Annotated in this window: 48 protein-coding genes and 1 pseudogene (2 of these 49 running past the window's edge); 11 read left to right on the top strand and 38 right to left on the bottom strand. The window is 35.3% G+C overall.

The genetic code is table 11. The annotated features are described in order from the left end of the window. The 15 genes and pseudogenes from AC6CHR_RS13215 to AC6CHR_RS13145 form a co-directional block, all read right to left on the bottom strand. A protein-coding gene (locus AC6CHR_RS13215) for an ABC transporter substrate-binding protein (protein ID WP_498249365.1) crosses the window boundary here: on the bottom strand, positions 1-528 show its beginning. Its footprint begins 732 nt before the window's first position; the window shows 528 of its 1260 coding nt (coding positions 1-528); it begins with the start codon at positions 526-528; its stop codon lies beyond the left edge, outside the window. 28 nt (positions 529-556) lie between these two features. Beyond that, the gene (locus AC6CHR_RS13210) at positions 557-1549 is read right to left on the bottom strand and encodes a Gfo/Idh/MocA family protein (RefSeq protein WP_498249363.1); all 993 of its coding nucleotides are present in this window, start codon (positions 1547-1549) and stop codon (positions 557-559) included. Then, entirely contained in the window at positions 1550-2557 is a 1008-nt protein-coding gene (locus tag AC6CHR_RS13205) for a Gfo/Idh/MocA family protein (RefSeq protein WP_498249361.1), read from the bottom strand. 40 nt (positions 2558-2597) lie between these two features. Beyond that, entirely contained in the window at positions 2598-3584 is a 987-nt protein-coding gene (locus tag AC6CHR_RS13200) for a Gfo/Idh/MocA family protein (protein ID WP_498249359.1), read from the bottom strand. 13 nt (positions 3585-3597) lie between these two features. Further along, complete coding sequence (locus AC6CHR_RS13195; protein ID WP_498249357.1) at positions 3598-4434, bottom strand: sugar phosphate isomerase/epimerase family protein; 837 nt, start codon at positions 4432-4434, stop codon at positions 3598-3600. Positions 4435-4485: 51 nt separating this feature from the next. Next, positions 4486-5697: an ROK family transcriptional regulator gene (locus AC6CHR_RS13190; protein ID WP_498249355.1), complete on the bottom strand. Its 1212-nt coding sequence runs from the start codon at positions 5695-5697 to the stop codon at positions 4486-4488. A 726-nt stretch (positions 5698-6423) separates the two neighbouring features. Beyond that, positions 6424-7152 carry a rhamnogalacturonan acetylesterase gene (locus tag AC6CHR_RS13185; protein ID WP_498249439.1) on the bottom strand — a complete coding sequence of 243 codons (729 nt, stop codon included), beginning with the start codon at positions 7150-7152 and terminating at the stop codon, positions 6424-6426. 3 nt (positions 7153-7155) lie between these two features. After that, positions 7156-8082 (bottom strand): annotated as a pseudogene (locus AC6CHR_RS13180) (pectinesterase family protein); the annotation flags it as partial. Positions 8083-8091: 9 nt separating this feature from the next. Then, positions 8092-9000, bottom strand: a complete 909-nt coding sequence (locus tag AC6CHR_RS13175; protein WP_498249353.1) for a dienelactone hydrolase family protein — start codon at positions 8998-9000, stop codon at positions 8092-8094. 30 nt (positions 9001-9030) lie between these two features. After that, positions 9031-10392: a glycoside hydrolase family 28 protein gene (locus AC6CHR_RS13170; protein ID WP_498249351.1), complete on the bottom strand. Its 1362-nt coding sequence runs from the start codon at positions 10390-10392 to the stop codon at positions 9031-9033. Between the two features lie 25 nt (positions 10393-10417). After that, positions 10418-11530, bottom strand: coding sequence for a glycoside hydrolase family 88/105 protein (locus AC6CHR_RS13165; RefSeq protein ID WP_498249349.1), 1113 nt, complete (start codon positions 11528-11530; stop codon positions 10418-10420). A gap of 22 nt (positions 11531-11552) precedes the next feature. After that, complete coding sequence (locus tag AC6CHR_RS13160) at positions 11553-13118, bottom strand: glycoside hydrolase family 43 protein (RefSeq protein ID WP_498249347.1); 1566 nt, start codon at positions 13116-13118, stop codon at positions 11553-11555. 142 nt (positions 13119-13260) lie between these two features. Further along, on the bottom strand, positions 13261-14772 hold the full coding sequence (locus AC6CHR_RS13155; RefSeq protein WP_498249346.1) for an extracellular solute-binding protein: 1512 nt from the start codon (positions 14770-14772) through the stop codon (positions 13261-13263). Positions 14773-15064: 292 nt separating this feature from the next. Continuing rightward, positions 15065-15673, bottom strand: coding sequence for a YesL family protein (locus AC6CHR_RS13150; protein ID WP_498249438.1), 609 nt, complete (start codon positions 15671-15673; stop codon positions 15065-15067). A 57-nt stretch (positions 15674-15730) separates the two neighbouring features. After that, positions 15731-16591, bottom strand: coding sequence for an ABC transporter permease (locus tag AC6CHR_RS13145; RefSeq protein WP_498249437.1), 861 nt, complete (start codon positions 16589-16591; stop codon positions 15731-15733). 460 nt (positions 16592-17051) lie between these two features. On the opposite strand from AC6CHR_RS13145, the gene AC6CHR_RS13140 reads away from it, so the two are divergent. After that, a complete protein-coding gene (locus AC6CHR_RS13140; RefSeq protein WP_498249344.1) occupies positions 17052-17921 on the top strand; it encodes a carbohydrate ABC transporter permease in 870 nt (289 codons plus the stop codon). Between the two features lie 171 nt (positions 17922-18092). Here AC6CHR_RS13140 and AC6CHR_RS13135 read toward each other — a convergent pair whose 3' ends face one another. Continuing rightward, complete coding sequence (locus AC6CHR_RS13135; protein WP_498249342.1) at positions 18093-20366, bottom strand: helix-turn-helix domain-containing protein; 2274 nt, start codon at positions 20364-20366, stop codon at positions 18093-18095. Positions 20367-20674: 308 nt separating this feature from the next. Continuing rightward, positions 20675-22969 (bottom strand): Ig-like domain-containing protein, encoded by a 2295-nt coding sequence (locus AC6CHR_RS13130; protein WP_498249340.1) that lies wholly within the window; start codon positions 22967-22969, stop codon positions 20675-20677. A gap of 870 nt (positions 22970-23839) precedes the next feature. Between AC6CHR_RS13130 and AC6CHR_RS13125 the strand changes: the two genes are divergently transcribed. Beyond that, positions 23840-23998 carry a hypothetical protein gene (locus tag AC6CHR_RS13125; RefSeq protein ID WP_498249339.1) on the top strand — a complete coding sequence of 53 codons (159 nt, stop codon included), beginning with the start codon at positions 23840-23842 and terminating at the stop codon, positions 23996-23998. Positions 23999-24019: 21 nt separating this feature from the next. Here the strand turns inward: AC6CHR_RS13125 and trhO are convergent, their stop codons facing one another. The 3 genes from trhO to AC6CHR_RS13110 all read right to left on the bottom strand — a co-directional run bounded on the left by trhO (position 24020) and on the right by AC6CHR_RS13110 (position 27051). Beyond that, positions 24020-24967 (bottom strand): oxygen-dependent tRNA uridine(34) hydroxylase TrhO, encoded by a 948-nt coding sequence (gene trhO, locus AC6CHR_RS13120; protein ID WP_498249338.1) that lies wholly within the window; start codon positions 24965-24967, stop codon positions 24020-24022. Positions 24968-25200: 233 nt separating this feature from the next. Continuing rightward, positions 25201-25788, bottom strand: a complete 588-nt coding sequence (locus AC6CHR_RS13115; RefSeq protein WP_498249337.1) for a nitroreductase family protein — start codon at positions 25786-25788, stop codon at positions 25201-25203. 75 nt (positions 25789-25863) lie between these two features. Then, positions 25864-27051: an aminotransferase-like domain-containing protein gene (locus AC6CHR_RS13110; protein ID WP_498249336.1), complete on the bottom strand. Its 1188-nt coding sequence runs from the start codon at positions 27049-27051 to the stop codon at positions 25864-25866. Between the two features lie 469 nt (positions 27052-27520). Here AC6CHR_RS13110 and AC6CHR_RS13105 point away from each other — a divergent pair, with 469 nt between their 5' ends. After that, a complete protein-coding gene (locus AC6CHR_RS13105) occupies positions 27521-27910 on the top strand; it encodes a hypothetical protein (protein WP_498249335.1) in 390 nt (129 codons plus the stop codon). A gap of 267 nt (positions 27911-28177) precedes the next feature. On the opposite strand, the gene AC6CHR_RS13100 is transcribed toward AC6CHR_RS13105, so the two are convergent. Beyond that, positions 28178-29095 (bottom strand): TetR/AcrR family transcriptional regulator, encoded by a 918-nt coding sequence (locus AC6CHR_RS13100; protein WP_498249333.1) that lies wholly within the window; start codon positions 29093-29095, stop codon positions 28178-28180. Between the two features lie 242 nt (positions 29096-29337). On the opposite strand from AC6CHR_RS13100, the gene AC6CHR_RS13095 reads away from it, so the two are divergent. After that, positions 29338-30849: a DHA2 family efflux MFS transporter permease subunit gene (locus AC6CHR_RS13095; RefSeq protein WP_498249332.1), complete on the top strand. Its 1512-nt coding sequence runs from the start codon at positions 29338-29340 to the stop codon at positions 30847-30849. A 259-nt stretch (positions 30850-31108) separates the two neighbouring features. Here AC6CHR_RS13095 and AC6CHR_RS13090 read toward each other — a convergent pair whose 3' ends face one another. After that, positions 31109-31939 (bottom strand): glycerophosphodiester phosphodiesterase, encoded by an 831-nt coding sequence (locus AC6CHR_RS13090; RefSeq protein WP_498249330.1) that lies wholly within the window; start codon positions 31937-31939, stop codon positions 31109-31111. Between the two features lie 396 nt (positions 31940-32335). On the opposite strand from AC6CHR_RS13090, the gene AC6CHR_RS13085 reads away from it, so the two are divergent. Then, positions 32336-33061: a LysM peptidoglycan-binding domain-containing protein gene (locus AC6CHR_RS13085; RefSeq protein ID WP_498249329.1), complete on the top strand. Its 726-nt coding sequence runs from the start codon at positions 32336-32338 to the stop codon at positions 33059-33061. A gap of 121 nt (positions 33062-33182) precedes the next feature. On the opposite strand, the gene AC6CHR_RS13080 is transcribed toward AC6CHR_RS13085, so the two are convergent. Next, positions 33183-33857, bottom strand: coding sequence for a metal-dependent hydrolase (locus tag AC6CHR_RS13080; protein ID WP_498249328.1), 675 nt, complete (start codon positions 33855-33857; stop codon positions 33183-33185). Positions 33858-34101: 244 nt separating this feature from the next. Here AC6CHR_RS13080 and AC6CHR_RS13075 point away from each other — a divergent pair, with 244 nt between their 5' ends. Next, positions 34102-34428, top strand: a complete 327-nt coding sequence (locus tag AC6CHR_RS13075; protein ID WP_498249436.1) for an MGMT family protein — start codon at positions 34102-34104, stop codon at positions 34426-34428. 131 nt (positions 34429-34559) lie between these two features. Here AC6CHR_RS13075 and AC6CHR_RS13070 read toward each other — a convergent pair whose 3' ends face one another. The 5 genes from AC6CHR_RS13070 to AC6CHR_RS13050 all read right to left on the bottom strand — a co-directional run bounded on the left by AC6CHR_RS13070 (position 34560) and on the right by AC6CHR_RS13050 (position 36788). Continuing rightward, on the bottom strand, positions 34560-34835 hold the full coding sequence (locus AC6CHR_RS13070; RefSeq protein WP_498249327.1) for a hypothetical protein: 276 nt from the start codon (positions 34833-34835) through the stop codon (positions 34560-34562). A gap of 153 nt (positions 34836-34988) precedes the next feature. Then, entirely contained in the window at positions 34989-35192 is a 204-nt protein-coding gene (locus AC6CHR_RS13065) for a methionine aminopeptidase (protein WP_498249326.1), read from the bottom strand. Between the two features lie 300 nt (positions 35193-35492). After that, entirely contained in the window at positions 35493-35834 is a 342-nt protein-coding gene (locus AC6CHR_RS13060) for a hypothetical protein (protein WP_498249325.1), read from the bottom strand. Positions 35835-35895: 61 nt separating this feature from the next. Next, the gene (locus tag AC6CHR_RS13055; protein ID WP_498249324.1) at positions 35896-36165 is read right to left on the bottom strand and encodes a hypothetical protein; all 270 of its coding nucleotides are present in this window, start codon (positions 36163-36165) and stop codon (positions 35896-35898) included. 332 nt (positions 36166-36497) lie between these two features. After that, positions 36498-36788, bottom strand: a complete 291-nt coding sequence (locus AC6CHR_RS13050) for a hypothetical protein (protein ID WP_498249323.1) — start codon at positions 36786-36788, stop codon at positions 36498-36500. 433 nt (positions 36789-37221) lie between these two features. Here AC6CHR_RS13050 and AC6CHR_RS13045 point away from each other — a divergent pair, with 433 nt between their 5' ends. From AC6CHR_RS13045 to AC6CHR_RS13035, 3 genes are all read left to right on the top strand, one after another. Further along, on the top strand, positions 37222-38733 hold the full coding sequence (locus AC6CHR_RS13045) for a methyl-accepting chemotaxis protein (RefSeq protein WP_498249322.1): 1512 nt from the start codon (positions 37222-37224) through the stop codon (positions 38731-38733). Positions 38734-38913: 180 nt separating this feature from the next. After that, entirely contained in the window at positions 38914-39099 is a 186-nt protein-coding gene (locus AC6CHR_RS13040; RefSeq protein ID WP_498249320.1) for a hypothetical protein, read from the top strand. A 303-nt stretch (positions 39100-39402) separates the two neighbouring features. Further along, complete coding sequence (locus AC6CHR_RS13035; protein WP_498249319.1) at positions 39403-39498, top strand: YjcZ family sporulation protein; 96 nt, start codon at positions 39403-39405, stop codon at positions 39496-39498. Between the two features lie 174 nt (positions 39499-39672). Here the strand turns inward: AC6CHR_RS13035 and AC6CHR_RS13030 are convergent, their stop codons facing one another. From AC6CHR_RS13030 to AC6CHR_RS13000, 7 genes are all read right to left on the bottom strand, one after another. After that, on the bottom strand, positions 39673-40374 hold the full coding sequence (locus tag AC6CHR_RS13030) for a TerC family protein (protein WP_498249318.1): 702 nt from the start codon (positions 40372-40374) through the stop codon (positions 39673-39675). A 546-nt stretch (positions 40375-40920) separates the two neighbouring features. After that, on the bottom strand, positions 40921-42411 hold the full coding sequence (locus AC6CHR_RS13025) for a sensor histidine kinase (protein WP_498249317.1): 1491 nt from the start codon (positions 42409-42411) through the stop codon (positions 40921-40923). After that, the gene (locus AC6CHR_RS13020; protein ID WP_498249316.1) at positions 42359-43039 is read right to left on the bottom strand and encodes a response regulator transcription factor; all 681 of its coding nucleotides are present in this window, start codon (positions 43037-43039) and stop codon (positions 42359-42361) included. The genes AC6CHR_RS13025 and AC6CHR_RS13020 overlap by 53 nt, the downstream gene beginning before the upstream one ends. A 351-nt stretch (positions 43040-43390) precedes the next feature. Beyond that, positions 43391-44566 (bottom strand): ABC transporter permease, encoded by a 1176-nt coding sequence (locus AC6CHR_RS13015; protein WP_498249315.1) that lies wholly within the window; start codon positions 44564-44566, stop codon positions 43391-43393. Then, a complete protein-coding gene (locus tag AC6CHR_RS13010) occupies positions 44563-45264 on the bottom strand; it encodes an ABC transporter ATP-binding protein (protein WP_498249314.1) in 702 nt (233 codons plus the stop codon). Before AC6CHR_RS13010 ends, AC6CHR_RS13015 begins: the two co-directional genes overlap by 4 nt. After that, positions 45261-46277 (bottom strand): beta-barrel domain-containing protein, encoded by a 1017-nt coding sequence (locus AC6CHR_RS13005; protein WP_498249312.1) that lies wholly within the window; start codon positions 46275-46277, stop codon positions 45261-45263. Before AC6CHR_RS13005 ends, AC6CHR_RS13010 begins: the two co-directional genes overlap by 4 nt. 406 nt (positions 46278-46683) lie before the next feature. Continuing rightward, a complete protein-coding gene (locus tag AC6CHR_RS13000; protein ID WP_498249311.1) occupies positions 46684-47790 on the bottom strand; it encodes a glycoside hydrolase family 88/105 protein in 1107 nt (368 codons plus the stop codon). Between the two features lie 429 nt (positions 47791-48219). Here AC6CHR_RS13000 and AC6CHR_RS12995 point away from each other — a divergent pair, with 429 nt between their 5' ends. Continuing rightward, a complete protein-coding gene (locus tag AC6CHR_RS12995) occupies positions 48220-49008 on the top strand; it encodes an alpha/beta hydrolase (protein WP_498249310.1) in 789 nt (262 codons plus the stop codon). Positions 49009-49168: 160 nt separating this feature from the next. Here the strand turns inward: AC6CHR_RS12995 and pelA are convergent, their stop codons facing one another. Then, the gene (pelA, locus tag AC6CHR_RS12990) at positions 49169-52516 is read right to left on the bottom strand and encodes a pectate lyase (protein ID WP_498249309.1); all 3348 of its coding nucleotides are present in this window, start codon (positions 52514-52516) and stop codon (positions 49169-49171) included. Between the two features lie 363 nt (positions 52517-52879). Between pelA and AC6CHR_RS12985 the strand changes: the two genes are divergently transcribed. Then, entirely contained in the window at positions 52880-53725 is an 846-nt protein-coding gene (locus AC6CHR_RS12985; RefSeq protein ID WP_498249308.1) for an AraC family transcriptional regulator, read from the top strand. Positions 53726-53893: 168 nt separating this feature from the next. On the opposite strand, the gene AC6CHR_RS12980 is transcribed toward AC6CHR_RS12985, so the two are convergent. Both AC6CHR_RS12980 and AC6CHR_RS12975 read right to left on the bottom strand, forming a co-directional pair. Further along, positions 53894-55993 (bottom strand): ABC transporter ATP-binding protein, encoded by a 2100-nt coding sequence (locus tag AC6CHR_RS12980; RefSeq protein WP_498249307.1) that lies wholly within the window; start codon positions 55991-55993, stop codon positions 53894-53896. A 28-nt stretch (positions 55994-56021) separates the two neighbouring features. After that, on the bottom strand, positions 56022-57671 hold the 3' portion of the coding sequence (locus AC6CHR_RS12975; RefSeq protein WP_498249306.1) for an ABC transporter ATP-binding protein. The gene runs 150 nt beyond the window's last position; the window shows 1650 of its 1800 coding nt (coding positions 151-1800); its start codon lies beyond the right edge, outside the window; it ends in the stop codon at positions 56022-56024.

Below are 57671 nucleotides of genomic sequence, written 5' to 3'. Positions count from 1 at the left end.
TTTTGCCCAATCCCATGTTTCATCTGGATAAGGAATGCCTGCTTCATCAAACATTTTCTTATTATAGAAAAGACCGATGGAATCTAAAAAATATGGTAATCCCCATACCTTGTCATCATATGTGTATAGATCAATTAAGGCTGGTGTATATACACTAGTGTCTAAACCATCACCATCAATTAATGGCTGGATATCTTTGATAAGTCCTGAAGATGCATACTGATAAAAATTAGGACCATTCATCCAGAAAATATCAGGTCCACTCCCCCCGGCCAAGCTTGTTTTTAATTTCGTCCAATAGTCAGCAAAAGGTGTATATGTCACCTTCACTTCAACACCAGGATTCTCATCTTTAAATTGTGCGATTGATTTATCAACTACATCACTTACATTTTCATCCCATAATGCTACATTTAATGTGACCTTATCTGAAGAATTTCCTGAAGCTCCTTCTTTATTACTACAACCTGCTAAAATAATACTTCCAATAAACACAGTTATGAATAGTAATAGACTACCTCTTTTCAATTCCTCATCCCCTTGAAAGATAAAATAGTCAACCTAGTAACGTTTTATTTATGGTAACAACCTTTTTTAATTTAGTAGATTCATAAGCCGCCTTAACAACCTCTAATGTTCGTAATCCATCTTCACCAGTAATGGATGGGCGCTCCTTCTGCTTTATAGATAAAAGGAAATCTTCTATTAATCCTTTATCCATATCATCAGCCCATGATAAGTTCTGTATTTTGCCTTCGGTATCGTTGAAAAAATGTAAATGTTGTTTAAAAACATCAACTGATAAAGTCCCTTCTGTTCCAACAAACTCCATTAGCACATCACCCCAAGTAGGAAATGTGGATGGTCGGGACCAACTTGGATCAATTGTTACAATTACACCTGATTCGAGTTCTAAGGTTACAATTCCACAGTCCTCCACCTCAATTGAATAAAATCTTGTATCAAGTTCTGCGTAAACACTTTTCACCTCGGAATTTACTATCCAACGAATGAGATCCATCACATGTACAATATGATCAGTAGCTGCTCCTCCACCTGACTGTTCCTTTTCGATAAACCATCCTCCTGGCATTTGTCCATGATTAGTCCCGTTAATAGCTATTATTTCACCAATAGCACCTGAATAAATTAATTCTCTAACCCTCTGAATTGCTGGTGCAAACCTTACTGGAAAAGCAACCTGTAATATAACACCAGCTTGTTCACATTCATCAATCATTTCCTTTGCATCTCCTACTTCCGTTGCAAATGGTTTTTCACATAAAATATGCTTTCCTGCACGTGCAGCAGCAATTACATGTTCCTTGTGTTTTGCATTTTCAGAACACACAACAACAGCCTGAATATCTAATTCTAATAATAATTCTAAATCTGAAAAATATTGACAATCAAATGTTTTTGCCATCTTTGTCCCTCTATCGTGTTCTTCATCCCATATTGCTATTATCTCAACTTCAGGATCATTAAGTAGATGTTTTGCGTAGCTAAAAGCATGCATATGCGCAAAACTAATCATACCAATCTTCATTTAAAACACCTCCTTCTTTTCTAACAACGAAATAGGTTGACCAATCTCTGCTGATTCATTAGCTGCTAAGGCAATTTCGATTGCCTTTTTCGCATCCTCAGCTGAAACTATTGGTTCCTCACTCGTTGCCAAACAAATCATAAAATGTTCAAGTTGTTGTTGCAGAGGTGTTTTAGTTAAAATTGTATCTGGTAAAGCTACTCGATTACTCATTTTACAATCGTTAGTAACTTGAAGTTTAATAGGATAACTTTCTTGATCATTATGGCTAATCATTCCTTTATTTCCAGCTATCTCAAAAGCTGACTCAAAATCACTTTTAGCCCAAGACAATTCGATATGAACAATTGTTCCACTTTCCATCCTCAATGTTATTAATGCATATTCAATTGGACTACCATCCCCGCGCTTCCTTGTTATCTTCTTAGCCATAACCCTTTCTACCTCACCACATGTCCACCTTACCCAATCAAAATCATGAATACCAAGATCTAATATAATTCCACCGCTTTTCGCTTGATCGTTGTACCAATCATTTCTACCTTGTGGATATGGACCACCTCTTGATAATCTAATTACACCTGGTTTTCCGACCGCTCCACGTATAACATGATCTCGGGCCAATCTATATTCCGGAGAAAACCGAAGAGTATGCCCAACAAATAATTGAACTTGATACTTTTTACAAGTTTCAATCAACTCATTACATTCAGCTACGTCTAATGCCAAAGGCTTCTCGCAAATGACATGCTTACCACTTTGAGCCGCTTTTGATATATAAGCTTGATGCAAATAGGTAGGTAGGCAGATGTCAATAAGGTCCACATCTGTAAGAAGTAATTGTTGGTAATCAATAAAAGGATGACTATTATACTTTTCCGATAAATCATTGACACCTTTTTTATCTCTCCCAACAATACCAACAATCTGTGCTCCTGATATTTTTGCCCATGACTCAAGATGAGCTCTACCCATCGTTCCGGTACCAACAACACCAATTCTTAGCAATTTAATCACCTCTCATAAGCTTGATAGATTCTTTTATGAATTAAATCGTATTGGTCAATAAGGAAGAAAGATTGATTGGTAGCCCTAATTCATGTGACTTGTTTGACGCCAAAGTGGCTGCGAGGGTCTTTACTGCATCATCGTAATTTGATAATAGAATCGTTTTATCCCCTTTTATAATCGCTTCAATAAATTGATTATCCTGTTCTTGATAAAAGTCTACTGCTGACTTATAGGTAATCGTCGTTCCCTTTTCAACAATTGATAAATCAACCCCATCAATCAGAATGCGAAAATCCTTTCCTAAGATCTCAACACCAGTACGATGATCTTCCTGAGTAAATGAAGAAGCTAGATGACCTACTGCACCTGAACTGAATGTAACGTTTACTGATGTTACATCAGGAATATCTATATTGGGAATGTCTGATAAAACTTGCAAGCTCATATTTGCATAGACATTTTCTATATCTCCTGCTAGATACCGCATTAAATCTAAGGTATGGGTTGACTGTTCAACTAGTTGACCTCCCGACTTTTCCATCTCTCGATACCAAGGAGTGGGAACAAAAGATGTTATATAATGTCCTCTTACCATTGCAATTGTTTTATCTTTTAAATACTCTTTCGCCTTTGCTACTGTATCTAAATAACGTAAACAATAACCTACAGCGCAAATAACGCTTGAATCCTTTATCACCTTCGCTTTCCTTTGGACGTTTTCTAGATCAAGCCCTAATGGTTTTTCAACAAGGAGGTGTATACCACGTTCGACAATCTTTTCTTCTATCTCACCATGTGCAAAAGGGGGTACACACACAAAGATTGCATCTAGGGATTCATTTTCCAACATCGCATCAAGATCTGTATAAAATGAAGCATTGTATTTCATTCCTTTTTTCTTTGCGCTTTCTTCTGCTATGTCACACACTGCAATAATTTCTGCATGATTATTTTTTGAAATATTCTCTAAATGAACACCAGCTATTCCACCTACACCAACAAATCCAACTCTTACCTTATTCATTTCTTCATCTCCTTTATCTTTTTATTTTTGATTTAGTTAAAATAACCTCCATATGACGTGCTGTATCTATAGGCAACTGTTCAGCGCCTATTGAATATGGACTAAGCTCCGCTGTGATTATATCGTTATAATCAATCTCCTCAAGTGCATCTACGACTCCGGTCCAATTTACATCTCCTGCTAACAAAGGTACAAATCCTGTAATATTTCCTACATTTGTACAAAAATCCTTTACATGAATTTTACTTATTCTTTTTCCTAGAATCCTAATCCATTGTTCCGGGTATCCGAACTGCAGCACATTTCCAACATCAAAATAAGCACTCGCATAGTTTGAATCAAGCTCATCAATATATCTTGCCATTTCTAATGGTGATAATAGGAATTTATTCCAAACATTTTCTATACCAATCATAACTTGTTGTTTTTCCGCTTTATTCAAGACCTTTTTTAGTTCTTCTTGACTTCTCCTATAACAGACATCGTAAGATACATCTTCAGTAACCGAACCAGGGACAACTAATACTGTATCCATTCCCATTACACTTGCTAAGTCAATTTGCTTTTGAATCACTTTTCTCCCTTGTTCTCTTACAGATTCATTTGTAGAAGATAAGGGTGATTTCCATAATAAACCAGTAGATAGACTTCTAAGCTGTAATCCGTATGAAGCAGCTAGATTTGCCATTGCTTCTGCCTCACCTATCGTTGTATCCATGGTTAATCCAATTCCATCTGAATCATAGAGATTCAATTCTACTGCATCAAATCCAGCTTCCTTACTGTAGCTAAACACATCCTCTAAAGATGTTCCTTCAGGATAACACCATTGATTTATTCCCTTTAGCAAGTTCAATCATCTCCCTCTATTCTCTTAACTAAAATACTTTTCCACTCCCCCTTAAGCTAGATTAAGAGAGAAGTGAAATTTATCCTGCAATAATACTGCAGCAGCCCCTATCATTTCTAATTCATCTCCTAATGAAGGGGATTGAATCTCTAAGTCTTCTGACAATACTTCCATAACATTATCTAAAACGGATGACCTTATTTTAGACAAATATACTTGGTTATTTACTACCAACTCACCTCCTATAATGATTACTTCAGGATTAAATAAATGAATCAAATTCACAATACTTGTCGATAGATATGAGACTGTCTCATCCGCTATTTTTAATGCTAACTCATCTGCTTCTTGAAGGGCGGCACTAAATACTGCAGGTGTAATATCTTTTATTTCCCCATTTACTTTATCCATAATTTTTGTTGGTTTACCGCTTGTAATCGAAGAAAAGATTCTAGAGTAGATAGCTGGCCAACTTACATATGTTTCTAGACAACCAATATTCCCACATTCACAACGAAAACCAGCACGGTCAATACTTGTATGTCCAAACTCCCCTGCACCACCGTTATGCCCCCTATAAATAGAGCCATTCATTAAGATACCTGCTCCTACTCCATCCCCTTGAATGATGTATATCATGTTTTGATTGTGATTATATTGACCAAAGTTTTTTTCAGCTAATATATAAGCGTTTGTGTCATTTTCGATCCATGCTTTTTTAGTGAATTTTTGTTCTAGTAATTGTTTTAGCGGTATATTTTTAAGCTTTAGTTCCGAATTATAGCGAATAATCCCCCTTGTAGAATCGACAATTCCTTGCGTAATGACAGATATTCCTATACAAAGATTACTATTATTTACTTTTTCTAAAAATCCATCAACCAAATCTAGTAAATAACAAATGACCTCTTCCCCCGTATATGGCTTTGTGGTAAATGTTTCCTTCCTTTTAACTTTCGCTTCTAAATTCATCTCAGCAATTGTAATAAATGAACTACGAATGGATATCGCAATTAAAAATTTAGAATCAGGTGAGAATCTTACTAAAATTGGTTTTCTCCCTCCACTCGAATTTCCTATTCCATCCTCATAAACCAGCCCCTCCTGAATTAAATCCGAGACTGCAGATGTTACAGTTGTTGGACTCAATTTATTTTTTTTTGCAATATCTGTTCTTGAAATTGGTCCTTGAAGCCTTATGGTATCTAGTATGATTGAGCGATTTAATTCTTGAATTAATTTTAAATCCCCTGTTCTTTTCATAGATTAATTGACACCTCTTAAAGTGATTTTTTAGTTTTTCCATTGCCTTTAATAAGTGTTTATATTTTTGTATTTATTGGGATTTTTTCTTAGTACTAACTACAACATAGAAAGGAAATTTTATTCATTTTATTATGTTTGTATAAAAATTGGTAAGTTATTGCTAGTTTAATAGCAAATTATTGTGGGTTCTAGATGAGTTAAATTATTCACTGAAGATGTAGGAGTTTTACTATTACTTAAAATATGACTTATCAATCATTAGAAATGTACAATTTTGTTAGAATTTCTTACGTGTCATTTCTTGAAAACGGTTACAATTTGTATTAAAAAAATATCTTCGCCCATGATCTTCCGAAATATGTTTATGATTTAAGGCATGTAGAACGTAGGCCTTTATGAACTCTGAACGTTTTAGACTTATGCAGAAAGAATACTAATATAAGAAGTGATAAAACTTACTTTTTCCAATGACTTTATTAAGTAATTATACTTTTATATTAACAGATACTTAAATTTATTAACAAGGATTTTCCTTCGTGAAATACCGACAACATTCAACTAAATATCTAATTAAGATACGTTAATGACACCGTTTATTTTTACACGATCTATGTTTATTGGAAGGTGTTATTGAGCTTTTATTTCAGTAGAAACTTTTGAGTACTATTGAAAAAAAACCTTACCTACAAAGTAAGCCAGATGACAATACTTTGTAGGTATGAGTTATAATTTCACCTTAGAATTGCTCACAAATTCCAACCTTAATTCTTCTATCCCTTCAGCCACCAATTCAGCTATTTTCATTGCTCCATAGCTACTAAAATGGGTATCATCCGGAGGTGTATTAGGGTCTTCTAGTTCATACCAGAAAAATAGTTTCTTTGTTTCCTTTTCCCCTAATTCTTCATATAACCTCCGAGACTTTTCCCAGAGATCAATAAGTGGGACATTCAATTTGGCAGCTATGTTTCTAATTGCCTCTGGGTAGTCACCTAAAGTATCAAGTAATTTCCCGTGTTCATCAAACTTTCTACGATTTACAGATGTTAGTAGAATGGGTATCGCCTTTTTATGACGTGCCCCATTTATATAATGAGTTATGTTTTCTTGAAAGGTAGTAAAGGGGTCTGTTCCCCTTGTTTCATCCTCTATTTTTTGATCATTATGACCAAACTGGATGAAGAGATAGTCATTTGGATTGATCCTTTCTAAGATACTCTTTAATCTCCCTTCATTAATAAAGCTCTTAGAACTACGTCCACCTTTTGCTTCGTTTAATATTCGGACCTCATTACTAACGTAATCAGATAGATGTTGACCCCACCCTTGTTTCCTTGCTTGTTCAGGTGAAACATTCTCAACTGTTGAATCTCCAGCTAGATAAATGTTAATGTATTTCTCCTTATCTACGCTTTTCGATAATTCTGGCCAGTCTTTATCAACATCTAAAATAGTCTTTATTGTATATTCTTTGACTTCTTCCTTGTTAAGGATTTTTGCCCATTGCACTCGGTTCATCATATTTCCACCAGGACCATAGCTATTATATTCAACATAGCTAGTTGTTTTTTCTGCATCTAGTTTATCCCAGTTGTCCCAGCCCTCTACTTTTATATGCTCATCCATCCAACAATTAATAAAAGCTGTCTTTGCATAATCTCGCCATGGCCTTCCCAAGTAAACAGAATTTGCTTTTGCATGACTAGTTAGCCTTGAATTGATAAAGACATAGCCATATTTTTCATTGATTGGGGTTGATGCTGCGGTAATATAGCCATTGATATCGCTTTGGCGATCCAAGCTATATATCTCACAATTTTCAAATACCGATGTAGCAGAACCAAAAATAAAATCAACGTCACCTTCAAGAAAACAATTCCTAAAATAACTTCTACCCGCTTTTCTTTTTAGCCCATCTCTAGGCCCACCAAAGCTGTTTCCTTCTATTGGCTTTGGTGGCAAGGGTCCTGTAAATAATGTATCTTGACTACCAAGAAACGCGCAATTGTCAAACAAAAGCTTATCAGCATCAACATAGACTGCTACCGCTTGACCAACAACAGTGCCACAACCAGCATTATTTTCAAAGGTTATATTTTTTGCAATAAAATGGTCTCCTATTATAAGCGTACTATACGAGGAGAATGTCCCCATAGTTTCACCATTTTTTAAAGGCTTTTTTGCAAAGTCTGAAAATGTAACTTTCACTTTTTCTTTTGCAGTTCCTTGTAGAGATACAAAAGGTTTATTGATAATCAGCTTTTCTTTGTATACTCCATCAGTTATCGTTATCGTTATTCGTTTAGAATTAGTTTCCGGGATACTATTAACAGCATCCTGTATTGTCTTAAAATCACCACTGCCATCTTTCGCTACAATCATCGCTTTCACCTACAATTTTTTTTGAAGAAACGTGCAGATTTCTTCACGCATCCCCGCTGTTTCGATATGTCCACAAAGGTATTGAATCATTTTCCAATTATCTTGGTATTCTTCTTGTCTATATTTTTCCTTCAATGCTTCATCAATAATCGTTAAACCAGCAAAGGGAGTAAGTCGGTCCTCTGTCCCTACTGCACTTAGATGGGGACGGGGAGCAATTAGCTCTTGAATGTCTGATGTCCGAAAATGTTTTAATAAACTCGGTACATAGGAATAGAATCCGTGATGATCTAAACCTCTATTGTTAACCAGTGTCTCAGCGTCTACCTGACCACATATATCCACACATACTTTTATTCGTTCATCAAGGGCAGACAGCCACCAAGCCATCAACCCTCCCATTGACATCCCTAATGTCGCAATTCTAGTCACATCAACATCTTCTCTTGTCTGTAAGTAATCGATCGCACGCATGTTATCAAAAATCATCATGCCCCACATGACTTGACCTTTCCACAGCATTTCTTTAAAAATTTCACTTTCAGACTTACCTCTTCGTTCACCAAATCCCCACATATCAATACACAAAACCCCATAACCTCTTGAAGTCAATTCTTCGGCATAGGAGGGGTTTTGCAGATACTCACTACTGAAAAGTAACTCGGTCTTCCCTATATGATAATTCCCACCATGAGAATGGTTAAATAACACTACCGGTAGTCTTCCGGCGTGATCTTTTGGTCGGGCAAAATAAGCTGGAACTAGGTTCATTCCATTTAGATCCAATAATAAGACTTCTAATATAAACGTACCTTTATCTATTTCTTTTACCTTTTTTACAGCTACTTCATCAGAAATTTCTGGTAAATCTCCAAGTAGTTCAAATAGTTTTTGTCTTTTTTCTTCTACTGTTCTCATTATGGCTTCACCATTTTCCTGATTTTTACTTTACTGCGTATTTGTCGTTACGTTATTTAACATAACCATAGGATCTTTCGTTCTAGGTTTTTTAGATTTACACTGAATAAATTCAATATCATGACCATTCTCAACATAAAATGCTGGCCCTTGATGATTACTTACTGTTACCCGATTAAAGCTTACTCCTGTTACATTACCGCAGTAGAAACCACGCTGTTTCATTGGCTCAAGTTCAGACATCATCGCTGGCATGCCAGGTTCTGCATCATCTGCCATTGCTACAGATACATTGTCAAAGCTAACATCTTCTACGTACATCTCAGCAAGACCGTATAAGAATCCTGCTGCTGCACTGACTTCACGAGCAGTAATATTAGAAAAGTGAATTCGTCTGAAAGATGGTGTTTCGTCTGTTACAGGGTATGGATTTTTATCCCATACATATTTTTCTTTACCACGAGGCCCACAAAAGTAGTAGAGATTGGCGATAAAAGGGCAAATCACTCCCTTCATGACGATATTACTTACGCGAATATCTTCAACAACACCACCTCGTCCACGTCGTGATTTTAGGCGGATCCCACGGTCAGTCCCTTCGAATACACAATTACTTACAGTCACATTGCGAATATCTCCACTCATTTCACTACCGATTACGACTCCACCATGACCATGAATCATCGTGCAGTTTGTAATTGTTATATTTTCACATGGGACGCGTACTGCTGTATCCTTTGTTCCTGCTTTAATGGCGATACAATCATCACCGACATCAATATGGCAATCAGAGATACGGACATTTCGACAAGATTCAGGATCAATGCCGTCTGTATTTGGAGAGTGACTTGGATTTATTATCGTAATATTATGGATTGTTATGTCTTCGCAGCAAATTGGATTAACTGTCCAGCTTGGTGAATCAATCATTTTCACTCCGGATAATAATACATGTTTACATGTATCAAAGCTTACTAGTTTTGGTCGTGGATATTTGTGTTCATTCTTTCGGAAAAGATCCCACCAAAATTGTCCATTTCCATTTAGAGTCCCAAACCCTGTTACTGAAATATTTTCACCATTTTCTGCATAAATACAGGATGCATAAACGTCACTCTTAACACCTTCCCAGCGAGAGTGAACAACTGGGTATTCGTTAATATCTTGACTAAATAGTAGCGTAGAGCCTGCTTCTAAGTATAAATTCACATTGCTATTTAACCGTATCGAGCCAGTTAGGTAGCAACCTGCTGGGACATAAACTGTGCCTCCTCCAGCTTCAATACATGCCTCTATTGCTCGTGCAATTGCTTTTGTATTGATTGTTTTTCCGTCACTAACCGCTCCAAATTGTTTTATATCATATATACTAGATGTGATTGTTAAGTCCATATTGTCCCTACCCTCTCTGTTACGTTTAGTTATTTTCTATTTCTGCAGTCGCTAATATAAAAGCACCAATTCCTTTTAAATCATTGGTTATAATTGGTTCACTAATATAATATTCAAACGTGCCATCGCGCTTGTCTCCTCCACCTAATCCGGCTACTTGGCAGGTTTTATTTAAGTTTACTAACTCATCTTCTGTTACTGTGATGAATTCATTTATAATCGATTTATAGACACGATCTGCAACTTGTTGCCATTCATTGTCAAGGTATTCTAGCCTCACACCTTTGGCAATCGCATACAAAATCATGCAGGATGAAGAAGCTTCTAAGTAATTTCCTTTTCTATCACCTTTGTCTAGTACTTGAAACCAAACACCTGTTTCTTCATCTTGAACATTTCTTAACGCAAGTAGGATTTCGTTTAGTATGGTAATTAATTGATCACGATCTTGATGTGTTTCTGGTAGAAAGGAAAGAGTATCGACAAGCCCCATTACATACCACCCCATCGACCTTCCCCAGAAATTTTTTGATTGACCTGTTTCTGGGTTGCACCATGGTTGTATCTTCTTCTCATCATAGGCATGGTAGAGAAGACCTGTCTCATCATCTTGTGTATGTTTTACAGATAATAAATATTGTCTTGTAATATCAGCAAATTCCTCTTCCACCCCAAATTCCTTCACATACTCCGCATAAAAAGGAGCACCCATAAATAATCCATCAAGCCAAATTTGCGAAGGGTAAACTTTTTTATGCCAGAATACACCATCTGTCGTTCGTGGATGGGATTGCAATTGCTTCCTTAAGAGATCTACTGCTTTTTTATATTTCAACTCACCAGTTTCTTTATATAAAGTGAGTAGTACTTTCCCGTTATTGATATGGTCTATGTTAAAGAGGTTGATATCATACTCACGAATATTTCCATCATCATCAACAAAAGCATCCATGTTTTCTTTTATATAATCAAAATACCTCATATCACCTGTTTTCCTCCACACAAGCTCGGTACCTTTTAAGACAACACCATAATCATATGACCATTTATCATTTTGTACTCCAGCAGACAATAGTGGCTTTCGAATCATAACTGAATCAATCATTCTTTGTGACCAGTTAAGTGTTTTTGTCTCCATTTTTTCACAACCCCTCACATTTTTATTTAGCTGTATAGTTAAAATAGTCAAAGTCAGCGTGCTTCCTCGTACCTTGCATATCTTGAACACAAATGCCAACAAAATTCCCTGTGAATCCATTCCCTTCATCAGAGAGATGGGCAATACTGATCGAATCATTTATCTCTCTCCACTCATTTCGATCACAAGCGAAAGAAAACTGGGCATGATCATCTTTAATCGTCGCTTTTAATTTACAAACCTTTGAATCTATTATTGAGATCCGCATATCCAAATGTTCAAATTCACCCCATACACATCTCATCATATTGAGACACTTCCCCATATCTTCATCATGAGAAAGATAGAAATAGACATAGTTATCGGTATTGTAATAAAGGACTAGACCAGCCATTTGCAAAAAGGTTTCTGGTTCAAATTCGAGTGCTGTCTCTACTTCACAATTAAAATGCTGCTGTCTTCTAGCTAGTAGATGTTGTTCATGTAGGGAATGAATTGATTCCCCACCTTTGATTCGCAGATGTCCCTTCCGTTCAGATAATGAACACCAGGATTCATCTGGCGCGATTCGTAGGGTATTCCAGGTCTTATGTAATGTTTCACTTGTAAAATCATCGTGTTCATTTTCATCTGCTGGGAAGGGATGTGGAGGCAGTTTCGGTGCCTTCACTTCTACTTGTGCTTCATTACCACCGCATTCGAGTCTTAACCATCCATCCTCTGTCCATTCAACTCTTTGTAGTGCTGTTTCCCGACCAAGTATTGAGTACTTCCCATTAACAGGACGACTACATAAATGTGCCATAAACCATTCATTTGTTTGTGTACAAACAAGACTACCATGACCAGCTTTTTGTAAAGGCAATCCTTCGTCGTGTGCAGACGTTAACATCGGATTCTGTGGATCTACTTCGTAAGGCCCTGTTATTTCCTTTGATCTTGCTATAGTGACGGCATGACTTTTTCCTGTTCCTCCTTCTGCTGTAATCAAATAATAATAGCCATTTTGTTTATAGATATGAGGGGCTTCCGTTTTCCTTAATTCGGTGCCATCAAAGACTTTATGAATTTGACCAACTAGCTTATTCTCTTCTGGAGAGAACTCCTGCATGACAATTCCAGCAGATTTATTTCTCCCTTCAATCCGATAATCCCAATGAATATTTAAGAACCATTTCCTACCGTCTTCATCATGAAATAAGGATGGATCAAAATTCCCGCTATTCATGAATATTGGTTCTGACCAAGGTCCCTTGATATCTGTTGCTGTAACAAGATAGTTATGGGCATCTTTGAATGGATACTTGCTCCTTTTCATATCTGTGTAGACTAAATAAAAAACACCATCATGATAGCTTAAAGCTGGTGCCCAAACACTACATGAATCTGGATTCCCTCTAAAGTTAATATGATCAGTTAAACAATTCGTTAAGTATTCCCAGTTTTGCAAATCCTTAGAATGATAGACTGGAACACCTGGGTACCATTCAAATGTAGACGTCACGATATAGTAATCTTCCCCAGCACGTACGATACAAGGATCTGGATTAAATCCAGGTAGAATTGGGTTTTTTATCACATTTTCCATTGATTTCTCTCCTTTAAGATCATGTTTTATAACAGCATTATGTAAAGAAAAGCCCTTTCTTCGTCATTCTTTTTGACAAGAAGAATAAGGAAAGGACTTTCTATTAATCACTTAATTAGATTGGCTTACACTTTAACGATTACTATTTAGTAGCTTTGTACGCTTCTTCGTATTCCTTTGCCATATCATCTCCGCCAGATGCTTTCCATTTTTCTACTTCAGAATCGAAACCAGCTTCATCCATTTCACCCATAATATATTTAAACGTAGCATCAATAATGATTTTTTCTAGCTCCGTTCCTCGCTCATTAGCAGTTGCCGAATCAAGTGGTACAGTCGGGTCTAGGACGGCGAATTCTGCATTTTCTTCGATTAATTCATTTGATAATTGTTTCTTAGGATCTGCATCAACTAGATTATGTGTGATTTCACTAGGTCTTGAGCTTGAGAATGGTTGAGTGTCCTTTTGCCATAAAGCATTATCAAGTATCAAAAATGATCCATTTTCATCTATTTCATAATGTGTTCCTTCAATTCCACCTGTCATCAGCATAAATACTTCTTCGTCAATTAAGTCATTTATAAATTGTAAGACCCTCTTTAATTCTGCTTCATTTTTCACTTCTGATTTAGGGAATGCTAGAAGGCCACCAACTCCACTATTTTCAGACCAAATATGATGCTCACCGTCTGGACCTGCAATTTTATTGACCGGAATTAACTCCATCTCATCCTGAATTCCTTCAGCCATGGTTCTTAAGTTCTTAATATCCACCATGCCTGTATAAATTCCTGTTTTACCTTGTGCGAATTTTTGTTGTTGATCAGTCTTAGCTGTAACAGCAAAATCTTTTGCCATGTAACCATTGTCATATAACTTTTTCGAAAAATTCATCGTATCTTTATAAGCTTGGGTTTCAAATTCAGGAGTGAACTTCCCATCTTCATCAACGGCCCACCCATTTGGTGTTCCAAAGTAAGAGCTTAATGTTTTGAAGCTACCATATCGTAATTCGCTTCTATCACCAAAACCAGTTGTATCATCCTTGCCATTTCCATCAGGATCGTCTTCTGTAAATGCTCTTGCCACTTCATATAATTCATCTAATGTTGTTGGAGCTTTAAGTCCCACATTATCAAGCCAATCTTGACGAAGGATTAAACCTGATCGAGCTAAATTCTTTTGGAAAGGAACGCCATATAACTTCCCATCGATTGATGCAGCTGTCCGAGTCGCTTCAGAGATTAGCTTTAAATTTTCGTAATCATCTAAATACTCTCCTACATCCCAGAACATTCCTGATTTTAAGGATTGTCTGACAGAGGAATTAGTTAGCATGGTCAATGAAACGATATCTGTTAATTCCCCTGAAGCAAGCGCTGCAGTAATACGTTCATCCTTTGACGCATCTGGAACCCAATTGAATTTAATCGTTGCATTGGTAGCTTCTTCAATTTTTGTATGAACAACTTCTGTAGGTGGTGAAGCCGTATGTAAGATCGCTGTCCAATTAACATCCAAATGAGATTCTGGATCATATTTTTCAGACGTACCACTCGCTTGCTCTTTATCATTCGAACATGCTGCTAGTAAAAGCTGTGAGGCAACAAGCACATTAACCGCTACTATTTTAGCAAATCTTGATTTCTTCATAATCCCATCCCCTTTGATAGTTTAAGTTTATATTTTACTAGACTACTGATTTTCAGAAAAAATCTTACTACTTTTTCACCTCCTTTAATAATGGCTATTTTCGCAAAGATTGTTGTTTTTCTTAATAAAAACTTCTTTTTTGTATTTTGTCTTCGGGCTCTTGTTTTTAAATGATTCAGCCATTTTCTTTTAAATTAGCTTCCTAGTTATACGAAAAAAATCCAATGAACGATTTTTTAGGTTTAGTACTAACAAACTTTTTAAAAAAGAGCCTTAATTAATGATAATCATGTTAGCTAGTCGTTTCTTTAAATCCTGCCTGTGTCTCTATCTTTGTGAACACTTGATGTGTTGACCACATGATTATATAGCTCCCAATACTGACTCCAAAGAATGTCAATACCCCTGGGTACATGAACAGAATAAAATAGACAATAGCTAAAACAATTAATAAAAACAACGTATATTGTAAGTAAGAAATTCCAAATAGCACAGAGCATTTTAGTTTAAGGAAAACACTTTTCCATTCATAATGGGCAATAATCGGAAATATATAGCATATAGAAACCAAGTAGAAAAAGCTTGCCACAAATAGTAATGCCCTTAACATAAATGACTGAACATAAAGTAAGTCAACGTATAGAATCCAACCGACTACTAGATATAAAATACCGATCAACATCGTTTCTTTGAAAGAGGAGCGATACACATTCCAAAATGTTGGAAAAATCGGTATATCTGTATTCCCCCTAACCCACTGCCTTAGAATAGAAAACATCGCCGTTGTTGCAGGACCAATTCCAAACACAACCAACCCTAATAAGGTAAATAAGCACCATAAGATGTTGACATAGACTAGTTGTAATATCCGTATACACATTTCATTTAATCGTTCAGCCATCTTCCCCACATATACTTCCTCCTTTCAATTTTATTGGCATCGCTATCATTTTAACGTTTAATATAATCCATCTTCGCCAAACTTCTTCGCTAATTTATTGGCACCGATTACTAGTACCAATCCAACAAGACCTTTGAACAAACCAACAGCAGTACTGTAACTCAATTGACCATTTTTCAGACCTGCTGTGTAAACATAGGTATCAAAAATTTCTACAGCTTCACGGTTTAATGAATTTAATAATAGATACACATGCTCAAATCCTAAATCTAATGTTTGACCAATTTTTAAGATAAGCAAAATAATAATAACTGGACGTATTGCCGGTAGGGTGACATGCCAAATTTGGCGAATTCGATTTGCTCCATCAATTTTTGCTGCTTCATATAATTGTGGGTCTACAGCAGTGACGGCTGCTAAATAGATAATCGTTGACCAACCCATTTCCTTCCAGATGATTTGAATAATATAAATAGCTCTAGTCCAGGCACCATCAGTTAAGAAATCTAGTTTCTCTCCACCTGCCTTGGCAATCAGTTCATTAATTACTCCACCATCTACTGTTAAAAAGACGTAAGAAATCGATACAATGATTACCCAAGACATAAAATGTGGAATATAGATGACTGTTTGCACAGCATTTTTAAACATCTTCATCCTTACTTCATTTAACATCAATGCTAGGATAATCGGTATTGGAAAAAAGATAAAAAGGTTTAATGCAAATAAGAAGAGAGTGTTTGATAATAACATTAAAAACGTAGGCTCTGTAAATAGACGGATAAAATGTTTTAGGCCGACCCAAGGGCTACCAGATATTCCTAAGAAAGGTTGATAATCCTGAAAGGCAATAATCAGTCCACCCATTGGAAAGTACTTGAAAATAATAAAATATAAGAGACCTGGTAGGATCATCATATATAGATATTTATTTCTGGCAATACTGGCGATATTCTTTCTTCTCGTTTCGAGCTTTAATGTTTTCTTGTCTAAAATAGATGATGATCCCTGCTGATTTTTAATTTGAATGGTTTGTTTCACGACTGAATACCTCCTTCAATTTTCCTGGCCCGCTTTTTTGTTCTTTCTAAATGTAAAGGAATAACCAGCATAACGTCTACAATCATTCTGTAAGAAAAGGCATATAACACCACCAGGAAAGCGCTTACTACACCTCAACTGATTGAATGATTACGTTTTCACGTTAATGATTATTGCATATTCACCTTGATTTATTTTTTGATTGACCATAAATACTCACCCTCATTTATCGAACGCAAACACATGTAGAAATGATTATAGACGTACCATCTTACCGATTGATATATTGAAATTATAAGGAAAGAGCACTACATTACATTTATATGGAGGGGTAAACATGCAAGACAAATCAATAGGTAATCGTATTTTTAATTTTGTTAACTACTCGATTTTGCTAGTCATCTCTTTAGCTTGCTTAATACCATTTATAAACGTTATTTCTAGTTCCTTTGCAACTACTCAAGAAGTCGTAGAAAAAACATTTATTCTATTCCCATCAACATTTACCTTAGAAGCCTATAAATATATTTTTTCTACACCAACGATCTTTAAGAGCTTTCTTGTTTCAATCGGGGTAACTGGGGTAGGAACATTAGTAAGTATGGTTTTAACCGCCTTCATGGCCTATTCATTATCGCGAAGGTATCTATATGGAAGAAAGGCGCTAAACTTTACCGTGGTCTTTACAATGCTATTTAGTGGTGGAATGATCCCTACATATTTAGTCGTTAGAAATATGGGCTTGATCGACACATACTGGGCTTTGATTCTACCGATTGCAATAAATGCATTTAACTTAATTATTATGAAAAACTTCTTTCAAGCAATTCCTGATAGTTTAGAAGAATCAGCAAAAGTAGATGGATATAATGATATTATGATTTTCTTTAAAATTATCCTGCCATTATCACTCCCATCTATAGCAACAATCTCACTATTCTACGCTGTTGCTTACTGGAATGAGTATATGAATGCAATTCTATACTTAAATGATTCTAATAAGTGGCCAATACAAGTGTTATTACGTCAGATCGTTATCGTTTCAAGTGGTATGCAGGCGGATGCTACATCTGTTGATGTTGTCCCACCTTCCCAAACAATTAAAATGGCTGTTATCACTGTGGCAACAGTTCCAATGCTTATCGTATATCCATTCCTCCAAAAGTACTTTGTAAAAGGAGCTTTTGTCGGATCTGTTAAAGCATAAGTAAAGTGGTTATATCAATAGAGCAGGCCAATGTGTCTTTAGAGGTTATCTTTTACCTTCATACATATTGGCTTTTTTTACTGTTTACAATACTCATACAAGAATCAATTAGAACGCCAAAAAAGATTGAGCAGGTAAACAGCCTCCTGTTTTACCTGCTCAATCTTTTCTTTAAAACGATATGGAATTATCATCACGATGACTATCCCGATATCTCCCTGGTGTCGTCCCTTCAATTTTTCGGAAGGATCGAATAAAATTTTGAGAGTTTTTATACTGGAGCTTTTCTGATATTTCTCTTACGGACATATTTGTTTCTTTTAACCATTTCTTTGCCATATCATATCGATAAAGTGCTAAATATTCACTAAATGAGTGATTAAATTCCTTCTTGAATATACTGCTTAAGTAATTTTTATTATAATGCAGTCGTGATGCAATGATTTCTAGGGAAATCTCTGTATCAAATTCATTTTGAATAATATGAGTGATTTTATCTGATATCGATTTGTTTTGTGAAGTTGTTCGTTCAGCAATCTTATCAATCATTGGATAAACAATTTTACCTTTTAAAAACATCTCAATTTCCTCTGACGTTTTCATCTCCGAAATTGCATTGTATAAGGTCCGATTATCTTCAATTATTAATGTATTCATACCCATTTCTTGCATTAAACCCATTAAATCGTTTAAAAAACGCATAATGTTCACTTCAAGTTCATGAGGATTCTGATTGTTTTTAAATAGTTCTGCCAGCAATTGATGCAATGATACTCTAGCCTTTTTACTCTCCCCAAGTTTAATTGCATCAAACAATTGATTTTCTAATATTTTAGGAAAATATGTTTTGATTTGATTGTTAGTAAAAAGAGCCGCTACAGTTTCATAAAAGATAATTGATTCCTTTCCGACCTTTAAACGGTATTTTAGCGAATCAACCCCTTCAGAAAGAGCTTGTTTACTTTCTGTTAGATTTTTAAAAGGACTACTAATTCCAATACTTATGGAGAGGTTAAAAATCTCTTTCACTGTTCTTTGAATCTCTTCTGAATACTGGTTAATCTTGAATATTTGCTGATCGATATCTTCTTCCTGGGTAATAAATATCGTTGCTTGTGTTTTAGAATCAATGACTGTGGGAGTAAGTTGTTCATTTTCACCAATAATCCCAGACACAATTTTATTTATTGAAAATAATAATACATCTTTATCCATTCTTGTGTACTTGCTATTTTCTAAACTATCAAATTGAATAGCCAACACATATAAGTAATTCCACTCTTCCTGATAATTAAAATCCCGTAGCTGTTCGGTTATTTCTTGTTCATTCATACGTCCCCGGAAAAGATTAAGCATAAATAGTGTTTTTAATTGTTCGTGCTGACTCGTCACAATATGTTCGAGTGACTGATTTTTATCAAGTACATCCCGAATAGAACTTCCAATCATCTCAAATTCATCCTTATAGACTTGTTTTTGACTTTTTGGAATAAATTTTTGTAATTCCCGTATTGGCTTTGAAAAGTAATCAGAACTTAAATAGGCAATAATAAACGTAACAATTAACATAAATAAACTCATTAATATCGTACCAGTAATGGTTGGTTTCATCGCTTGAGCGAATTCGGAATCCTCAATTTTAGATAGATAAATCCATCCATTATAACCTGATTTAGAATAAGCTACCTTATACTTATCTTCTCCTTTATCATTGACCTGTACGACCCCAGTTTGTTCTACATTACCTGAGATTAGATTGGATATTGTTTTATCACTCATCGCACTATCTTTAGAAGAATTGCTTTGATAGACCAATGAACCATCTTGATTATAAATATATATCGGACTCGATTCAGCTTGTTTATAAATTAGATTTGATAAGGACTTCAATGGAATATGAATAATGAGAATGCCATTTTTATTAGTCTGATAAAAAGGTGTTTGCTTAATTAGTTTAATTTCATTTTCAATTTCGTCTTCCTTAAACCAAGTAGATGAGTGAGGTAATGATAAGTATTTAGAGGTGATCTCTTTCTCTTCAGCATCTGTAAGTTGCTTCAATCCATACTCATTTATGATCCAATTTCCTTGCAAACTAACTAAATCTACAGTTGTTTGGTTTGGTCCAAAAGACGAAATATAGTTTATTTGCTTATCTATCGAATTATAAATATCAAAATTTGCTGCTGTGAGAGATTGATTAATATAGTCTTTAAAAGGTGAATCGTGAATATAGGAGTTAAAGGTATAATCTAACGCCTGGAGCTTTTGTTCTAGAGTATTCATCGTTTGAACAACATTTTCTTGTTTCTCTAATGTAATCTTTTCTTCAAATGAATCCTTAGCAAAAAAATAAGCAAAACCATTAAACAGGATCATTGCCAACGTTCCAACTAAAACAAATGGTAGAAAGATACGATAAAAGTATTTTGGTTTATGTTTCATTGTTTAGCAACACTTCCTGTCTTTATTAAAACGCTTACATTATTACTTATTATAAAGCTCTTCTAAATTTAATGTCAATAAACATATTTCCCTTAATTTACTAGACACTTTTCTATTCATTTGCTGCATATTGTTAACCCCAGTATACTTACTCTTATTATTCCTTGGTAAAGGACAAACTGGTGAGCGATTATACATACCTGCTTTTAGCTCAACTATAAAACACCGGCAAAAAAAAGAAGCACTTCGTATTGCGAAATACTCCTCATACTGTTAATTTGTTGTTCTTTTTTTTATATCTAATTTTCTTAGTGACTTAGTTCTCCATTTAGCGAAATATTAGAAAAACTTGCTGTATTATAATTAACCGTTTGACTAGAATTTTTAGCAGCATCTACTGCAAATCCTACATACACTCTGTCTTGCATTTGTATATATTGTCTCCCAACTTCTATCCATTCTTCACCATCTTTTGAGGCATATCCAGTTATCGTATTATCAACTCTTGCTATTTTAAGCCAGTAAGGCAATGTTGTCCCATTTAAAGATGGCACTCCAATTTCCTCTGGACGATCATAACTACCTGGTGCTAGCATCTGCATTCCTTTTTCCTGTCTTGTTGAAAAATGAACTGAATATGGTGTTGCTTGTTTATCTGCTTTTACTATAGATGAACTTATGATCGCCGTGGCTGCATCCTTTGCCAAACTTTCTCGGATCATTAAACCTGAGAGAGCATTATTGTCTACTCTAGTTAACGAATCAATTCTTGCTATTAGCTCTGCATCTCCTTTTATCTCCCGGTAAGCGAACTGGAAAGCATCGGCTTTCTGATCAATTCGACCTGCCCCTTTAACTGTAAGTCCTTTAGTCGTCTGAGTTGTATTTCCTTTTATCATTACGTTCCCAATATCTTTTGAGGTCCAATCTCCAGTTTGTTTCATCTTATTAACATGAACTTGCATCGAGGTAGTCTGGGTTGTATTCCCCTTTTTATCTATTGCTTTTGCTGAAATATACCAAGTCCCATCTGGTGCATTTTTCCACTCAAAGTCGAATTGACCATTAGCTACTTCTCCTATTTTTTGATCATTGCTATAATACTCTACTTTTGATATATCACGTTTATCTTTTAATTTCACTTTCATTTTTACAGTTGATCCCTCTTTATGGATACTGTTCAATTTAGGCGATACAAGCTCAATATTTGGGTTTAATGCTTCACTATCCATACTGACAAGAGAATTTATATATTGTTCTAAATTGGTATAGCCTGATGCGGTCATTTCCTTACCATCCATTGGATCTCTTGAATTTAGTCCATTTGCTTCTTCCCACTTATCAGCTATTCCGTCATGATCATTATCAGTTGGTGCTGTCCCAGACTTCATTTCCGGGTATCCGCCAACTTCCCATTCATTATTTATTAATCGACCAGTACCATTCTTGACATCGTTAACAATTCTCGCATCAACCGCATCTCTTCGTGGATAAATTGCTCCTGCCCTTTTCAACACTGCATCGTACGCCTCTTGTGCTGTTTTAATCGTTAATTGATCATGTCCAAAGACATCGTAAGGCTTATCAGAAAAAACAGTTCCACTTTTGATTTCCTCTATCCCTAAAGTATTATCTTTAGAAATGGATTTATTTCCATACATGTAGTTTCCATCGATATAGAACCAGCTTGGCTTACCATCTTGACCTGGGCTAATCACTCGCTTTTTTAACTCCTCAAAAGTTGATGGTCCTGGTTTATAGTAATTATTTATGATATTATTCTCCTGATTATTGCCTCCATAAGTTGAATTAAACCCCCAGTTGTATATAACATTATTCACCATATCTGTACTGGATACTGGATTTAGTTTATTCCCTGTATTTCCAAGTGCGGGCATACGACTAGCATGACTTGCGATTAAGTTATTAGAAAATGTAGCATTCTCTCCACCCCAAATTCCTCCATAACCATGTCTTCCTTTCGCATGTCCAGAAATGTATAAACTCTCACTGATCATACTCCATTGCAAAGTAGTATTTTCATTTCTATAAAAAGATAAGGTTTCATCTACAGACCAACTTGTAGAGATATGATCAATAATCGCATCTTTTACATCTCTTCCACCAAATGCATCTGGCTCTGTCTCAATATTATCGCTACCTGGTCTAAATCTTAAATAGCGAATAATGATATTTTCAGATCCAGATATATCTGTTCCAAATCCTGCAATAGTAATTCCATCCCCTGGGGCAGTTTGACCAGCAATAGTCATGTTTTTTTGTTTGATTTTTAATGGCTGTTTTAAGTGAATTGTCCCTGAAACACGAAAGACAATCGTTCGATTCCCTTTACTTACCGCATCTCTAAGAGAACCTTTAATTGGTACCTCTCCATTTCCAAAATCTTCGATCGATGTCACTTCATAAACATCGTAACCACGTCCACCACTTGTGTACTTCCCTCCCCCTTCAGCACCAGGAAAAGCTAATACTTGATTCTCTGTGCCCGCTGCTAGCCCTTCATTTTTGAACAAAGAGTAGTCTAATATTCCAATCATTAACATTACTGTTGTTAACACACAAAATAGTTTTTTACCTTTCATACCTTAACCTCCTACTTTCATTTTGGTTTCACTAGTTTTTTTTCTACTAATTGTTGTTTTAAGTTATAAATAGCCCTGTCCTTTTTGCGTTCTAGAAGAAATGAAAAGAACATGATGTCGATAATCCTTACCAATAGTAAATAAAGATACAAGCATAAACGAAAAACAATGAATAGCGAGAAAATGGTTCTAATTTATAAAACGCTTACATTTTTAAGTAAGAATCATTAAGTTTCGGGCTCTGAATGAAGTCTATTACTTACACAAAAAATTCGGCGGAATTTTCCTTACAAAATAGACTATTTCCACATGCTATTTAAGATAAAAAAACGAAGGGGTATTTTTTATGAAGGGATTACAAATCAAGATTATTTTCATAAAGAAAACGATTAATTCAGGTCTGAAAGCATACTTTTGGAAAAGTATTTTAATCAAAGGTGTTTTCGCAAAAATTGTTATTTTTCGTAACAAGTACTTCTTTACGTATTTATGTTTGCCTTCGAGCTCTTTTCGAGCCATTTCTTTTAAACTAGCTTCAAATTATACAAAAAAATCTAGTAACCAATTTTTTGACTTACTATCAACAAACTTATAGAGAAGATCCTTAATCAAAGAGGGTGGTAAGATAATTTAAAGTTCATAAACATCATAGCTTACTATTGATCAAAACGAATACAATCATATGATTAGATTAACTAATAACCAATTCAAACAAACAGATAAATGAAGTAATGAGTATGATTGATAGCAAATGATTATCCTTTTCAAACCTCCTCTTTTCTTCTAAATAAAAAATGAGCCCTTAAGGACTCATTTTTTGTATATTTTTAACAATGATAGTGAAAATTACTTTAAGAAAGGGTGATCTAAATGTTTCAATCTATATTAACTAATTTTATTGCTTCTAGCATTGTTATGAGACATAACTTAAATTGGCATCGTCGACTTCTTTATCTAGCTACCCCATTATTTATCGTGTTTATGATGCTTCAAACGGAATATATCATCTATCGAATAAATAGAAAGTAGTTAGATATTCCACATGTATTGTTATACTAATGCTCCCAATTTTTCCGCTACTTGCTTATCAGTTAATTCATGTTCAACTATATATCTATTTCTTGGGTTTACTCTACATTCATCACTGCAAGAACGTAAATACTTATGTTCATTTTCCTCAGAACATAGTATTTGTTTATTGCAATCAGGATTCGCACAATTCACATAGCGCTCACACGGTTCACCTGTAAAGTGATCTCTACCTACTATGACAGGATCTACTTGATTTACTGGTACGCTTATTCTTTCATCAAATACGTAGCATTGGCCATCCCATAGTTCACCTTGTACTTCTGGATCTTTACCATATGTTACAATTCCACCGTGTAGTTGTGCAACATCTTCAAATCCTTCTTTACGTAACCAACCAGAGAATTTTTCACAACGAACTCCACCAGTACAGTACGTTAAGATTTTTTTACCTTCAAATTGTTCACGATTTTCACGAATCCATTCAGGTAATTCCTTAAACGTATTAATATCTGGCATGATCGCATTACGAAAATGACCTAATGTATATTCATAATCATTTCTAGCATCAATGACAACCGTATCTTCTTGCTGCATCGCTTCATAGAACTCTTTTGGACTATAATATTTACCAGTTAACTCTAGTGGATTTATATCTTCTTCTAGACGTAAGGTAACTAGTTCTGGTCTATAACGAACATGCATCTTTTTGAATGCATGTTCATTTTCTTCATCTATTTTGAACGCCATATCTTTAAAGCGAGGATCGTTGTTCATATCTGTTATATATTGATCCGTTTGCTCTATAGTTCCTGATACAGTGCCATTAATTCCTTCATGGGCAATTAGAATTCTACCTTTTAATCCAAGACTTTTACAGTATTCTAAATGTTGCTGCGTGTATTCTTCGGGATTTTCAATTGTTACGTAATGGTAATATAGCAAAACCCGATATTGTTTATTTTCCATTATCATTCACCTTCTATATTTATATTTGCAAGATATACTTACAGAGATGTTTACTTGCGTCTATTACTTCTATGTCATTTATGATAAAAAGTAACAATTAATTAAACCAAATATTAAAGAAAAATGCAACCCATATTCAACTGGTTTTTCTGTTAGGACGTTAAAAAACACGGTAAGCATTCCTCACCGTGTTTCACTCCATATCTCATAACGACCTTTATAGAACCTCATTATTATGAAAAGTCTGATTCAAGATCAAGCCACTTTGTTACCTCTGAAACAGGTTTTCTTTTCCCTATAAGTTCCTTCATATTAGGATAGCCGATATAAAGAAAGCCTAGCATTTCCGATTGATCCCCAAGATCAAATAGTTGTTTTACTTCAGATGAATAACAAACGTTTCCAGTTCGCCATACAGCACCTAAACCGAGTGCATGAGTGGCAAGTAACATATTTTGAATTGCTGCATTTACTGCAGCGTATTCTTCTTTTACTATTACCTTTGAGTTAATGGTCGGTTCAACAGCAACAGCAATAATGACTGGTGCTCTTAATGGTTTTAGTTCTTCCTTTTCTAATTTCACTTTACTTTCTTCACTGTTTGGATCTTCAAGCGACTTTTCAGCTATCGAAGAAAGTGTTTTCCCTAGTTTCTTTCTCGCATCTCCTGTTAACACATAAAAACGCCATGGTTCTGTTCGATGGTGAGCTGGGGCCCATGTTCCAGATTCGAGTATTCTATTTATCAACTCCACTGGAACAGGATCTGGTTTTACAACACCAATACTTCTTCTCTTCGTTATCGCTTCAAAAACATCCATCCTAATACACACTCCTAAAGTATAAATAACGGGATGTTTCCCGCTAATCACATTATTCTACGAACATAGTCATTTTTAAACTGTTACTGGACTTAATAATACCTCTACAAGACGATCCATTCCTAGCTTTATTTTATCAGGTGTAGAATGGCTAAAGTTTAGTCGGAATGTATGATATGCTGGCTGTTCAACGTAAAATGGCGCTCCAGGTACAAAGGCAACACCTCTTTCTACTGCTTTATTGAGTAATTTTGCCGTGTTTAAGTCCTTTGTTCCTTCCACCCATAAAAACATACCACCTTTAGGCTCTTTCCATGTAAATAATCCGGGTTCAACCTTATTCAAATAATCTTTCATGATCGTCATTCGATGGTAATATTCAATTCTTAACCGTTGAATATGTCCATCAATATTAAAATCTCGCAGCAGAAAATAAAGTGCTTGCTGGTCAATTGAACTTGAATGTAAATCAGCCATTTGTTTTGCTTGCGTCATCATTTTTATCACCTGTGATGGTCCTGTTACCCATCCTGTTCTAAGTGCAGGAACGACCGACTTTGAGAATGTACTTGTATATACGACATGACTTTGTTGCTGATCCAGTGTTGCTATTGGAGGGTATTCCTCATCATCATGAAATTGGATATCCCCATATGGATCATCCTCTAGAATAAGGATATGATATTTATGACAAAGGTTGTAAAGTTGTTGACGTCGTTCTACACTCCAAACCTTCCCATCTGGATTAGAGAATGTTGGAATAACATAAACAAACTTAGGTTGATATTTTTTAATCTTTGTTTCTAAATCATCATCCATCATTCCATGTTCATCCCCATCAACAGCCACTACCTTAGCACCAGAAGAACGAAAAACCTGTAAGGCTGATAGGTATGTTGGATCTTCAGTTAACACTACATCATCCTTGGAAAGCATAACCCTTGAAAATAAGTCAATTACCTGTTGGGAACCAGTTGTTACTAACAAATTATCTACTGAAGAAGCAATTCCTTTCGCTTCCATTTTCGTATTAATTGCTTCTCTCAGTGGAGTGTATCCTTCTGTTAACCCATATTGTAAAGAAGATTTACCCGTGGTGAAAACTTTTTCATATGCAATACGAACGTCTTCTAAAGGGAATAGATCTTCTGAAGGTAATCCTCCAGCAAAAGAAATCACATTCCCTTGTTGAATCACGGATAAAATATCCCGTACAGCTGATGATTTATAACTTTTCGTTTGTTCTGCAAATAAATAATTCATAGGAAACCCCTACCTCTTTTTTAGAAGACTATCTTCGTATAAATGTTGTTTTGCAAAGGAACTCAAATTCATTTAATGATTTACTGCCATAACCTTTAAGAAGACTATTTTCACAAAGATTGATGTTTTAAGTAAATACGATTTTAGCCGTAATCTTTTACGAAAGATATTTATTAAAGTCTTCGTTTTGACCAATACTAGATGTAAATGAGAATTACCTTTACCAACACGACATTTTTTGAAAATGACTTCATTAATAGGAAAACAATTATAAATATTCAAACTATTTCACTTATACTCCTATACATTTCTTTTAAATATAAAGATGGATACGATATGTATGGTATAATATTATTTTATCTATCATATTACACTCAATTTCAGCTTTCAAGGATTTTTAGATATTGTCAGTGAAATTTCCTTTCTCTAATGCCAGTCATGTTTCCAACCTGTTACACACTGTGTCAAAATGAAGCATGATTATCAAAATGAAAAGGCAGTAGATCCGAAACGAATAAATAAATGTTATGAAAGGGTGTTATCGATGGAACTAAACGTAGAAACGATCTATTACTTAGAAAACCCAGAGGAAGGTATCATCAAACTTGCAACAGGCTCACAACTTAAATATGGAGATGTTGTAAAAGAAGTGTTCGGTGTTGCAGATATAAATGACTTGTTAATGATGATTGAATATAACAAATCATTTCAAGATAGCCTCTGTAAGGCTCGAGGAATTAAAGAAAATGAAATCACGTTAGATATGATTTTCCGAGTTGCCTCAAATTATGACCTTACTTCTCATAAGGAGCACATTCATAACGAAGATAATGGTGACAATTCCTCAGTTGGAGAATAGTTTGCATCTTATATAAGAATGACGGGTACAAAGAGCTGACTCTAATGCGAAGTGTCTGCTCTTTTTCTATGTAAAATGGCCCGTTATTATGATACAAGTCTCATTTATTTAACAAAATATAATCTGCTTTCCAGACTCAAGGAACACAAAATCCCCTCTAAACCATTTCTATAACTTATGAACGGGCCCTAGATACCAGCAAGGGTCTTTTTTCAATTTCTAAACAACAGTCAGCACGAGTTTCATCCAATCTTCAACAATTTTCTTTTATTTATCAAACTTAGTTTGGTCGCCTAACACATGCTCGATGAGAATCTGTTCAAATCTAGCGAACTCTTCCTTTTGAAAAAGCTGTGGGCAATTTCTTAAAGATAATAGGGCCCCCTCAATTAAGAATGCACGTGGTTCCTTATTATTCATCAATTCTTCTTGTATGAATTCAAGAATTTGAATATATTTTATCCGTTCAGTTTCACTTTGAAGGTCACTTACGACAATTTTCTTCAAGGCTGTCGATGAATGATATAAATCATTTAGGTAATTATTAGATGACGACTGTGTTTCTGGTAACCATGTCTGTAATAATTCTGGGTTAAAAAGTTGCATCTGATTCTTACTGACATCATCGACGATTATCTCTAAACGGTCAACACAATATCGAATAACTTCTATTAATTGGTGATTCGGATCTTTTCTCATAGAAATATAATGAAATACATGCTGCAACATTCCATGGAAAAGAATTGTACAATCTAATAAATAAGCCCTTTTCTCTTCACCAAACAACTCTATAAAACGGGTAAACAACCAATTGATATGTTTATATTGGATTTGCTTTATAAATTGCTTAAGCTCTGGATCATCGGAAACAAACACCTCTTCAATTAGTTGGAATAATTTATTTCTTCTATTTGACTGCATGATTATTTCCAGTTGTTTTATAAAAATCTCCATATCAGCGAGATCTTCTCCAATCAACATATTATTTCGTTGATCTTCATATTTGCCTCTAATTGAATTGAATACAGATTTAAATAGTTCACTTTTAGAAGGAAAATAATTATAAAAAGTACCCTTAGATATGCCACTATGGTCCAAAATATCTTGAATAGATGTCGCCTTATATCCTTTTTCGATAAATAATTGATGAGCCTTTTCGATAACATGTTGTTTTCTCTTATTCATGATTTCATCCTTTAATATTGAACTATGATTATAAAAATTATACTAAAGGATTTCAGTAACAAATACAAACTTATACGATCAACCTATGAATTTAGCAAAAAGTTAAGAAAATATAAATTTTAATCTAATAGGAAAATTTGATTATTTCATATTGCTAAATGAAAAAGAAAGGAGTAATATATTCATTTATGGAACGTATGTATAAAAAAATATACCGATCGTTTAAATAAGGAGGAAATATAATGAATGAGTCTACTGTACCGAAACGTCCACCATACGGAATTATTGCGATTCTGTTAGCCGGGGCTTTCGTTTCTATATTAAATTCAACCTTACTAAATGTTGCATTACCATCGATGATGACAGATTTAAAAGTAGGGGCAACAACAATTCAATGGTTAGCAACAGGTTATATGCTGGTAAACGGAATTCTTATTCCAACCACTGCTTACTTAATTCAAAAATTCTCGGTTCGACATTTATTTTTAACAGCCATGCTATTATTCACAATTGGTACAATTGCTTCAAGTCTTGCAGACACTTTTACATTGTTATTAATCGGTCGAATGATTCAAGCTGCTGGATCAGCAGTTATGATGCCCTTGTTAATGAATGTATTACTCGTAAGTTTCCCTATCGAAAAACGTGGGGGAGCAATGGGGATTCTTGGATTGGTTATGATTTTTGCACCAGCTATCGGTCCAACTTTATCTGGATATATTGTTGAACATCATCACTGGAGAACTCTTTTCTATATGATTATTCCGATTGCATTGATTGTATTGATTCTAGCTTTCTTCAAGCTTAAAGATACAAAGGAAAAAATAGATATTAAAATTGATGTCATTTCGCTAATTCTATCAAGTATTGGGTTTGGCGCAATACTATACGGATTTAGTTCGGCCGGAGATAAAGGATGGGATAGTCCTATAGTATATGGAACATTAATTGTCGGTGTAGCTTCATTAATCCTATTCATCTTGCGACAATTCCAGTTAGAAAAGCCATTTTTAGATTTCCGTGTATATAAATATCCAATGTTCGCATTATCCTCTGCAATTTCAATTGTTCTAAATATGGCGATGTTCTCTGCGATGATTTTAATGCCTATTTATTTACAACAATTACGAGGAATTTCACCAATGGATTCCGGATTATTAATGTTACCTGGAGCCATTATTATGGGAATCATGTCACCAATTACAGGTAAATTATTTGATAAATACGGTGCACGTACACTTGCAGTTATTGGTTTAGTGATTACAGTTGTAACCACCTATTTCTTTAGCCAATTATCATTAACTACACCCTATTCAACTCTATTAATCATGTATTCTGTTCGAATGCTTGGAATGTCTATGGTCATGATGCCAGTAATGACAAATGGATTGAATCAACTACCTGCACATATGAATCCACACGGTACAGCGATGAACAGTACTCTTTCACAAGTATCTGGAGCAATTGGCTCTGCTCTACTTGTTACGGTCATGACGTCACGTACGAAAATGCATGCTGAAGAACTTTTTAACTCTGCAATGAAAAATGTGGCGGAACAACCAAGTGCAGAAGCATTAGCTGAAATGAAAACACAATTAGGTATGAAAGCAACAATGGAAGGAATTAACGACTCATTTTTCGTTTCTGTTCTAATTGCCGGACTTGCCTTAATCCTAGCGTTCTTCCTAAAACGTAATGCTATATCTGAAGAGAAAAAGTCAGTTGACCTCCAACTTAAGGAACAAGAAGCATAAAGAAATGGCAAAAGGGCTGTGATTTTAAATAATCACAGCCTTTTTTGTATGGATCACACTATTCGTGTTGATTATTGCATTATTGGATCAAATCGTTTGTATATTGAGCTACTTTCTCAATTTATTAAGCCCACATGCTCGGATAGAGCCACTATTTCAGTTTATTAAGCCACTTTCTATCGGAATTGAACCACTTTTCCTGTTTATTAAACCACTTTCTCAATTAATTTTGCCTACTTCTCGAATTGATCCACTTTTATTATTTTTTCTTAGGTTCTACATAATCAGGATAATCGGTAATAATAGCGTCAACACCCATATCTAAAAGAAACTCAGCTGATTCATGACTTCTAACGGTCCATGATGAAATTTTCATTCCTAGGTTGTGGACTTGATCAACTAAATCCTTTGTTACAAGACTATAGCTAGGATTAAAATAATCAGCATATGCCGAAAAATCCTGTAATGCTTGCTTGCTAGTATGTGCCTTGAAAGAGGTCAAAACACCCATAGGAACTTTAGGTAGCAGGTTATTCATTTTTTTAACAGATTCAAAATTAAATGATTGAATAATGATTTTTTCATTTTGTGGTTTATCAAGATTTCTTGTTTTTAATTCCTGGGCAATACTTTCTTCAATCCCTGGATAAAGTTCTGGTGCTTTTAATTCAATTAAAATGCCAATTTTCCCATGGTATCTATTTAATATTTCAGCAAATGTAGGGATTTTCTCTCCATGAAAGGAATCACCTTTCCAATTACCCGCGTCAAGAGCTCTTAGCTGTTGAAAGGTTAATTCACCAACTTTTCCAGTTCCATCTGTGGTTCTGTCTACTGTCGTATCGTGTATAAGGACTAATTCACCGTCCTTACTTCTTTGAACATCTATTTCAATATAATCTGCTTTCATCTCAACCGCTTTATCATATGCAGCAATTGTGTTTTCCGGTGCATACCCTGAAGCACCACGATGTGCTACATTATCAACCTTCTTAACATCTGCTTTTGTTTCCGCTGCAAATGTCTGATCCAATGGGCTAAAAAACAAAGTCATAGCTACACTTGCTCCAATAACGAGTTTTTTGTTCATTATCTCATCTCCTATCTAGAATATGAATACTACTTAATTCTAAATGATAGATATTTATTCTATATGTCGATCTATTTACATCTGCGTAATGTTTATGTGAAGGAAAATAGGATATTTACCTTATTTTCATTTACAAATTTTATTGACTTCGTTCTAGATCTAAATCAAATTCAAACCTACTAAAAAAAATTCAGGGTAAAAAACGTGGAATAAACTTGAATATTTACACTTTAAATGGAATTAAAGGATAGTTATGGAAGAGTTTGTAACACTCCTATTACACGAATGTCATAACGTTAATAAACTGTTAACTGATTGTCCTTTAACAGCATGGTTTTCATGTTAAGATAAAACACATTGATTGGCATCTAGTTAGTTAAGCAGGGAGGAAATAAAATGAAAAAGACAATTTTATCATTCATTACAGTTGCAACTCTATCTATAGGAATTTCAGCGAACGCTTCTGCTGAAGAAGTGAAAGTCCAAGATGGTGATACTCTGTGGGTTATTGCTAAACAAAAAAACGTTTCAGTAGAAGAAATTATAGAATGGAATAACTTATCCGGGGAAGCCATTAAACCAAAAGATATATTAAAACTTAAAGAAAATTATAAAGTTCTATCCGGTGACTCACTTTGGGATATCGCTCAAGATAATAATGTATCAATTAAAGAATTGAAAAAATGGAATGATATAGATAGCCACATCATTCATCCTGGAGATGAATTAGTTATTGAACAGAGTTCCAAAACAGAACTGAAATCAACAACACCTCAAAAAGAAGATCCAAAGGTTAAAGGGACATCAGTAAGTCAATCTGAAAAATCAGGAAAGAAAGCAGTAACTGTATCAGCTACTGCCTATACTGCAAACTGTGAAGGATGTTCCGGAACAACTAAAACAGGAATTGACTTAAAAGCAAACCCTGATAAAAAGGTAATTGCTGTTGATCCAACTGTTATACCCTTAGGATCTAAGGTTCACGTAGAAGGTTATGGAGAAGCCATTGCAGGAGATATCGGTGGTGGCATTAAAGGGAAAGAAATTGACATCTTTGTTCCTACCAAAAAACAAGCATTACAGTGGGGCAGACAGGAAGTTGAAGTGAAGATTTTAGAATAACTAGAAAAGCGCAAGAGCCCGTTTAGCGACGTATGAACTGGAGCACTCAGAATTTACTATTTTCCTATACTACAAGAATAGCCCTTAGTTCAGTGAACTAAGGGCTTCTTTTTACATTCAATTAAAACTCCTTTGAAGTAAATGGTAAGAAGTACTTTACACCTCGCTTATTAAAGGGAAAGATACGCATATCGGCAATCAAATGACTGGTGTAAGCTAATAAACATGTCAAAAAAGTACCATTAATATCTAGCGAACCTTCTAAATAATAAGCAATAACTCCAAAGTATCCAATTCCTAAGATGGAGTGAGTATAGCTTCGATGAGAAACAAAGGAGGCTATGATTATATATACCCCGAGCATTAATATCCATCTTTCATCTAATGCCAAACCTCCTGCAAGGACTCCTATACCAGTAATAGTAAGCATATGCCTTTGTTTAATAACGGATGCAACGACCATTATGGATATCCCAGCAAGAATCCCTAGCCATCGCTCTGTGCCTGATCCTTCAAGTACTGTGTAAAGAATCATCAATAATCCGATCACCTGAGCAATAGAACGAATAAAAGTATGTGAAATTGTTAGCTTATTGCTTAATTTCCCATCTATATCTAAATCAGGGATTAATCCTGACACTCCCCCCAATCCTACAAGTAATAACGTTGTCGTCGGATTAGCGTTAACAGACTGAGCAACGATAAACCCAGCTCCTGCTCCAATGGTTGCATGCGCTGTCCCATTCATAATTTCACCTATTTCTATCAAGTTTGCTACTAAAATAATAGTATACATGAAAAAGCGTAGAAATAAGGTACTTTTTCTAAAAGTCTCCTTGATATTTAAGACTTTGCCTCAATGAATGTTTTATTCGTACATAAAACTACTTCAATGGTTTAGCCCAACTCTTTTCGCTTATTAAGTAGTCGTTATATCCTTTTATATACAACAAACTTTTAGAAAAGAGACTTATTTAAAATTTCTATATTTCTGTAGTAGAATAAGGTATAAGTTTGTACGGAAGGAGAATAATTGTATGCTGCCTTTTACAGAACTAGTAGTCAACATAATTAAAAGCATACCAGCAGGAAAAGTAATGACTTATGGGCAAATTGCAGAATTGGCTGGAAGTCCTAGAGGTGCAAGACAGGTTGTACGAGTACTTCATTCAATGAGTTCTAAACATCGACTACCATGGCATCGAGTCATTAATGCTAAGGGGGAAATTGGTTTAAAAGATAGTGAAGCGATTTTTTCACAAAGGAAATTTCTTGAAGATGAAGGAATTATTTTTATGATAAATGGGGGTATCGATTTAGATAAATATCGATTTATTCCAAATATAGACGAGGAAAATTTAAAATAGATATTATTTTCCATTTCAACTTTCCACCTAAGTCTTTTATACTAAAAATCGAGTATAAAGTCCTTAAGATTTACACTCGATTCCTTAGGTGATTATTTATAAACCTTCTAATACTAAAGATTACTTATTGTTTAATTGTCTTTATTATTTTCATCATTAATATCATCAGCTTCTTCTATTATATCTTCTCGATCAGGAACCCCATCTTTTTCATCATCTTTGTTCATCGTATCATTTTCGTCAACACCTGGAACAGTATTATCACCGTCATTCTGATCTGTTGTGTTATTGTTATCATCTTCTATAACTTCTGGTGGAGCAGGATCTGGCTCTGTATTGTTACAGCCCGCTGTAATAACTGCTGCTACCATAATACTTGATATCATAAGTAACCATTTTTTACTCATCGTCATTCTCCTTCCTAAATTGTTAGTCACCTTTTATCATTTCCTGATAATAAGAAATTATGTAATAACACTGAAAAAACTTCTAACAGCTGTTAGAAGTTTGAATTGGATGTAACCCCGAAATTTATTATATTATCCATTTAATCTAAAGATTTATGCTTGCTTCTTTTCCCATTCAGTATACAATCCTGTTCCATTGCAAGAATGGCAATCAATAATTTCTCCTGCATAAGGATATGTTATGGCAGCAAAGCCTTTTCCATAACAAGTAGGACACTTACCATCTTGTTTCATTTTATCGATGTGTTTTTGTTTTTTTTGATGATACCATCTAGTTATACTTGTGAAAATTTTCACCTCTATCACCCTTTTTATGTTTACCTTCATTATATTCAGATGGAAGGGACGAGGTGAAAGAGATTATTTTTTTATAATTGACACCCATATTTCTGCTTGATGAGCCCAAAAGCGGGAATCTCTCGTACTTCCCAGTCTGGAGAATTATGTCTTTTGTCTTCTCTGCACTAATTCCCTCTTTAATTGTATTTTAAAGGAAACCTTAGGATATACTTTTATATTCTCACCTGTTTGTCTAATTTTGCATGGACTTACTATTTTCTGCATGTTTCAGACAGATACAGATTACTATGTCGTAAATTAATCTGCACCTCCACCATCAGAGTCAAAAGATCCACCATCATTATCTCCACCTGATCCAAATCCCCAGCCAGATCCGTCATCAGATCCTGATTTATTCTTTTTCTCAAAAGAGACCACTCTTAATGTATCATTTATAAAGTCAATTATTGCAACAGCATCTATATGAAAGAGAGAGCTTACTTCATCTGTGTTTTCATAAGGGAACTTCTGTTGAAATCTTTTAATAAATGACTTCCCAACACCTAAAATAATTGCACGCTGTGTCAATGTCATCAATCTAGCTTGATCATTTTGAAGAGAATACTCTCCGTTTTTAAGCTTTCTACGCCATCTGCGCACAGCTTCTCGTTTGATAGCTGTCTCGTTTGATAGCTGTCTCCTTTGATAAACGAACTTTTGGTTAATTGAATTTAATATAAATGATAGAAATACAATAAAAGTAGGCATTTACAACTGTTTCATTATGTATTTGAAAACCAGCGAAAAGACATGCCATTAGATAAAAAATGACTACCTTTTTCTTTTGATAATGTTTGCCTACATATATAATACTTCCATCCAATAGTACACTAACAAGAGTTATCGGAATCCATGATTTAGCATATACTATATACAAATAGATAATGAGTGTAAAATGAATGAGTAAAAGCGGTAAGATCATCCACTTCATCATTTTGTATTTTATAATTATTGTTCCTACTTGAAATTCTTTTTCGACATCTCAAGTCTTTAAAATTTGTAGTGAAACTAGTAACTTTACTTTTATGGGTGTTACTTATTTTCTTTCGCTTACGTTCTGATCTTGTAGGACCTGTAATTGACTCCAATTGGAAGAGGCGATTTCCATCAGTATTTTTCCTAAACAACCATTTCATTAAAAAATGATTAGCCCCCTCTACGTCCTTTATTTCCCCTTTGTACGTAAATAATAATGTCTCTTTGGGTACTGTTATATCAATCACGAAATCGATAACTTGTAGCTATTCTAGTCTTGTTCTCGCTCTATTTCCTTTTCAAATCCTGATAAGAAAATTCTCCTAAATCTATTTCCTCATGAGGGATATAGGCTTCAAAGAACTCTACCCCATCATGTCCTAGTAGCTCAATACTTCGTTCAGGATTAGAGAATTCCCCTTCAATGTTATAGGTAAAGACCTCTTCAATATACAAGTCACCATCCGTAAGAACTTGTGCTCGTACATCTACCTGATCTATTGTAAAGGAATTACCATTTGGACAACTAGTTAATACTATAAGGACGAATAAGAAAGCCATGTACTTGATATTCCTCATGCTTTATCTCCTAACTATATTTCTAAAAAACTCTTTGTACCCTTAGGGAGTAACTCGTTATAGACTACCGTAGTTCTAACATGTATGTCTCACTACTTAGGACCTATTACTTAATATACTACTAAAATTATCCTCATATATGAAAACTCTTTCATTAAACTATTGTAAATTCATTCTTATATCCTATAATAGAAGAAGGTCTTTTTTACCATTTTTATGTAGACTCTTTTCTAAAAGTATGTTGCTTTCACACCCGAAAAATCAGCTCTTGGATTTTCCCTATATAAATAGGACACTATTTAAACGAAAAGTGCACGATGATAAGCTTAAAACGTACAATATTCCCTTGTACGAAAACCAACAATCAGTGCAAAAACAAACATTTATTAAGAGAGTGAGAGTGAACGATTTGATAAGTAAGAAAAACAGGCTTATGCTTTTAATCACAGGTTTAGTAGTTCTATTAGCCTTTATTGTAAATATTTTAGGACGTTACTTTCATTTATTTGATCATTCCCATGGTCTTGATCATATGGTATCAGCTGTTCATATTGAGAAAAACTTTAGCTTTGCACTTAATATCCTTGTTATGTTTCCCCTTCTGTTACTAACAGGTAGTTATCTATTATATAGGTCAAATAAAAGCCATGTTTGGATACCCTATCTTTTAACATCTGCGCTTACCTTTGGTAGCATTGCAATTATATCAGGTGGTAGTGGTAGGGTAGAATTTCACTTTAGTATTTTTATGGTGGTTGCAGCACTGGGTTACTATCAAAATATTAAATTACTATCTTTAATGACATCTATATTTGCTGTGCAACATCTAATCGGATTTCTCTATTTCCCAGAAATCATCTTTGGTGTAAGTAGTTATTCGTTATTAATGTTGCTTTTACATGCTACTTTTCTTGTATTAACTTCAAGTGCAGTCAGTTGGCAAGTATATTCGAGTAAAAGAATTGAAATGGATCTACTACGAGAAAGAAATGAGCAACGAACTAAAATTATTGAGGAAATTGTAGATCGAATATCATTAACTTCCGCACAAATTGTAGATGTTTCACATTCATTATCTGAACGCTCAGAAACGACAGCAAATGCTAGTTCACATCTTGCTCGTTCAATAGCTCAGGTTGCTAGTGGCATTGAAACCCAACGAAGGACATTAGATAAAAATGTTGCGTTTATTACAGAAGTTACGTCTGGCATCCAAGGTATCAATCAAACAGCTCTAATAGCCTCCGACGAAGCTCATCAATCCGCACAGCAGGCGAATGATGGTAAGCAAATGATTGGCCATTTATTAGAACAAATAAATGATATTAATGGATTTGTTGATGATTCCTATACAAATATGGAGAGCCTTCACCACAGTACACAATCGATAGAGAATATGATTGATGTGATTTCATCTATATCTGAACAGACAAATCTATTAGCATTAAATGCATCTATTGAGGCAGCACGTGCCGGTGAGTATGGGAAGGGGTTCTCAGTTGTCGCCAACGAGGTAAGAAAATTAGCAGAGCGGTCATCAGAGTCAACCCAACTAATCGCAAAACTAATTAAGCTAAATTTGGAGAATACACGCAAATCTGTTGACTCTATCACAAAAGTAAAACAGTCAACTAAAGCTGGCTTCGACCTAATCCATAATTCTAATGCTGTATTTACACAAATCTATGACTTCTCTCAGACTGTAGCTGTTCAAATAACGGAGATATCGGCTCTTGCAGAAGAGTTAAAAGGTTCTTCAGAGCAAATAAATTCGTCCATGTTAGAAATGACTAAAGTAACTGATCAATCTGTAGAAAGTACAACACAGGTTAAACATACAACAGAAATACAACATCAATTGACAGAGGAAACCTTTAAGGTTGTTAGTGAATTAAGCAAGTTGACCTGTGAATTAGATGCTGTCATAAACAAATTAAAAGAATAGCTATAAGGCATGAATCTGTCGTTATTTGTAATCTATAGCAATATTATTACTTCTTTTGAAGGATTATGATGATAAATGCAGATAAATTTTTTTGAGGCATTAGCAGGAAAACGCCCACCTTTCCGGAAAAATAATATAGAGTCAAATCTTTAATTAAATTGATGGAAAGGGGTCGTTTACGTGAGAGAGGATATCACCCTACAACAAATCGTAGAAGGTATTCCAAAGTCGGTATTAAATGCATCCGATAAAGATTTGGAAGGCTTCCAGAAAATAATTGATGAAACGATGAAATTAAGGGAAGGACACAGGAACTTACAAAAGATGATTAAAAACTTTTCCACTTCCGGTATCCAACGTTCATAATGTAGCAGTAGAGGAGTCTTTAGGACTCTTTTTCTAGGCTCATTTCTAAAAGGTGTGACTTTTAAACACCTTTAATTAAATTCAATAGAATAAAATGTTTATATAAGTGAAAAGAACACAAAAATAGACAGTATCCTGAAAGTAATGCCATGTACAAAAATCAAAAGTCACAGTCCTTTTCTATTCATGCATTTCTCCAATTACTCCCCTAAGCCCTTTTTTGCATTCTCCATGCCTGTACCTTACACAAGCATCAGCACAGACATAAGATACAGTATCCTCATTAGTAAGGAGGTGAATTATATGGGCTATAATGGTGGAGGAAATGGCAGCAACTTCGCTTTAATTGTCGTGTTGTTTATCCTATTAATCATTGTTGGTGCATCTTTTTATAACTAATATCTTCTAGTACTCCTCTTTGTCCCCTACTGATATAAACGTAAAAACCTTAGCAATTGCTTAGTTATAGAGCAAATGCTAAGGTTTTTATTTATAATAAAGTAGTATTCAAGAAATATTGTATGTAGTACAAAAAAACGGTCAACCCTTTATGGGCTTGACCGCTTTTTTATCTTAGTTAGAACCAGTTTTTAACAACACTGCTTCTTCTTTACTATTTTCTTTAAGTTTTGCTGCTTTCTTCTTCATTGCGCTCGCAGACAGAAGAACAACTGCAACAACTACTATTTCAAAACCATATTTAATAAAGCCATTCTCGAAGAACCCTTTTAAGAACCCTTCTCCTACAATCATTTTCGATGCAGTCCATGCTAATATAGCAGCACCAATTGTTACAATAAATGGGTAACGGTCAATCCACTTAAGAATAAGTGTACTTCCCCACATAACAACTGGGACGGATATTAACAAACCAATAACAACAAGAAGCATGTTACCATGAGAGGCACCTGCAACAGCTAATACATTATCTAGCCCCATTAATGCATCAGCAATCATAACTGTACGAATTGCTGCCCAAAAATTATCCCCCGGTTTAACATCTCCGTGATCATTGTCATCAACTAGTAATTTATAAGCTATAATAACTAATAAAAGTCCACCTACTAAATGAAGCCCTGGAACATTTAATAACCAAACAACAGCTAATGTTGCTATAATTCTAATCACAATTGCACCCAAAGAACCATAAAGAATAACCTTCTTTTGTTGATGCTTCGGTAGGTTTCTAGCCGCAAGTCCGATTAGAATCGCATTGTCGCCAGCAAGAACTAAATCAATGACCACAATAGATAATAGTGATGTCAAAAAATCCATTATTTTTCCCTCCTTTGAATTACAATACTACTCTCAAACTCTATTGATCTTAAGATAGAAATGGGCACAAAAACAAAGAGACCTTTGCCATAGATAATGGCAAAGGTCTCGCTAAGCACTTGACGTGCCAACAAAGCCGATGAACTAGGTTCATGTATTGACGACTTTGTTTCAGGATTACCCTGACGCTACTCCCCTTTACGGTGGAAGTTATTATTTGTGTGCTACATCGTACATTAAGATAATATTATTATACTTTAATTTACAGGTATATGTCTATATCTTTTCTTATTTTCCACTTCGATGTGAATAAATATATGCTGATTATAAACGATATTCTTAGACTCATACTATTCAAAATGATGGTGATTATGACATAAATTCAATCCATATTCTATAAGCCAGTTAAAAAACATCCTACAAGTAAAATCCTGAATGTCACCTTACTTTTCAGGACTTATAACGTAAACGATTATTTTAATATCCTCACTTCTAAATTCAGCTTTTCACTTTCATCTAGTTATCAACATTTGGTCTCATACTACCTTATTTAGACATTGGTAATCGTAATGACATAACTGTCTGCTCACTTGAACTTTTCTTCAAAGACAAATCTCCACCTTGTGCTTTTGCTAAAAGGGAACTGAAAGGCAGCCCCAACCCTAAGCCTCTCTCAACATGCTTTTTATTTTCTCCACGATAAAACCGTTCAAACACAAGCGATTGTTCCTGTTCTGGAATACCATATCCATTATCTTTTACGTCCAGGGAGATTTGATGTCCATCTCTAAAAAGCTCTACTGTAATTTCTCCTATTTCCTTACCCTTAACGGCATGAAGACTATTATTTAATAAATTCACCAAAATCTGTTGGAGTCTTACATGGTCTGCCATGACAAAAAATTTGTCTTTATGAAGTGTTAATGTAAGATTTACATGCTGCAATTGGGTTTGATGGACGATCTCCCACTGATAGATAATTTCCTTAACGACACGGCCTATCTCCATTTTTTCAGTGTTTACATTTATAGATCCTGCGCTAAAGCTATTAAAATCCAGTAAATCTTCGACCATTTTCTGTAATTTTCTCGCCTCATTTAGTGACATCTGTAAAAATTCTTGTTTTTTATCTTCTGTTACAATATTATCCTTTACTGCTTGGATTAATGCACTAACAGATGTAATCGGTGTTTTTAGTTCATGCGTTACGCCAGCTAACAATTCTGTTCTAAGTGCCTCAAGTTGTTTTAGTCGGTTTGTCATTTCCTTAAACGAAATAACAAGTTCATGCAGTTCCTTTTCTTGTACATTCTCATTTAATTCAATCGCGTAATTACCTTTCATTAATTCTCCAGCTGCACTAGCAACCTGTTCAACCGGCTTTACTAATTTTCTTGTTAGGGAATAAATAACTAGCCAGCCTAATACAGCTAAACCAATAAGAAGTAACGCTAATAATTGATATTCTTCTGCATTTATATTTGTTATTCCAGTAATCGGTTGAATAATAATAACTGCGCCAACGATTTCCTCCTCAAAAATGATCGGGGAGCTAACTGCATATGCAATCCGAGATTGGTGTGAGTCTATTTTTTCAACAGTCAATTGAGATGGTAAATCCATCAGTTGAATTAGTTCGGTAAATTGTTCATCTTTTCTTGGGGCTGGTCCTCTTAAATCTGGTGTTAGTAATTGACCATCTTTCGTTTTTATATAGTAATTTAAAGGTTCTCGATTATTGAGGAGTTTCTCTCTATCTTCTAGGATAAATGGAAGTTGAGGACTGAACATAATCTCTCCGTTCTCATTGATTGCTCGATCTGAAAGCTCCTGTGCAAGTAACTTTGTTAATTCTAATTTGCTCTCAATTGTGTTATGTCTTATCCAAAGGATTGAAACAATTGCAATAATGATAAGTCCGATTACTAACGTTACTAAATATCGTTTCGTCCAATAATATAATAGAGGTGTTTTTGGTTTTTCCTTATTTAACATAGAATTGGTAACCCAGTCCCCTAAGTGTTTTAATTTCTCCATCTGATGTATCCCACCCACTCACTAATTTACGGATCCGTTTTATTGCGAGGTCAACAGCCCGGTCACTTCCTTCATAATCATAGCCCCACACATTCTCAATCAGCTGTTCTCTCGTAAATGTCTGATTTGGATGTTCTGCTAAAAACAAAAACAAAGCAAGATCTCTTGGAGTAAATTTTATCTCAATGCCATTCAGGAATACTTGATGAGCCAGAAAGTTAATTTTAAGCGGTCCATATAATTTCACTTTATCCGTTTTTTCTAGTTGGTGTGATCTTCTTAAGACTGCATTAACCCTTGCTAGAACCTCTTCAGCAATAAACGGCTTCGTTATATAATCATCTGCACCACCATCGAAACCCTGTATCTTTTGAAAGGTATCTGATAAAGCGGTAATCATGATAACCGGACAGGAATTTTTCTCACGGACTTTTTCTAATACCCCCCAACCATCTAACTTTGGCATCATGATATCTAATAAAATTAGTGCTGGCTTGACGGTCTCAGCCTTTTCTAAAGCCTCAAACCCATTATAAGCAAAATGTACTTCATACCCCTCTTTTTCAAGATAGGCACCCAAAACCATCGAAATTGCGATTTCATCTTCTACGACTAAAATTGATTTCATTTTATATAAAGCTCTTTTCTATAAGGTTGTTGGAATTAGACTATATATCGTTTAATATTAAGGAATTTTAAGTGAACAGATTAATTTTTAAGCAACAAGAGCACAAAGCTTGTCCATATCTGTAAAGTAATACCCTGTATTGCTCTTTTCTAAAAGATTGTAATCTAAGACTTATTTATTTCTCTTGATTATACTTAACTATACCCGAAACGACTATGACTACATACACCTAAAACCACAAGCTCCACTCTAATTAGAGTCGGAACATGTGGTTTACTTCTCGTTTACTATTTACGATTCATTTACTGACTGAACTTTTTCTTATGATTAGAAAATATTTTGAGACTGGATCTATTGTCTTAGTGCTTCTAACGGACTTAGATTTGCCGCTTTATTGGCTGGAAAAACACCAAAGGCAACTCCTATAACAATCGAGAAACTAACCGCAACCGTGACTGCCAGCCATGAAATGGAAACAGCCATGTCAAGTAGTGTCGATATCGTCTTAGCACTTCCAATACCAATTAGCACACCGAGAAGTCCACCAAGACCACTTAAGACAGTTGCTTCTATTAAAAATTGAATTAATATATCTTTCTTTTTTGCACCAATTGCTTTACGAATTCCGATTTCTCTCGTTCTTTCTGTGACAGATACTAACATAATATTCATAATACCAATTCCGCCGACAATCAGTGAGATACCAGCAATCCCTGCAAGCAAGAGGGTCATTGTATCTGTTACAGATGATAACGCATCAGAGATATCTGCTTGATTTCGTACATTATAGCTAGTTTCTTCTCCACTGAATTGATTGTATAGGAATCGTTCTATTTTAGCCATTCCAATTTCTACTGTATCTTCAGAATTCATTTTCACATCAACAGAATTAATAACAGTTTGACCTAGAAAACGCTGTGCTGTAGTAAAAGGTATTAGGGCCATATCATCGACAGAGCCTTGGAGTTCCTCGCCCTGCTCTTCGAGTACACCAACTACGTTATAGGTCGTACCATCTATTTTCACTTTATTGCCCACCGGACTAGTAAAACCAAATAACTCAGTCGCTACATTAGATCCTAATAAGACGACTTTATTACGGTTTTCTTGATCAATATTTAAAATAAATCGTCCCGAGCTTACTGTTGCCTCTTTGACATCTTCATATGATGGAGTTATACCGGTAATCGAGACACTGTCCATGCTTGTCGTACCATTATTAACTGTTCCACTACCCGACACTGTTGGCGACACAGCTTCTACCTCAGAATATTCTTCAAATCCCATGACCTCGTCAAAATCAACAACTTCATCACTAGTTGAATTCCCTTGAATAGTAACAGACACCATTGTTGTTCCTAATGATGATACATCTTCAGATACTGATTGTGATGCCCCCTGACCTAATGAAACTAGTGCAATTACAGCTGAAACTCCGATAATAATCCCTAGCATCGTTAGAAAAGCTCTCAGTTTATTCGTAACGATATTTTTCATCGCTATTTTTATTGCCTGACTTATTTTCAATGGATCAACGCCTCCTTTCTCTCCGATATTTTCCCATCCTGAATACGGATGACCCTTTTTGCTTGTTTAGCAATCTCTAAATCATGGGTTATTAAAATGATGGTATGACCTTGATTATTCAATTCTTTCATTAAACTCATCACTTCAATACCTGTTTTGCTATCTAAAGCTCCGGTTGGTTCATCTGCTAGTAAGATTGGTGGATTGCCAGCAAGAGCCCGGGCGATTGCCACACGCTGTTGCTGTCCTCCAGATAATTCAGTTGGTCGATGACCTGCACGTTCAGTTAGACCTACCTTTTCTAATGCACCCATCGCTACTTCTTTTCTACTGGTTGTATTCATTCCTCGATAAATAAGAGGAAGCTCGACATTTTCATAAGCGCTTTGTTTTGATAACAGATTAAATGATTGAAAGATAAAACCAATTTTCTGATTCCTCACATCTGCAAGTTGTTTTTGTTTAAGTGTTAAAACGTTTTTTCCATCTAATAAATATTCACCTGAGTCTGGAACATCTAAGCAGCCAATCATGTTCATTAGCGTTGATTTACCCGAGCCTGACGGACCAATAATTGCAATAAAATCTCCTTTATTGACTGTAAAACTCACATCATCTAACGCTTTAACGATTTCACCACCAAGGGTATAAACTTTACTAACATTTCGAATTTCAACTATTCGTTGTTCTTCAATCATTGACCCATTCCCCCTCTGTTTCCTCCTTGTCCCATGACACCTCCAGGCCTTTCTCCACCTGAGAATCCTTTCATCATATTTTCCATTCCACTTTCCGTATCATCGCTTGATTGGAGTGTAGGTAAAACAACTTCTTCCCCTTCACTTAAGCCACTGATAATTTCTGCTACTTCTTCATTTTGCAGACCAACTTCTACTGTTTTTTGTGTGCCTTGTGTTACTGAATTCGCTTCCCTATCTGTACCCTTTTTTTCTTGTTCGTCAGATGTGTTCGTTACTTCTGTCGTTTGAATACGAACATAATTTTGATCATTTTGTTTTTGAACAGCTTCAATTGGGACAGTCACGACATTTTCTTTGCTTTCTGTTGTTACCACTGCCTCAGCTGTCATCCCTACTTTAATGCCTGTTGGTTCATTTATCTTTACATTTACAGCATATTGAGCAACACTACTCCCCTCTGATTCGTTTGCTTCTTTTGATACACTAGTAACCGTCCCAGTGAAATCCGCATCGGGTAAAGCATTTACTTCAACATCTGCTACTTGTCCTACTTTAACTTTAGAAATATCAAGTTCATCAACATTTACTACCATTTGTAGATTACCGTAATCCGTTATTTCTATCATTTCTGTTTCCATTGATATCGTTTCTTCTGCTTCAACATTTAAGGTTGTGATTTCTCCTGAAAAGGGCGCTTCAATTGGTTCATGATCATCATCTTCAAATGTAATTAAATCATCACCTTCTTCTACTATATCTCCAACTTCTACTAATACCTCTTCAATAACGGCATTGTTTTCTTCGGTTGTTAACATTTCTTTATTTATTGTCGAAATGCTTCCAGTCCCACTGATTTTCACTTCAACATTCCCTACTTCAGCTACAGCAGTTTGTGTTTCCATAGGTTGTACAGTTGCTTCTTCCTTTTTACTTGTATATATTCCGTATGCTGTTGCTCCTCCACCAATTATGATGATAATCACGACGATACTTATAATCCACTTTTTCATTGTATTCTCCCTTTCCTATTTAAAATAGTAGTAAAATCTATTGATACAAGCTCTTAAAGACGCTCCTCCTTTCTTTCATTTTCGATTTATAATCTTATTTGGCTTTATATACGATTGCTGTTTACATTTCATAGATTAACCTTCGAATGTGTCAGGTAAATGTCAGGAATACTATTTTTTATATTTTTATAACATTAGTACTTTGTATGGAAAACAACAATCTTTCCGAAAACAGCCTATCATAATGAAAAAGACCCCCAAATGCTCGGAGTCTTGAATAGAATACTATTTTCCCGCCTATTATATGTGGAAGTTCGTTCTTGTTAATAACAATTTCAAAATATAGAAATACTAGTTTCGTGTTCTTAAAAATGTAAAAGATGATCCACTTTGATTTTGAAATGAATTAACCAGTAGGATTTTGTAACTTTTCCATCTCCATACATGCTAATATAAATGCACCTGCACCATGTAAATCGTTTTCGCTTCGTTCTCGACCCACATAATAATCATATACACCTATAGATGTTCCAATACAAATATCTTTGATAATAACTGAGTTAGGTCCTTCCTCTAGCTTATGTTTTACTAAACCTTGAAAGCCCTGTATCGCCACTTCAGCGAATTCAGTACCTACATAGTTTTTCCTAACAGCTTTAGCAATCGTATAAATAAATAAGCTTGATGCCGAGGACTCTAACCAGTTATCCTTTCGATCACCTTTATCAACTACTTGATACCATAGGCCAGTATATTCATCTTGGTATTTTGCTATAGCTACGACGATATCTTGAATAACACCTATCCACTCTATTCGTTTCGGATGATCCTCAGGTAATAATTCAATCATGTCGATGACCGCCAATCCATACCAACCCATAGCTCTGCCCCATATTTCAGGTGCTGTGTTTGTTGCCTTATTTACCCAAGGCATTTCACCCAATTCATCCCAACCATGAAAATAAAGTCCTGACTTTTCATCCTTTGTATGTTTTCTCATTAAAGCTTCCTGATGAATCACCATGTCAATTAATTCAGGCTCATTAAATTCTTTTGCATATTGGAGCGCGAATGGTCCACCCATATATAACCCATCTAACCACATTTGATAGGGATATTTATCTTTATGCCAAAAGCCACCTTCACTCGTTTTATTTAATGTCGTATACAAGCACCTTAGTTTGTTTGCAGCCTTTTTATACTTTTCATTCTCTTTATCTTTGATTAACGGAAAGAGCAATAAACCTGCTTGAATTGAATCTAGTTCATCTCTACTAAAATATAAATTACCATTTTCATCAATTAAATGATCTACATACTGTTTAGTGTATCGGAAATAGTCCTCATACTTTGTCATTTCATATACACTCATCATTCCACTTAGGAAAACCCCTTGATGATAATGCCATCTACTTGCTGGAGGTAGTTGGGCTGGAGTGAAATTCTCCATTATTGTTTTACATACTTTTTCAGCCCAATAAAGTGGTGTTTTCACTTTAATGTTTTCATTCATATAAGTTCCCCTCTCAAATTTAATATAGTCAATTAATCAGCGGATTGTAAGCGTAAACAATTAATCATTAGAGAGTTTCTCTCAACAATGTCTCCTACGTTTAAGATAACTGATTATGGATATAACATCTATAATCACCAAGTGAGTTTAGCTATCGTCCTATCCTTCATGGTGATTTCTGGCCAAATAGTGATCTAATGAATGCGATATAAGGAAATGATTATCCTTTTTCGGTTTAAAACGGACAAAGTTTGTTGGTGTTCATTACATGAGAATGCTATTCCTGTACGTTTCTATTCTGAAAAGTCAGTTAATATGATATGCTAGAAGAGAATTTCATGGAAGCAGCTAGTAGCAATATTTAAAGATTTATTTAGTAGTAGTTGGCTTCTACCTTTTTACCACCATATAGTTAATAGGGGGATTATAATGGATCATTTACTTTGGAAAGGTGAAGTACCATTTTCAAAACTGGAGGGAAATGATTTTTCTCCTTCCATTACTCCTTATCCAGCTGATCGACAAGATCAACATGGGGCAGTTATTATTTGTCCTGGTGGTGGTTATCAGCACCGTGCTAATCATGAGGGAGAACCTATAGCGAGGTGGCTCAATTCTCTCGGTATTTCTGCTTATGTATTAAACTACCGAGTTGCCCCCTTTAAGCATCCAGCTCCATTAGTCGATGTTCAACGAGCTATAAGATATGTACGATCTAATGCAGAAGACTGGAATCTTGATAAACATAAAATAGGCTTATTAGGTTTTTCAGCAGGTGGCCATCTTGCGTCTACCGCAGCAACTTATCATGATATGGGCGATTTAGATTCAAATGATAAAATAGAATGCGAATGTAGTAGACCTGACTTTTCTATCCTTTGTTATCCAGTTATATCGTTTGTTCGACATTATCATGAAGGATCGATCCTAAACTTACTTGGTGAAAATTCATCTGAGCAATTACGAGTCTCATTGTCTAGTGAACATCATGTATCTACGACTACACCCGCTACCTTTTTATGGCATACAGCTGATGATGCGTCTGTTCCTGTTGAAAATAGTCTTTTATATGCTCAAGCTTTAAGCAAACATGATGTACCTTACGAAATGCATATCTTTCCAAAAGGACGACATGGATTAGGTCTAGCTGAGGATGATCCATTCGTATCACAATGGACTATTCTTTGTGAGAACTGGCTTAGGAACCAAGGATTTTAGTTTTCTAAAAACATCTTAGTCCACATGCTTAGCGGATTCGAATATAGAGTAACAAATTAGAACCGAACCCGTTAAGCATAGATGACAGAGGTTATTTTTCTTTGCCATTTTTTCTTCATTAAAATGGCGAACCATCAGTATCGACAGTTCGCCCCTCCTATTATAGTTTCGGATTCCAACCTTTTAACACATTTTCAATCGTAAACAGATTTGCTTCTTCATCTGTTAACTGAGGTCTAGAAAGATTAACCCCTGGACCCTTATTTTGATACTCAAAAAATCTAGCATCTTTTGCACTGAAGCCTGACATATCAGTCCAACCTTCTTTATGAATATGGGCTCCTACCTCACTATTTTTAAAGACAACACTTGCAATTGCGTTTGGATCACCACCAGGATGCCACGGTCTACCCAAGTACACTGTTCCATCTGCAGCATCACTTTTTAAGCGACTATTGATAAAGAGAAAGCCATATGGATCGCTAATATTTGTACTAGCTGCTGTAATGTATCCATTATTTGAAGACGAACCTCTGTCAAGTGAGACGATATCACTATCATCAAATACAGCTCTTGCTCCCCCAAAGATAAAGTCTACATCACCTTCGATATAACATTGATAGAAGTATTGTGTTCCTGAATGAGCTAAAAGGGTATCCTGATTGCCGATGAAACGAACTTGATGAAACTCCATTCTTTCTCCACGTGTATAAGCGGCAACTGCTTGTGATCCACCTTCCACTTGGCTTTCATCAAAGGAATTCTCAATCGTCATATTCTCCACTTTCATATCATTGGCATAAAGGTAGACACTTGCACTTCCGCTTGTTCCATAAGTTCCACCTTCTGGCTTTTCCTTTTTTGCATAGTTATCATACGTCAGGATCGTTTTTTCAGTACTTTCCCCGCTTAATGTGATGAATGGTTTATTAGCAGGTACTTTTACTACTTCTTTATACACACCATTCTTTATATGAATTTCAACAGGGTCGGTGTTATTAGCCGGAATTGCATCAATCGCTGCTTGGACTGTTTGATAATCTCCTGTCCCATCTTGCTTAACAACTAGCTTAGTTTGAATGGCACTTAGTTCCTCAGTCGCGTCTTCCACTTGTACTACTTCTCCTTCAACTAGTTTTTTTCCATACTTGTCCACTACGTCATTAGCCAAGACTTTTACATAGACGTGATCTTCAAAATAGCCGGTTATTTTCGCTATCTCTAATAATTGTTTTGCGTAGCTACCTCCCCAAGAATACCCATCTCTACGTTCCTGCTCAATTTCTTGAATGGTTCGTTTTATGACCCCATCTCTACCAGAGAAAATTGGTTCATTTGTCTTCAAATCATAAAATCTGTACCAAGTAACGGCATCTTTATCCTCGACAAAGTACACGCCATTAGGGTCTCCACTTACATAACGGATCCCTTCTAATTTCACCTCATCAAACCAACTTAAAGCACCTTGTATTGCTACTTTTATCGCTTGAGTTTGATTTGTACGTGACATGAGGAATTTTACAATTCCAACAGATTCACTTCCTGAGATTGAAGGATGTTCGTAAGAACGAGCATGTTGTGCTTCATAAGTAACAGGATCATGTTGTGCACACCAGGCTGCAAGCTTACCATCGACCTTTATTTGAGATTTTAAGATATAGTCAATTCCTTTATCCATTGCCGCTTCTAACTTCTGTTTTTCCTCATCCTTTATCAAACTATTTTCAAAAGGGTATGCTTCATTCAGCAAGTCATCAAAAAGCTCTAACACATTGATCATTGCGTTATCATTAAAGGTTACATAGTTTGAATAATACACAGAGTCTTCTGGAGAATCCCCTCGCTGTGGATAGACCTGTGGCCATCCCCCTGTGTCATACTGCATGGTTAATAGAAACTCGATTCCTTTTAACACACTTTGTTTTAACTTTTCATCCTTTGTCTCACGATATACTTGAGTAATAAAACGGATTTGATTTATTGTTGCATTATTATCAATTGTCCCTAATTCTTCTCCATTAGGTCCAAATTGTTTGGAGCGTTTTTCTTGCCCATCCCATGGACGTTTATACTCCTCTTCCATACTCTTTGTCCAACCGCCATGGTCCATTTGCCAAGAAATGAGGTAGTCTGCTTGTTTTTTCATTTCATCAAGGTTGCCAGAGAACTCCGTTTCTATTTTCTCATTAAGTTTTCCATTTTGTAATTGATCCTGAAGTTCATATATGACGACAGTATCACCAAATTTATTTTCCCCAACTGCTGCTCGTGTTGGATACATATTTTTAAATGATGGATTTAATCCTTTAAAGCTACCAGTAGCAGCGTCTATTGCTAAAGCCTTTACATCAAATTCCTCAAAGTCTCCGTTTAGCATGACCGCCACTAAATTTGAAGAAATAGCTTGGGCACTTACCACATGGACTTGCTTTGATTGATGATCAACTTTAGTTGCTATTTTTTCTAAGATTGCGTCTGCTTCCTTATCTGCCAGTTGTTGATTCTTGTCAAAACCAGGTTTTCCTGTCATGTAACCATTTGAAACAACTGCTCCAACTGCATTTTCATTATTTGATTTTCCCTTGCCGTTACCAGGACGTAAATCTAAAACTTTAACGACTATTTCTGCGGCCTCTTTACGAGTAATGATTTCATTTGGATGAATATTTCCATCTTTATCTGGAGTAACATATCCCGCTTCCTTAGCCGTTTCTAAAACATAACTCCACCATTTGTCTTTCTGTACTTCCCATACGTTCGAATCAAGGTCAATCTGTTTATATATTTCTTCTTTATGATAACCCATTACTCTATTTATCTTTGCGAAAAACGCTACTTTTGTCATTTGTTCTTCTCCACTCGTTTGATTGGTCGACAAGATACCTTCCGTGTTTAACTTTTGCAAGGTAACACCATTAACCAATTCTTCCACTTTAACCTCTTTTAGCTCTACAGGTTTGGGACCGTCAGTATCTGAATCTTTCTTATTATGGATACGTAAATGGTCAATATTTGCCCCTCCGCTAGCACCTTTACCTGTTGCAACGATTACATTTTCACCAGCTTGAAGGGTAGCTTTCGTTGATGTTGTTTTCCATGATGTCCAATCCCCAGTACCGTTAAATTCTAGTTCTTCTTCAGCCACGATATCGTTCACTTTTATTTCGGATGGTCTATTTTCTGCCGCGCCATTTGCAAAACGAAATTCTACCGTATACTCCCCCGCTTCCGGTACATCGACAACTGCCCATGTAATCGTTCCTCCTGGAGCATTAGGTTTGTAATCGACGAACCCAGTTCCCGTGTAACCGGGGTGTTGAGTATCAATGATTGCGTCTGTAATGACAGCATCTTCTGCTTCATAGATGCTGTCAAATTCTTGTGTTGGCGCTTCCTTGCTCTCGTTGTAAGCCTTTACATTTTGAAGACCACTAAAACCAGACAGCACTAGCATAAACATAACCGTTATCACGAAACATCTTTGAAAATTACTCCATCCTTTTTTCAAATGCACTCGTCCCCTCAGTTGATTTTTCTTACAACTTTGATTATAAATAAAAGAACTCATATATAGATATAATCAGTTTTTGTTAGATAAGTATAAAGACTTAGGAAATAGTAAGAAAGGAGTGAAGTGAGTATGAAAAGGGCTAATGATTATTACTTTTATACTAGGTAAATCAATTCAATTTGATCGATAGTCATATATCCAATCGTTCTATATCAGTTTAGCGGTACTTGTAAAACCGTCGAACGCTGGGAAGCAGTTATATTTTTTACTTTTAAACGTATGATTACTTTTAATAGCTAATTTTAATTTATTTGCATGTTTAGTCTACCAGTAAAGGGTGATGTCCAATTGTGTAATAGCTTGAGAAATTTAACCTCCAATCTAAATAATTTAACTTATTCCCTTTTGCTGTCTGGTTATAAAACAATCCCTCCTAATTGGTCTAGAAAAGGTAGCAAGCCTAAATATCACTCACTATGGTTTATTACAAAAGGGTCTGGAGAAGTGACCTTAAACGACAAGAAGCATAAAATATCACCAGGGAAATTGATCGTATATACTCCAGATATGATTTGTGATAAAAAAGCAGGTCGAACAACATCTCTTGAATTTTATTTTGTACGCTTCTCATACGCATTAGCATTTGAAGAAAAAGAAAAGTGGCATTTCAAACAATCAGATGAAATAGCATTTCCACTACGTGGAGTCTATACAATAAATAATAACTCTGCAGTTGTTTCTATTTTAGAGGAATTAAATGCGCTATCAAAAAGAAGAGGAGTCACTGTGTCCTTCCAACAAAAATTGCTATTTCAAGAACTTCTTCTAACTTTTATAGAAGACTTTCACTCACAATCCATTTCTGGTGATAGCAAAACAGCGATTGAAGGGACAATCGACTATATGATCAATCACTACAAAAATTCAATTACATTGTCTGATTTAGCGAGTATAGCTGGATTGAGCACGAGTCACTATTCGAGATTATTCAAAAAATCAATTGGCCTTAGTCCAATTGATTACTTAACCCATTTACGGATTGATCGTGCAAAAGAACTGCTGGTTCTTTCCGATTTTCGAATTAAAGAAGTTAGCCAACATGTCGGGTATGTGGATGAATTGTATTTTAGTAGGATATTTAAACGGATTGTTGGAGTGTCCCCTTCCCAATTTTGTGATGATCAGAAATTAATTATGCGGCGATGATCGTAGGCTTAACAACCGTTTCACCAATGCCGACATTAAATTACAGCTTTGTACTTGTAACATCTGAAGAATACATATCCTAAATCGCATACGTAATAACCCCCTATTAATCAACATACCATAGGGGGTTATTGCTTTAACAGCTAGTTCCTTCATTATTTTATAAACCTAGACATTAAGTTTTGAACGTTGTGATTTACTCTGACTTCTACATAATTGATAATACGTATCTTTCCTCGTTAATAACTCTTGATGGTTACCCATTTCTACTATTCTACCTTTATTTAAGACTATGATTTTGTCAGCATGCTGGATTGTCGATAAACGGTGAGCAATAATAATCGTCGTTCGATTGTTCGAGATTTCCTTCAATGTTTTCTGGACTACCATCTCTGTTTCTGTATCTATGCTTGCCGTTGCTTCATCTAAAATTAATACATCTGGATCTGCTATAATTGCTCTTAAAAAGGAAAGAAGCTGATTCTGACCAGCTGATAATACTGTTCCTTGTTCACCAAGCATGGTCTGATATTGTTTTGGCAACGATCTAAAAAAGCAATCAATTCCAACTGACCTTGCCACATTAATGATCTCTTGATTACTAATCTCTAGGTTGTTTAGACGAATGTTATCAAAAACAGTTCCTGAGAACACATAACTGTCTTGTTGAATGATTCCGATGTGCTTTCTTAGGTTCGGCAAGTAAATATCTTTGATATCAACGCCATCAAGTGTGATCCTTCCCTTTTGAATATCATAAAATCTGTTTATTAATTGGATAATCGAGCTTTTCCCTGCACCTGTCTCTCCTACAATGCCTATCGTCTCTCCTGGTTTAATTGATAGGTTGATATTGTTAAGAACCCATTCTTCCTTTTTATAAGCAAATGATACATGATCAAAGACAATTTCACCACGAATTTCCTCGTTAAGTTTTTTCGGATGTTTCGGATTTAAAATCATTGGTTTTGTATCCAATGTTTCAAAGATTCTTTCAGCGGAAGCTAAGGCAGCTTGAATTTGATTAAATTGATCTGCCAGTCCGCGTAAAGGTTCAAAGAATTGCCTTACGTAATGAGTAAATGCATAGACAACACCAAAGGTAATTGCCCCATCCAGAACACTTCTTCCACCGTACCAAACGAGCAGTGCAAGTGATAGATTTCCGAATAAACCAATAGATGGATTGAATATTGAATTGAGTATCGTTTGACGCATTCCAGCATGGTAATGCTCTCCATTGAGTTCCTTGAACCGTTCTAATTGTTTTTCCTCCCGGGCAAATAATTGAATCATTGTCATACCTGAAAGATTTTCCGCCAGAAATGAGTTAAGTCTAGAAAGAATTAGCCTGATCTTCCTTTGTGCCCTTCTCATCACAGTTTTAAAGTAAAACGTAGTGAGGGTTACAAAAGGAATCATCAATAAACTGATCAATGTTAACTCTAGGCTCATACTCAGCATGATCATTATAATCCCTATGAGGATAAGGACATCTTTTACTAAATTAACAATAACTTGAGAGTATAATTGATTAAGTGCCTCGACATCATGGGTTATTCTCGTTACTAACCTACCGATCGGATGCTTTCCATAAAACGATATCGACATTTTGGAAAGGTGGTTAAATATCGTTTGCCTTATATCAAAGATAATCGATTGACCTGTAAATTGAAGCGTATTATTTTGAAAGTAAAGGAGTAAAGATGAACCAATAATTAATGAGAAATATAATACCCCTAACAGAATAAGGCCTTGATAATCCTGACTACGAAACAATTCAACTTCACTGGAACTTAATTGAGTGACAGGATAGATCTGATCATCTATTGTTATCTCATTTATCTCTTTTTCTAGCTGGTAGTGCTCAGCGGCAGAGAGACCTGCATTCCAGCCATGTACTAGATAATGGGCGTCCTCTATAGGGACTATCGCAGCTTTCTCTATATTTATAGGCAAGCCACTAGTCGATTTAGGGTCTTCTATTCGAAAATATTCTTTCACCTGAAAGGAAGCTGTTTCTTTGTAACTTATCTCTTGTTGATTCATCTCCGCTTCCCATTCTTTAACACTTGATTCTTCAACTGAAATCATTGGTGAATAAATTCCGTTTATATAAGAATCTATGGCAACTTTTATAATATACGGTTGTGCTAGGCTTGCAATAACAATAAGTCCCGTTAACAAGATTGAAATAAGGATGTTCTTCCAATAGGGTTTGGCGAAAGCAAGCATCTTACTTAGCAACTGTCCATCACTTAGATTCACACTTTTTTTATTTATCTTGTTAGCTATTTTAGCTCCTCCTCTTTTTGATTCGAATCGTCCTCTCACTATAAGATGGGAGATTAGTGTTCTCTAAATCAATTTGATTTGACTGCTGCACGAACATTGTTTTATAGAGACCATTTTTTTTAAGTAAAGATTGATGTGTACCTTGTTCAGCCATCTTTCCCTCATCCAATACGATAATCTGATCTGCCATTTTAATAGTAGAAATGCGATGACTTATGATAATTGTCGTTCTACCTCTCATTTCTGTTTGTAGTGTGGTTAGGATTTCCTGTTCTGTTTTTGCATCGACAGCACTTAAACTATCGTCAAAAATCATAATTGGTGATTCTTTAATCATGGCACGAGCAATACTGACTCGTTGCCGTTGTCCTCCTGATAAAGACAGGCCCCGCTCCCCTAGAGTTGTTTTGAAGCTTTCTGGGAAATCGATGATATCATTGTAAACATGTGCTTGCTTCGAAGCTTTATAAATTTGGTTGTCCTCGTATTCGACTGGATCAAAGGCTATATTCTCTTTAATTGTTGTTGAAAATAAAAAGTTATTTTGTGGTACATACCCTATTGAGGTTCGCAGCTTTTTTAGTGGAAGGTTAAGAATATCAATATTATCAATGAATACAGTGTTTCTAGGCGGATTATATAGACGTAAAAGGAGATTGACAAAAGTAGATTTCCCACTTCCGATCTTTCCAACAATACCTAAGCTTTTTCCTTTGGGTATCGTTAAACTAATATGTTGTAATGCATGACGCTCACTACTATTATAGTGAAAGGACAAGTTCTCAATTCTTATCGTCCCTTCAATACCTTGAACCGGGATAACGTCTTTTTCATCCTTTATATCTGGTACTGTTGAAAGCACTTGACTTAGCCTTACATCAGCTGCAGCACCTTGTTGAAAAAGGTTAATCACTTTTCCTAAATTTTCAATTGGCGCCACTAAAAACGAAAGATATGTATTAAAAGCAACAAACTCACCAAGAGTGATCGTTCCTTTCATGACTAAAATCGAGCCAAACAGAATGGAAAGTAAATAACTGAGGCCAATAATACCTTGACTAAGTGAGGTGAATAAGGAATTGGAGCGGATTAGTTGCTTATTTGCTTGAACGTTATCATTATTTTCTTTTGTAAACTTCTTCATTTCTTCATTTTCTTGAACATATGTCTTAATAACTCTTATCCCTGTACAGAATTCTTGGACTCTACTTGTCAATGTACCAATTGCTTCTTGTACTTTACTAGAATGCATTCGTATATTTGAGCGGAATCGGTACGCTAAATACGTTAACCCAGGTAAAGGTATTAATACCAATAAGGTTAGTTGTAAGTTAATTGTACCCCCCATCATTACAATCGTAAGCGATAATAAAACGACTGCCTCAATTGTTTGAAAGACACCTTGCATACCTATTTGCCGAAGTATATTTACATCATTTACAGCGTGTGCCATTAAATTGCCAATCCGTTGTTGTTGATAATACTCAGCGGGCAACGTCTCCCAATGGGCAAACAACTTTGTTCGCAAATCCCTCTCTAGCATTCTAGATAAGCGAAAAATATAGATTCGACCTGATGAGCGAAAAACAAAAATACCCACACCTAAACCGATACACCAAGCTGCTAAACTCCAGAGGTCTTCAGGCCGAAT

It is taken from the genome of Metabacillus sp. GQ13, from assembly GCF_059758525.1.
The sequence above is the reverse complement of the archived record's forward strand: the minus strand, read 5'-3'. Positions and strand labels throughout refer to the sequence as shown.

What these genes read in the sequence shown, in the direction of transcription:
- AC6CHR_RS13160 (WP_498249347.1), bottom strand. Translation starts at nt 13,118, where the DNA reads ATGGAAAATGTGATAAAAAACCCAATTCTACCTGGATTTAATCCAGAT.
- AC6CHR_RS13035 (WP_498249319.1), top strand. Translation starts at nt 39,403, where the DNA reads ATGGGCTATAATGGTGGAGGAAATGGCAGCAACTTCGCTTTAATTGTC.
- AC6CHR_RS13190 (WP_498249355.1), bottom strand. Translation starts at nt 5,697, where the DNA reads ATGAAAAGAACAGGGGATTTAAAATTAATTCAAGAATTAAATCGCTCA.
- AC6CHR_RS13125 (WP_498249339.1), top strand. Translation starts at nt 23,840, where the DNA reads ATGTTTCAATCTATATTAACTAATTTTATTGCTTCTAGCATTGTTATG.
- AC6CHR_RS13000 (WP_498249311.1), bottom strand. Translation starts at nt 47,790, where the DNA reads ATGAATGAAAACATTAAAGTGAAAACACCACTTTATTGGGCTGAAAAA.
- AC6CHR_RS13140 (WP_498249344.1), top strand. Translation starts at nt 17,052, where the DNA reads ATGCAAGACAAATCAATAGGTAATCGTATTTTTAATTTTGTTAACTAC.
- AC6CHR_RS13210 (WP_498249363.1), bottom strand. Translation starts at nt 1,549, where the DNA reads ATGAAGATTGGTATGATTAGTTTTGCGCATATGCATGCTTTTAGCTAC.
- AC6CHR_RS13130 (WP_498249340.1), bottom strand. Translation starts at nt 22,969, where the DNA reads ATGAAAGGTAAAAAACTATTTTGTGTGTTAACAACAGTAATGTTAATG.
- AC6CHR_RS13110 (WP_498249336.1), bottom strand. Translation starts at nt 27,051, where the DNA reads ATGAATTATTTATTTGCAGAACAAACGAAAAGTTATAAATCATCAGCT.
- AC6CHR_RS13045 (WP_498249322.1), top strand. Translation starts at nt 37,222, where the DNA reads ATGCTTTTAATCACAGGTTTAGTAGTTCTATTAGCCTTTATTGTAAAT.
- AC6CHR_RS13050 (WP_498249323.1), bottom strand. Translation starts at nt 36,788, where the DNA reads ATGAGGAATATCAAGTACATGGCTTTCTTATTCGTCCTTATAGTATTA.
- AC6CHR_RS13150 (WP_498249438.1), bottom strand. Translation starts at nt 15,673, where the DNA reads ATGGCTGAACGATTAAATGAAATGTGTATACGGATATTACAACTAGTC.
- AC6CHR_RS13145 (WP_498249437.1), bottom strand. Translation starts at nt 16,591, where the DNA reads ATGATGATCCTACCAGGTCTCTTATATTTTATTATTTTCAAGTACTTT.
- AC6CHR_RS13070 (WP_498249327.1), bottom strand. Translation starts at nt 34,835, where the DNA reads ATGAGTAAAAAATGGTTACTTATGATATCAAGTATTATGGTAGCAGCA.
- AC6CHR_RS13105 (WP_498249335.1), top strand. Translation starts at nt 27,521, where the DNA reads ATGAAGCATGATTATCAAAATGAAAAGGCAGTAGATCCGAAACGAATA.
- AC6CHR_RS13100 (WP_498249333.1), bottom strand. Translation starts at nt 29,095, where the DNA reads ATGAATAAGAGAAAACAACATGTTATCGAAAAGGCTCATCAATTATTT.
- AC6CHR_RS13165 (WP_498249349.1), bottom strand. Translation starts at nt 11,530, where the DNA reads ATGGAGACAAAAACACTTAACTGGTCACAAAGAATGATTGATTCAGTT.
- AC6CHR_RS13030 (WP_498249318.1), bottom strand. Translation starts at nt 40,374, where the DNA reads ATGGATTTTTTGACATCACTATTATCTATTGTGGTCATTGATTTAGTT.
- AC6CHR_RS13090 (WP_498249330.1), bottom strand. Translation starts at nt 31,939, where the DNA reads ATGAACAAAAAACTCGTTATTGGAGCAAGTGTAGCTATGACTTTGTTT.
- AC6CHR_RS13010 (WP_498249314.1), bottom strand. Translation starts at nt 45,264, where the DNA reads ATGATTGAAGAACAACGAATAGTTGAAATTCGAAATGTTAGTAAAGTT.
- AC6CHR_RS13020 (WP_498249316.1), bottom strand. Translation starts at nt 43,039, where the DNA reads ATGAAATCAATTTTAGTCGTAGAAGATGAAATCGCAATTTCGATGGTT.
- AC6CHR_RS13025 (WP_498249317.1), bottom strand. Translation starts at nt 42,411, where the DNA reads ATGGAGAAATTAAAACACTTAGGGGACTGGGTTACCAATTCTATGTTA.
- AC6CHR_RS13115 (WP_498249337.1), bottom strand. Translation starts at nt 25,788, where the DNA reads ATGGATGTTTTTGAAGCGATAACGAAGAGAAGAAGTATTGGTGTTGTA.
- AC6CHR_RS13200 (WP_498249359.1), bottom strand. Translation starts at nt 3,584, where the DNA reads ATGAATAAGGTAAGAGTTGGATTTGTTGGTGTAGGTGGAATAGCTGGT.
- AC6CHR_RS13155 (WP_498249346.1), bottom strand. Translation starts at nt 14,772, where the DNA reads ATGAAGAAATCAAGATTTGCTAAAATAGTAGCGGTTAATGTGCTTGTT.
- AC6CHR_RS13085 (WP_498249329.1), top strand. Translation starts at nt 32,336, where the DNA reads ATGAAAAAGACAATTTTATCATTCATTACAGTTGCAACTCTATCTATA.
- AC6CHR_RS13055 (WP_498249324.1), bottom strand. Translation starts at nt 36,165, where the DNA reads ATGAAGTGGATGATCTTACCGCTTTTACTCATTCATTTTACACTCATT.
- AC6CHR_RS13095 (WP_498249332.1), top strand. Translation starts at nt 29,338, where the DNA reads ATGAATGAGTCTACTGTACCGAAACGTCCACCATACGGAATTATTGCG.
- AC6CHR_RS13175 (WP_498249353.1), bottom strand. Translation starts at nt 9,000, where the DNA reads ATGAGAACAGTAGAAGAAAAAAGACAAAAACTATTTGAACTACTTGGA.
- AC6CHR_RS12995 (WP_498249310.1), top strand. Translation starts at nt 48,220, where the DNA reads ATGGATCATTTACTTTGGAAAGGTGAAGTACCATTTTCAAAACTGGAG.
- AC6CHR_RS13170 (WP_498249351.1), bottom strand. Translation starts at nt 10,392, where the DNA reads ATGGACTTAACAATCACATCTAGTATATATGATATAAAACAATTTGGA.
- AC6CHR_RS13080 (WP_498249328.1), bottom strand. Translation starts at nt 33,857, where the DNA reads ATGTATACTATTATTTTAGTAGCAAACTTGATAGAAATAGGTGAAATT.
- AC6CHR_RS13135 (WP_498249342.1), bottom strand. Translation starts at nt 20,366, where the DNA reads ATGAAACATAAACCAAAATACTTTTATCGTATCTTTCTACCATTTGTT.
- trhO (WP_498249338.1), bottom strand. Translation starts at nt 24,967, where the DNA reads ATGGAAAATAAACAATATCGGGTTTTGCTATATTACCATTACGTAACA.
- AC6CHR_RS13005 (WP_498249312.1), bottom strand. Translation starts at nt 46,277, where the DNA reads ATGAAAAAGTGGATTATAAGTATCGTCGTGATTATCATCATAATTGGT.